This window comes from uncultured Reyranella sp., assembly GCF_945957355.1.
Taxonomy (GTDB): domain Bacteria; phylum Pseudomonadota; class Alphaproteobacteria; order Reyranellales; family Reyranellaceae; genus Reyranella.
In genome coordinates this window covers 1-48042 of record NZ_CAMFKM010000023.1, presented here as the reverse complement: position 1 = coordinate 48042, position 48042 = coordinate 1, and the positions used below count along the sequence as shown (strand labels likewise).

General features: G+C 66.8%; 47 protein-coding genes. 27 read left to right on the top strand and 20 right to left on the bottom strand.

Annotated elements, in window-relative coordinates; translation table 11 throughout:
* The 7 genes from Q0Q48_RS25470 to Q0Q48_RS25440 form a co-directional block, all read left to right on the top strand.
* On the top strand, window positions 1-915 hold a 915-nt coding region (locus tag Q0Q48_RS25470), incomplete at its 5' end, for an ABC transporter substrate-binding protein (protein ID WP_295144500.1).
* Between the two features lie 101 nt (window positions 916-1016).
* Window positions 1017-2891, top strand: coding sequence for an ABC transporter permease (locus Q0Q48_RS25465; protein ID WP_295144498.1), 1875 nt, complete (start codon window positions 1017-1019; stop codon window positions 2889-2891).
* Window positions 2888-3637 carry an ABC transporter ATP-binding protein gene (locus tag Q0Q48_RS25460; protein WP_295144495.1) on the top strand — a complete coding sequence of 250 codons (750 nt, stop codon included), beginning with the start codon at window positions 2888-2890 and terminating at the stop codon, window positions 3635-3637. Before Q0Q48_RS25465 ends, Q0Q48_RS25460 begins: the two co-directional genes overlap by 4 nt.
* Window positions 3637-4350 carry an ABC transporter ATP-binding protein gene (locus Q0Q48_RS25455; RefSeq protein WP_295144492.1) on the top strand — a complete coding sequence of 238 codons (714 nt, stop codon included), beginning with the start codon at window positions 3637-3639 and terminating at the stop codon, window positions 4348-4350. Before Q0Q48_RS25460 ends, Q0Q48_RS25455 begins: the two co-directional genes overlap by 1 nt.
* 4 nt (window positions 4351-4354) lie before the next feature.
* Entirely contained in the window at window positions 4355-6400 is a 2046-nt protein-coding gene (locus Q0Q48_RS25450; RefSeq protein WP_295144490.1) for a hydantoinase/oxoprolinase family protein, read from the top strand.
* A 23-nt stretch (window positions 6401-6423) separates the two neighbouring features.
* Entirely contained in the window at window positions 6424-7563 is a 1140-nt protein-coding gene (locus tag Q0Q48_RS25445) for a mandelate racemase/muconate lactonizing enzyme family protein (RefSeq protein WP_295144487.1), read from the top strand.
* 90 nt (window positions 7564-7653) lie between these two features.
* Complete coding sequence (locus Q0Q48_RS25440; protein WP_295144484.1) at window positions 7654-8793, top strand: mandelate racemase/muconate lactonizing enzyme family protein; 1140 nt, start codon at window positions 7654-7656, stop codon at window positions 8791-8793.
* Window positions 8794-8796: 3 nt separating this feature from the next.
* On the opposite strand, the gene Q0Q48_RS25435 is transcribed toward Q0Q48_RS25440, so the two are convergent.
* Window positions 8797-9567: an aspartate dehydrogenase gene (locus Q0Q48_RS25435; RefSeq protein WP_295144483.1), complete on the bottom strand. Its 771-nt coding sequence runs from the start codon at window positions 9565-9567 to the stop codon at window positions 8797-8799.
* Window positions 9564-10838, bottom strand: coding sequence for an amidase (locus tag Q0Q48_RS25430; RefSeq protein ID WP_295144481.1), 1275 nt, complete (start codon window positions 10836-10838; stop codon window positions 9564-9566). The genes Q0Q48_RS25435 and Q0Q48_RS25430 overlap by 4 nt, the downstream gene beginning before the upstream one ends.
* A 67-nt stretch (window positions 10839-10905) precedes the next feature.
* On the opposite strand from Q0Q48_RS25430, the gene Q0Q48_RS25425 reads away from it, so the two are divergent.
* The 3 genes from Q0Q48_RS25425 to Q0Q48_RS25415 are packed head-to-tail and all read left to right on the top strand — an operon-like array spanning window position 10906 to window position 13430.
* Window positions 10906-11457 carry a VOC family protein gene (locus Q0Q48_RS25425; RefSeq protein WP_295144478.1) on the top strand — a complete coding sequence of 184 codons (552 nt, stop codon included), beginning with the start codon at window positions 10906-10908 and terminating at the stop codon, window positions 11455-11457.
* A gap of 47 nt (window positions 11458-11504) precedes the next feature.
* Complete coding sequence (gene rutA, locus Q0Q48_RS25420) at window positions 11505-12590, top strand: pyrimidine utilization protein A (RefSeq protein WP_295144475.1); 1086 nt, start codon at window positions 11505-11507, stop codon at window positions 12588-12590.
* A gap of 36 nt (window positions 12591-12626) precedes the next feature.
* A complete protein-coding gene (locus tag Q0Q48_RS25415) occupies window positions 12627-13430 on the top strand; it encodes a transglutaminase domain-containing protein (protein WP_295144472.1) in 804 nt (267 codons plus the stop codon).
* 11 nt (window positions 13431-13441) lie between these two features.
* Here the strand turns inward: Q0Q48_RS25415 and Q0Q48_RS25410 are convergent, their stop codons facing one another.
* Both Q0Q48_RS25410 and Q0Q48_RS25405 read right to left on the bottom strand, forming a co-directional pair.
* Entirely contained in the window at window positions 13442-16600 is a 3159-nt protein-coding gene (locus Q0Q48_RS25410) for a multidrug efflux RND transporter permease subunit (RefSeq protein WP_295144469.1), read from the bottom strand.
* 6 nt (window positions 16601-16606) lie between these two features.
* A complete protein-coding gene (locus Q0Q48_RS25405; RefSeq protein ID WP_295144466.1) occupies window positions 16607-17710 on the bottom strand; it encodes an efflux RND transporter periplasmic adaptor subunit in 1104 nt (367 codons plus the stop codon).
* 78 nt (window positions 17711-17788) lie between these two features.
* On the opposite strand from Q0Q48_RS25405, the gene Q0Q48_RS25400 reads away from it, so the two are divergent.
* Window positions 17789-19309 carry a hypothetical protein gene (locus tag Q0Q48_RS25400; RefSeq protein ID WP_295144463.1) on the top strand — a complete coding sequence of 507 codons (1521 nt, stop codon included), beginning with the start codon at window positions 17789-17791 and terminating at the stop codon, window positions 19307-19309.
* 156 nt (window positions 19310-19465) lie between these two features.
* Here the strand turns inward: Q0Q48_RS25400 and Q0Q48_RS25395 are convergent, their stop codons facing one another.
* From Q0Q48_RS25395 to Q0Q48_RS25385, 3 genes are all read right to left on the bottom strand, one after another.
* A complete protein-coding gene (locus tag Q0Q48_RS25395) occupies window positions 19466-20296 on the bottom strand; it encodes a universal stress protein (RefSeq protein WP_295144460.1) in 831 nt (276 codons plus the stop codon).
* 85 nt (window positions 20297-20381) lie between these two features.
* Complete coding sequence (locus Q0Q48_RS25390) at window positions 20382-20828, bottom strand: TIGR01244 family sulfur transferase (RefSeq protein WP_295144457.1); 447 nt, start codon at window positions 20826-20828, stop codon at window positions 20382-20384.
* Window positions 20825-21391 (bottom strand): VUT family protein, encoded by a 567-nt coding sequence (locus Q0Q48_RS25385; RefSeq protein ID WP_295144454.1) that lies wholly within the window; start codon window positions 21389-21391, stop codon window positions 20825-20827. Before Q0Q48_RS25385 ends, Q0Q48_RS25390 begins: the two co-directional genes overlap by 4 nt.
* A 95-nt stretch (window positions 21392-21486) precedes the next feature.
* Between Q0Q48_RS25385 and Q0Q48_RS25380 the strand changes: the two genes are divergently transcribed.
* Window positions 21487-22005, top strand: a complete 519-nt coding sequence (locus Q0Q48_RS25380) for a DUF4142 domain-containing protein (RefSeq protein WP_295144451.1) — start codon at window positions 21487-21489, stop codon at window positions 22003-22005.
* A 4-nt stretch (window positions 22006-22009) separates the two neighbouring features.
* Here the strand turns inward: Q0Q48_RS25380 and queC are convergent, their stop codons facing one another.
* Window positions 22010-22723 (bottom strand): 7-cyano-7-deazaguanine synthase QueC, encoded by a 714-nt coding sequence (gene queC, locus Q0Q48_RS25375; RefSeq protein WP_295144448.1) that lies wholly within the window; start codon window positions 22721-22723, stop codon window positions 22010-22012.
* 82 nt (window positions 22724-22805) lie between these two features.
* On the opposite strand from queC, the gene Q0Q48_RS25370 reads away from it, so the two are divergent.
* The 5 genes from Q0Q48_RS25370 (at window position 22806) to Q0Q48_RS25350 (ending at window position 26590) form a co-directional block, all read left to right on the top strand.
* Complete coding sequence (locus Q0Q48_RS25370; RefSeq protein WP_295144446.1) at window positions 22806-23237, top strand: CBS domain-containing protein; 432 nt, start codon at window positions 22806-22808, stop codon at window positions 23235-23237.
* Between the two features lie 65 nt (window positions 23238-23302).
* On the top strand, window positions 23303-24049 hold the full coding sequence (locus Q0Q48_RS25365; RefSeq protein ID WP_295144444.1) for an SDR family NAD(P)-dependent oxidoreductase: 747 nt from the start codon (window positions 23303-23305) through the stop codon (window positions 24047-24049).
* A complete protein-coding gene (locus tag Q0Q48_RS25360; protein WP_295144441.1) occupies window positions 24046-25065 on the top strand; it encodes a P1 family peptidase in 1020 nt (339 codons plus the stop codon). Before Q0Q48_RS25365 ends, Q0Q48_RS25360 begins: the two co-directional genes overlap by 4 nt.
* Window positions 25062-25439, top strand: a complete 378-nt coding sequence (gene crcB / locus Q0Q48_RS25355; RefSeq protein ID WP_295144438.1) for a fluoride efflux transporter CrcB — start codon at window positions 25062-25064, stop codon at window positions 25437-25439. The genes Q0Q48_RS25360 and crcB overlap by 4 nt, the downstream gene beginning before the upstream one ends.
* Window positions 25436-26590 (top strand): NAD(P)/FAD-dependent oxidoreductase, encoded by a 1155-nt coding sequence (locus tag Q0Q48_RS25350; RefSeq protein ID WP_295144436.1) that lies wholly within the window; start codon window positions 25436-25438, stop codon window positions 26588-26590. Before crcB ends, Q0Q48_RS25350 begins: the two co-directional genes overlap by 4 nt.
* 8 nt (window positions 26591-26598) lie before the next feature.
* Here Q0Q48_RS25350 and Q0Q48_RS25345 read toward each other — a convergent pair whose 3' ends face one another.
* From Q0Q48_RS25345 to Q0Q48_RS25310, 8 genes are read right to left on the bottom strand one after another with little or no spacing between them, the layout of a single operon-like run.
* Window positions 26599-27300 carry an ABC transporter ATP-binding protein gene (locus Q0Q48_RS25345; protein WP_295144433.1) on the bottom strand — a complete coding sequence of 234 codons (702 nt, stop codon included), beginning with the start codon at window positions 27298-27300 and terminating at the stop codon, window positions 26599-26601.
* Entirely contained in the window at window positions 27293-28021 is a 729-nt protein-coding gene (locus tag Q0Q48_RS25340) for an ABC transporter ATP-binding protein (RefSeq protein ID WP_295144430.1), read from the bottom strand. Before Q0Q48_RS25340 ends, Q0Q48_RS25345 begins: the two co-directional genes overlap by 8 nt.
* Window positions 28014-28976, bottom strand: coding sequence for a branched-chain amino acid ABC transporter permease (locus Q0Q48_RS25335; protein ID WP_295144427.1), 963 nt, complete (start codon window positions 28974-28976; stop codon window positions 28014-28016). The genes Q0Q48_RS25340 and Q0Q48_RS25335 overlap by 8 nt, the downstream gene beginning before the upstream one ends.
* Window positions 28973-29845: a branched-chain amino acid ABC transporter permease gene (locus tag Q0Q48_RS25330; RefSeq protein WP_295144423.1), complete on the bottom strand. Its 873-nt coding sequence runs from the start codon at window positions 29843-29845 to the stop codon at window positions 28973-28975. Before Q0Q48_RS25330 ends, Q0Q48_RS25335 begins: the two co-directional genes overlap by 4 nt.
* A 4-nt stretch (window positions 29846-29849) precedes the next feature.
* Window positions 29850-31067 (bottom strand): ABC transporter substrate-binding protein, encoded by a 1218-nt coding sequence (locus Q0Q48_RS25325; protein WP_295144420.1) that lies wholly within the window; start codon window positions 31065-31067, stop codon window positions 29850-29852.
* Window positions 31068-31085: 18 nt separating this feature from the next.
* The gene (locus Q0Q48_RS25320) at window positions 31086-32420 is read right to left on the bottom strand and encodes an MmgE/PrpD family protein (protein WP_295144417.1); all 1335 of its coding nucleotides are present in this window, start codon (window positions 32418-32420) and stop codon (window positions 31086-31088) included.
* A 3-nt stretch (window positions 32421-32423) separates the two neighbouring features.
* Window positions 32424-33347 carry a polysaccharide deacetylase family protein gene (locus tag Q0Q48_RS25315; RefSeq protein ID WP_295144413.1) on the bottom strand — a complete coding sequence of 308 codons (924 nt, stop codon included), beginning with the start codon at window positions 33345-33347 and terminating at the stop codon, window positions 32424-32426.
* Window position 33348: 1 nt separating this feature from the next.
* The gene (locus Q0Q48_RS25310; RefSeq protein ID WP_295144410.1) at window positions 33349-34248 is read right to left on the bottom strand and encodes a polysaccharide deacetylase family protein; all 900 of its coding nucleotides are present in this window, start codon (window positions 34246-34248) and stop codon (window positions 33349-33351) included.
* An 80-nt stretch (window positions 34249-34328) separates the two neighbouring features.
* Between Q0Q48_RS25310 and xdhA the strand changes: the two genes are divergently transcribed.
* The gene (gene xdhA, locus Q0Q48_RS25305; protein ID WP_295144408.1) at window positions 34329-35714 is read left to right on the top strand and encodes a xanthine dehydrogenase small subunit; all 1386 of its coding nucleotides are present in this window, start codon (window positions 34329-34331) and stop codon (window positions 35712-35714) included.
* Complete coding sequence (xdhB, locus tag Q0Q48_RS25300) at window positions 35711-38029, top strand: xanthine dehydrogenase molybdopterin binding subunit (RefSeq protein ID WP_295144405.1); 2319 nt, start codon at window positions 35711-35713, stop codon at window positions 38027-38029. The genes xdhA and xdhB overlap by 4 nt, the downstream gene beginning before the upstream one ends.
* Here xdhB and Q0Q48_RS25295 read toward each other — a convergent pair.
* The gene (locus tag Q0Q48_RS25295; protein ID WP_295144402.1) at window positions 37962-38600 is read right to left on the bottom strand and encodes a TetR/AcrR family transcriptional regulator; all 639 of its coding nucleotides are present in this window, start codon (window positions 38598-38600) and stop codon (window positions 37962-37964) included. The genes xdhB and Q0Q48_RS25295 overlap by 68 nt on opposite strands.
* A gap of 67 nt (window positions 38601-38667) precedes the next feature.
* Here Q0Q48_RS25295 and Q0Q48_RS25290 point away from each other — a divergent pair, with 67 nt between their 5' ends.
* Together Q0Q48_RS25290 and Q0Q48_RS25285 are read left to right on the top strand one after the other, a co-directional pair.
* Entirely contained in the window at window positions 38668-39093 is a 426-nt protein-coding gene (locus Q0Q48_RS25290) for a VOC family protein (RefSeq protein ID WP_295144399.1), read from the top strand.
* A gap of 47 nt (window positions 39094-39140) precedes the next feature.
* Window positions 39141-39938: an SDR family oxidoreductase gene (locus tag Q0Q48_RS25285; RefSeq protein ID WP_295144396.1), complete on the top strand. Its 798-nt coding sequence runs from the start codon at window positions 39141-39143 to the stop codon at window positions 39936-39938.
* A 50-nt stretch (window positions 39939-39988) separates the two neighbouring features.
* On the opposite strand, the gene Q0Q48_RS25280 is transcribed toward Q0Q48_RS25285, so the two are convergent.
* Together Q0Q48_RS25280 and Q0Q48_RS25275 are read right to left on the bottom strand one after the other, a co-directional pair.
* A complete protein-coding gene (locus Q0Q48_RS25280; protein WP_295144393.1) occupies window positions 39989-40945 on the bottom strand; it encodes a hypothetical protein in 957 nt (318 codons plus the stop codon).
* A gap of 17 nt (window positions 40946-40962) precedes the next feature.
* The gene (locus tag Q0Q48_RS25275; protein WP_295144390.1) at window positions 40963-42132 is read right to left on the bottom strand and encodes an acetyl-CoA acetyltransferase; all 1170 of its coding nucleotides are present in this window, start codon (window positions 42130-42132) and stop codon (window positions 40963-40965) included.
* 190 nt (window positions 42133-42322) lie between these two features.
* Here Q0Q48_RS25275 and Q0Q48_RS25270 point away from each other — a divergent pair, with 190 nt between their 5' ends.
* The 6 genes from Q0Q48_RS25270 (at window position 42323) to Q0Q48_RS25245 (ending at window position 47108) form a co-directional block, all read left to right on the top strand.
* Window positions 42323-42709, top strand: coding sequence for a hypothetical protein (locus Q0Q48_RS25270; RefSeq protein ID WP_295144387.1), 387 nt, complete (start codon window positions 42323-42325; stop codon window positions 42707-42709).
* Between the two features lie 141 nt (window positions 42710-42850).
* Complete coding sequence (gene cyoA / locus Q0Q48_RS25265; RefSeq protein ID WP_295144384.1) at window positions 42851-43699, top strand: ubiquinol oxidase subunit II; 849 nt, start codon at window positions 42851-42853, stop codon at window positions 43697-43699.
* Window positions 43700-43702: 3 nt separating this feature from the next.
* Window positions 43703-45676, top strand: a complete 1974-nt coding sequence (cyoB, locus tag Q0Q48_RS25260; protein WP_295144381.1) for a cytochrome o ubiquinol oxidase subunit I — start codon at window positions 43703-43705, stop codon at window positions 45674-45676.
* Complete coding sequence (gene cyoC / locus Q0Q48_RS25255; protein WP_295144378.1) at window positions 45673-46272, top strand: cytochrome o ubiquinol oxidase subunit III; 600 nt, start codon at window positions 45673-45675, stop codon at window positions 46270-46272. The genes cyoB and cyoC overlap by 4 nt, the downstream gene beginning before the upstream one ends.
* Complete coding sequence (gene cyoD, locus Q0Q48_RS25250) at window positions 46272-46583, top strand: cytochrome o ubiquinol oxidase subunit IV (protein ID WP_295144376.1); 312 nt, start codon at window positions 46272-46274, stop codon at window positions 46581-46583. The genes cyoC and cyoD overlap by 1 nt, the downstream gene beginning before the upstream one ends.
* Window positions 46584-46598: 15 nt before the next feature.
* On the top strand, window positions 46599-47108 hold the full coding sequence (locus Q0Q48_RS25245) for a hypothetical protein (protein WP_295144372.1): 510 nt from the start codon (window positions 46599-46601) through the stop codon (window positions 47106-47108).
* Between the two features lie 172 nt (window positions 47109-47280).
* Here the strand turns inward: Q0Q48_RS25245 and Q0Q48_RS25240 are convergent.
* Window positions 47281-48042, bottom strand: a 762-nt coding sequence (locus Q0Q48_RS25240) for a TorF family putative porin (RefSeq protein ID WP_295144370.1), incomplete at its 5' end; no start/stop codon positions are given.

The following is a 48042-nucleotide window of genomic DNA, read 5'->3' as shown; positions in this document are numbered from 1 at the left end:
TTCCTGATCGGCACCTTCCCGTCGAATGTCGGCCTCGCCGTCGCCGACTTCGCCAAGCAGCGCAAGGTTCTGTTCATCGCCGCCGAGCCGCTGACCGACAAGATCGTATGGGACCAGGGCAACGCCTACACGTTCCGCCTGCGCACCTCGACCTACATGCAGACGGCGATGCTCATTCCCGATGCCGTCAAGCTCAAGAAGAAGCGCTGGGCCATCGTCTATCCGAACTACGAGTACGGCCAGTCGGCAACGGCCGCCTTCAAGAAGCTCCTGAAGGAGAAGCAGCCGGACGTCGAATTCGTCGCCGAACAGGCGACGCCGCTCGGCAAGATCGATGCCGGTGCCGTGGCGCAGGCGCTGGCCGACGCCAAGCCCGATGCGATCTTCTCCTCGCTGTTCGGTCCCGATCTCGCCAAGTTCGTGCGCGAGGGCCAGACCCGCGGCCTGTTCAAGGGCGTCGAGGTCTTCAATCTGCTGGCCGGCGAGCCGGAATATCTCGATCCGCTGAAGGAGGAATCGCCCGACGGCTGGTACGTCACCGGTTATCCGTGGAGCGAACTCAAGACACCCGAGCACACCAAGTTCCTCAACGCCTACCAGGCCAAGTTCAAGGACTATCCGCGGCTGGGCTCGGTCGTCGGCTACGCGACCGTGATGTCCGCCGCTGAGGCCATCAAGAAGGCGGGTTCGCTCGACCAGGACAAGCTGGTCGCCGCCATGAGCGGCCTGAAGCTCATCACGCCCTTCGGCATGATCGAGTACCGGCCGATCGACCATCAGTCGACCATGGGTGCCTATGTCGGCCAGATCGGCGTGAAGGACGGCAAGGGCTACATGAAGAACTGGCGCTTCGTCGACGGCAAGGATGCCCTGCCGAGCGACGCCGACGTCCAGAAGATGCGGCCGAAGAACTGACGATAAAGCTATCATCCCGAACGAAGTGAGGGACCTTTGAGACATCGTGAAAGGTCCCTCGCTGTGCTCGGGATGACATTTTCTTCTTCCTCGGCCATCGCGTGACCCTCGCTTCCATCCTCATCCAGCTCCTGAACGGGCTGGCCGCCGCCGCGTCGCTGTTCCTGGTCTCCGCCGGCCTGTCGCTGATCTTCGGCGTCACGCGGATCGTGAACTTTGCGCACGGTTCGCTCTACATGCTGGGACTCTACGGCGCCTATTCGCTGATCCAGTTCTTCGGGCGCACGCCGCTCGGCTTCTGGGGGGCCGTCGTGCTGGCGGCCCTTGCGGTCGGGCTGGTCGGTATCCTGATCGAGGTGCTGGTGCTGCGGCGCATCTATCGCGCGCCGGAGCTGTTCCAGCTGCTGGCGACCTTCGCCGTCGTGCTGGTGATCAAGGACATCGCGCTCTTCACCTGGGGCGCCGAGGATCTGGTCGGGCCGCGCGCACCGGGCCTGTCGATGGCGGTCGAGATCATGGGGCGGCGCATCCCGGCCTACGACCTGGTGCTGATCGCCATCGGCCCGGTCGTGCTGGGGGCCATCTGGCTGCTGCTCACGCGCACGCGCTGGGGCGCGCTGGTGCGGGCCGCCACCCAGGATCGCGAGATGGTGGGCGCGCTGGGCGTCGACCAGGCCAAGCTCTTCACCTCGGTGTTCTTCGTGGGCTCGGTGCTGGCCGGACTGGGCGGCGCGCTGCAGATCCCGCGCGAGCCGGCGAACCTCGAACTCGACCTCGCCATCATCGCCGATGCCTTCGTGGTCACGGTGGTCGGCGGGCTGGGCAGCATCGGCGGCGCTTTCCTCGCGGCCATCATCATCGGGGTCGCCAAGGCCTTCTGCATCGGCATCGGCACCGTGACCTGGTTCGGCTTCGAGGTTTCCTTCTCCAAACTCACCCTGGTGGTCGAGTTCCTGATCATGGCGCTGGTGCTGGTCGTGCGGCCCTACGGGCTGCTGGGCAAGCCGCAGGCCGCGCAGCGGGCGGCGGAGCCGGCGCCGCGCCTGCAGGTGCCGTCCTGGACCTTCGCCCTGGTCTGGCTGGCGCTGCTCGCGTTGGTGCCGTTGGCCGCCGACCGCTACACCACGATCCTGCTGACCGACATCGTCTGCTTCGCGCTGTTCGCGGTCTCGCTGCACTTCATCATGGGGCCGGCCGGCATGGTTTCGTTCGGCCATGCCGCCTATTTCGGCATCGGCGCCTATGCCGCGGGCCTGCTGATGAAACGCTTCGGCCTGCCGATGGAAGCCGCACTGCTGCTGGCGCCGCTGGTCGCCGGTGCCTTCGCCATCGTCTACGGCTGGTTCTGCGTGCGGCTCTCGGGCGTCTATCTCGCCATGCTGACCTTGGCCTTCGCGCAGATCAGCTGGTCGATCGTGTTTCAGTGGGACTCGGTGACCGGCGGCAGCAACGGCGTGTTCGGCATCTGGCCGCCCGCCTGGCTTGCCGACAAGACCGCCTACTACTATCTCGCGCTGGTGCTGTGCGGCGCCGGGATCGTGTTCCTGTGGCGCGTGCTGTTCTCGCCCTTCGGCTACGCGCTGCGGGCGGGCCGCGATTCGCCTCTGCGCGCCGAGGCGATCGGCATCGACCTCCGCGGCTTCCAGTGGGCGGCCTTCGTGCTGGTCGGTGCACTCGCCGGTCTTGCGGGCGCAGTCTATGCCTTCTCCAAGGGCAGCATCTCGCCGTCGAGCATCTCGATCGCCCAGTCGACCGACGGTCTCATCATGGTGCTGCTGGGCGGCGTCGAAACGCTGACAGGTCCGGTGGTCGGTGCGGCGATCTTCACCTGGCTGCGTGACGTGGTGGCCCGCAACACCGAGTTCTGGCGCGCCGTGATGGGCGGCGTGATCCTGCTGATCGTGCTGCTGTTCCCGCAGGGCCTCGTGGGCGGCCTGAAGGCACTGGTCGCGCGCTGGCGGGAGCAGCGGGCATGAGCCAGGCCGTTCTCCAGGTCGAGGGGCTGCACAAGTCCTTCGGCGGCGTCCAGGCCGTGGCCGATGTCTCTTTCGCCATCTCGGCCGGCGAGATGCTGGCGCTGATCGGGCCCAACGGGGCGGGCAAGAGCACCTGCTTCAACATGCTGAACGGCCAGCTCACGCCCGACTCCGGCATCGTGCGCCTCGAAGGCCGCGACATCGTCGGCCTGCGCCCGCGCGCCATCTGGCGCCTGGGCGTCGGCCGCACCTTCCAGATCACCGCCACCTTCGCCTCGCTCAGCGTCCGCGAGAACGTGCAGATGGCGCTCTATTCGCATGCCGGCCGCCTGCGCTCGCTTCTGTCGCGCTTCGGTGCGGCGTTCGCTGCCGAGGCCGACGCGCTGCTCGACCAGGTCGGCATGCTCGACCAGGCGGAGCGGACCTGCGGCGTGCTGGCCTATGGCGACCTGAAACGGGTGGAACTCGCCATCGCGCTGGCCAACGAGCCGCGCCTGCTGCTCATGGACGAGCCCACGGCGGGCATGGCGCCGAAGGAGCGCGTCGCGCTGATGGAACTGACGGCGCAGCTGGCGCGGGCGCGCAACATCGCCGTGCTGTTCACCGAGCACGACATGGACGTGGTCTTCACCCAGGCCGACCGTATCATCGTGCTCGACCGCGGCGTGCTCATCGCCGGCGGCACGCCGCAGGAAGTGCGCGCCAACCCCAATGTGCGCGCGGTGTATCTCGGGAGCGCGCACTGATGGCGCCGCCGATGCTGGAGGTGAAGGACCTGCACGCCTTCTACGGCCGCGCCCATATCCTGCACGGCATCTCGCTGGAGGTGCGTGCGGGCGAGGTCGTGGCGCTGCTGGGGCGCAACGGTGCGGGCAAGTCGACGGCGATGAAGGCGATCATGGGGCTGGTGCCGCCGGCTCGCGGCGAGGTGAGCTTCGCCGGCCAGCGCATCGAGCGCCTGCCACCCTATCGCATTGCGCGCCTCGGCCTTGGCTATGTGCCGGAGGAGCGGCGGATCTTCACCGAACTGTCGGTGATGGAGAATCTCGAAGTCGGCCGGCAGGCGGCGCGCGCCGGTGTGCCGCTCTGGACCGAAGACAAGCTGTTCGCGCTCTTTCCCAATCTCGCGCGCATGCGCGAGCGGCCGGGCGGGCGCATGTCGGGCGGCGAGCAGCAGATGCTGACAATCGCGCGCACGCTGATGGGCAATCCGAGCTGCGTGCTGCTCGACGAGCCGTCGGAAGGGCTGGCGCCCATCATCATCCAGGAGATGGCCAATTCCATCCGGGCGCTGAAAGGCGAGGGCGTGTCGGTGATCCTGTGCGAGCAGAACCTGCATTTCGCGCTGGGCGTCGCCGACCGCGCCTACATCATCGAAAAGGGCCAGATCCGCTTCGGCGGCTCGATGGCCGAACTGGCGGCGAACGATTCTCTTCGCGAACAATATCTTTCGGTTTGAACCCATGTCGTCCAAGAGCACTTTCACCGTCGGCATCGATGTCGGCGGCACCTTCACCGACTTGCTGGCGATCGATCCGGCCACCAACGAGGTGAAGCTCGCCAAGGTGCCGACCACCGTCGACAACCAGGCGATCGGCTTCATGGCGGCGCTGGCTGCGGCGGGACTGGATCCGGCGCTGCTGCAGGCGGTGGTCCATGGCACGACGACGACCACGAACGCCGTGCTCGAGCGCAAGATCGCCAAGGTCGGACTGATCACGACCAAAGGGTTCCGCGACGTGCTGGAGTTGGGGCGCCGCACGCGCCCACAGGCTTATGGGCTGCGCGGCACCTTCACGCCGGTGATCGACCGCGAGGTGCGGCTTGAAGTGCCCGAGCGCATGGATGCCGACGGCAAGGTGCTGACGCCGCTCGACGAAGTGGCCGTCGCCGACGCGGCGCGCAGACTGCTGGCGGCGGGTTGCGAGGCCGTCGTCATCCACTTCCTGCACAGCTACATCAACCCGGCGCACGAGCGGCGCGCCGCCGAGATCGTGCGCGGCCTGTGGCCCAACGACTATGTCACCGCAGGCCACGTCATCCTGTCGGAATATCGCGAGTACGAGCGCGGCGTGACGGCGGCGGTGAATGCCTCGGTCCAGCCCGTGCTCGACCGTTATCTCTCGCGCCTGCGCACGGAGCTGAAGGCCAAGGGCTTCGACCGCGACCTGCTGGTGATGCAGGGCAATGGCGGCACGATTTCCTCGCAGCTGATCGCCGAGGCGGCGGTGAACACGGTGATGTCCGGCCCGGCCTCGGGCGTGATGGCGGCAGCCTATACCGGCCGCGCCTCGGGCCATCCCAACCTGATCACCTACGATATGGGCGGCACCTCGACCGATGTCGGGCTGATCGAGAATGCCGTGCCGCAGGTCTCGGGCGAGCTCGAACTCGAATACGCGATGCCGATCCATGTGCCGATGGTCGACGTGCACACGATCGGCGCGGGCGGCGGCTCCATCGCCTCGGTCGATGCCGCCGGCATGCTGCGCGTCGGCCCGGAGAGCGCCGGCGCCCGGCCCGGTCCCATCTGCTACGGCCGCGGCGGTTCGGAGCCCACCATCACCGACGCCAACCTGGTCCTGGGCCGGCTCAACCCGGACAAGCTGCTAGGCGTCGATCATCCCGTGACGCTCGACCATGTGCGCGGCCTCGTTCTGGAGAAAGTCGGCCAGCGGCTCGGCCTTGATGCCGAGGCGGCGGCTGCTGCCATCCTGCGCATCGCCAACGACCGCATGGCCGGTGCTGTGCGCCTGGTGTCGCTGTCGCGTGGCCACGATCCGCGCGACTTCGCGCTCTTTGCCTTCGGCGGTGCGGGACCGCTGCATGCGACGGCCTTGGCGCGCGAACTCGGCATCCCGACCGTGCTGGTGCCGGTGCGGCCCGGCATCACCAACGCGCTGGGCTGCGTCGTGGCCGACCTGCGCCACGACTATGTGCGCACCGTGAACAAGCCGCTCTCCGCGGTCGACGACGCCACGGTGGCGCGCATCTATGCCGAGCAGGCAGCCGAGGGCGAGGCGACGATCGCGCGCGAGGGTGTGCCGGTGCGCGAGCTGCGGCGCGTGCTCTCGGCCGACATGCAGTTCCAGGGCCAGAGCCACATCCTGTCGGTCGGTGTCGAGAGCGCGGACATCGGCGTCGCCGGCCTGCACAAGGCCTTCGCCGCCGCCTACTTCCGCCGCTTCGGCATCGAACTGCCGGAGATCCCGCCCGTGCTGGTCAACCTGCACACCGCCGTGATCGGCGTGCGTCCGGAAATCTCGCTCGGTGCACTGGCCGCCACTCAGCGTTCGCCGACACTCGCCGCCGCGAAGCTCGGCACGCGCCGCGTCTGGTTCAGCGACGGCTGGCACGACACGCCGGTCTTCGCCCGCGAGAAACTGCCTCTCGACTCCACGCTCGAAGGCCCCGCGATCCTCGAACAGCTCGACTGCACGACCGTCGTGGAGCCCGGTGACAAAGTCCGGCAGGACAGGCTCGGCAATTTGCTGATATCTGTCGGCTAACAAAAAGGCCGGAGGAAACGAAGATGAAGGTGACGGACGTCGTCTGCCACATCCTGAGCTGCAAGGTCGACAAGCCGTTCGTGTCGGCGCGTGGCTGGGTCTATGGCACGCGCTCGACCTGCCTGGTCGAGATCTCGACCGACGAGGGCATCACCGGGTGGGGCGAGTGCTACGGTCCGGCGGCCGTCGCCAAGACCTTCGTCGAGACGCAATTCAAGGCGCGCGTGGTCGGCCGCGATCCGTTCGACGTCGAGGCGATCTGGGAAGACCTCTACAACAGGATAAAGGACTACGGCACGACCGGCATGGCGATCTCGGCCATCTCCGGCATCGACATCGCGCTGTGGGACATCATGGGGCGCGCCGTGACCAAGCCGGTGCACAAGCTGATCGGCGGCGCCTATCGCAGCGAGGTCATTCCCTACGCGACCGGCCTCTACTTCATCGACATGAATCGGCTCGTCGAGGAGGCGGTCGAGGAAGCGCTGGAATTCAAGAACGACGGGTTCCAGGCGATCAAGATGAAGATCGGCCTGGGCGACCTGAAGCTCGATGCCCGCCGTGTTGCGGCGGTGCGCGAGGCGATCGGCCCGGATGTGAAGCTCGCGGTCGATGCCAACCATTGTTTCTCGGTGCCCAACGCCATCAAGCTCGGCCGTATGCTGGAGGAGCACGACATCCTCTGGTTCGAGGAACCGATCAGCCCCGAGGACCATGACGGCTATATCGAGGTGACGCGGGCCCTCGACATGGCGGTGGCCGGCGGCGAGAACGATTTCACGCGCTGGGGCTTCCGCGACGTCATCGCCCGGAAGGCGATGGACATCGTGCAGCCCGACCTCTGCGCCGCCGGAGGCTTCTCCGAATGCCGCAAGATCGCGACCCTGGCCTCGGCCTTCGGCGTCGAATGCGTGCCGCATGCCTGGGGTTCGGCCATCGGCCTCGCCGCCACGGTGCAGTTCCTCGCGGCGCTGCCGGACCAGCCCCCGGCCTTCCGCCCGACGCCGCCGATGCTCGAGTTCGAGCAGACGCCCAACCCGCTGCGCGATCACCTGGCGCAGGAGCCGATCGAGCAGAAGAAGGGCATCGTGAAGGTGCCGACGGGACCCGGTCTCGGTATCGAGATCGATCGCGAGATTCTGAAGAAATACAAGGTGGCGTAGCTGGGGGCGCGTCACTCCAGTGACGCGTCTTCGCTTGCTGCAACAACGACGCGCCACTGGAGTGGCGCGCCCCCGGCGGGGAGGACTCTCATGAAAATCGTCGACGTAAAGGCCTATCCGACCAGCTATCGCGTGCCGAAGGAGCTGCAGGTGTCGCTGGGCATTGGCACCATGACCAAGCGCGACTGCGTGATGGTGAAGGTGACGACCGAGGACGGGATCGTGGGTTGGGGCGAAAGCCATCATGCGCGCTCGCCGGGCAGTATCGGGCACCTGATCAACACGACCCTGAAGGGCTTCGTGGTCGGCATGGACGCCACCGACACGGTCGGCATCTGGGCCAAGATCTACAAGTTCCAGCTCGGCAGCCACGGGATGGGCGCCGCCACCGCCATGGCAATGAGCGGTCTCGACCAGGCGCTGTGGGACATCAAGGGCAAGGCCGTCGGTTGGCCGCTCTACAAGCTGCTGGGCGGCTCCAACAAGCCGGTGCCCGCTTACGCCGGCGGCATCTCGCTGGGCTACCAGGCGCCGGAGTCGCTGGCCGACGAGGCGGAACCCATGGTCGCGGCGGGCTACAGGGCGCTGAAGCTGCGCGTCGGCGACAACGTGAAGAACGACATTGCGCGCATGACCGCAGTGCGCAGGCGCTTCGGCGACGACATGGTGCTGCTGACCGACGCCAACACCGGCTACACGGTCGAGGATGTGCGCCGCGTGATGCCGGCGATGGACGAGCTGGGCATCTCCTGGCTGGAGGAACCGTTCCCGGCACACGACCATCGCTCCTATGCGATGGCCAAGGGTTGGGGCGTGACGCCGCTGGCGGCCGGCGAGAACCACTACACGCGCTTCGAGTTTCACCGGATCATCGAGGATGGCAACATCACCATCCTGCAGCCGGACCTTTCCAAGAGCGGCGGCATCACCGAGGTCCAGCGCATCGCTGCGGCGGCTTCGATGTGGAAGCTGCCGATCCATCCGCACAGTTCGATGACCGGCCTCAATCACGCCGTGTCGATCCACTTCCTGGCGTCGATCGACAACGGCGGCTACTTCGAGGCCGATCTCTCGGTGGCCAACAAGTTTCGCGACGAGCTCGGCAGCGCGCCCTGGGAGATCGGCAAGGACGGCAACGTCCGCCCGCTCGACAAGCCTGGCATCGGCGTCGAGATCGACGAGCAGTTCCTGATCGCCCACCCGGTCATCGAGGGACCGGGCTACGTCTGATCGTCAGGCGGCGACTACGAGCGTCGACGCGAGTTGGCGCACCGACTTCACCATCGCCATGGCGACCAGCTTGCCGGTCTTGCGGTTCTCCTCGCTGATCGTCACGTCTTCCATGAAGGTGAAACGGCCGAAGGCGCCCTTGGCTTCCAGCTCGACGATGTGCGTGGTGATGGTCGGATCGGCCACGATGACGACGCGGGTTTCGTCGAGGCCAAGGCCGGCGATCGCGGCCGCGGCCGAGATGTTTACGTTCTGCGGATAGAGGCGGGCGCCCTCGCGCACAGGCCCATCGAACACCGTATGCGGCATTTTCAGCGCATCGAGATCGACCAGTGTCTCGGCGATCGTGCCCTTCCAGGCCGATGGATCCTTGCGCACGGTCACGGTGACGCTCTCCAGTCCGCCGACGGCGGCGCTGCTCAAGATGTCGAGCGCGCCGATGCCGCCCGACGGCAGGATCAGTCGCGCACCGTTCGCCTTCGCTGCGGCCAGCAGCCGGTCGAACAGGATGGTGTCGGTGAAGGCGCCGACAGATGTCACGAGGAAGTCCGTGCCGCTCTCCAGCACGCGCTGGCCGTGCACGCGCACCGCTTCGTGACCAGCGCATTCGGCCACCGCATCGAAGTCGTGCGCGAAGAACCGGTCGGGCTCGTGCGTGAGCACGCCTTCCTGTCGCGGCCGGCGCACGAGCACAGAGACCAGTTCGATATTCTCGAGGCCGGCCGCTTCGACATGCTTGCCGATCGCGCCGTAGCCGATCATTCCGAGCTTCAAGAGAGGCGGGCCTCCACCCAGCGCGCCCAGGCGATGAGCTGGTCGTCGTCGCGCAGTGGCGCGATCAACTGCACCGACAGGGGCAGGCCGAAGGGTCCGGCATTGAAGGGCAGGGCGATGCACGGCGTGCCGAGCAGGGTCCAGAACCGGTTGAAGATCGGATCGCCGGTGTAGCCCAGTCCCGCCGGCGCTTCGCCGCGGGCGGCTGGGGCCAGCAGGAAGTCGAAGCGTTCCCATACCTGGGCGAGATCGGCCAATGCCCGGCGCTTGCACTTCTTGGCATCGGCGAGCTGGGCCGAGGTGACGCTGTCGCCCACCTCGAGGCTGGCCGTCAGGCCGGGTGACAGGAGGTGGGGGAAGCGGGTGCGTTCCGGCCCATAATGCTGGGTCGCCTCCTTGGTCATCACCCGGTTGTGCGCGGTGATGAGGGGCCCCCAGCTGTCGGGCATTTCCCATTGCCGCACCTTGGCGCCGCCGGCTCGCAAGGTGCGGGCGGCGACCTCGATGTTCTTCCTGTTGTACGGCTCGGCCTGATCCCACCACAGGGTGCGGCAGAAACCGATGCGCGGCGCGTGGAGCGGCGGATCGGCCGGGGCATGGCCGTAGGCGGCGCGGATCAGCGCCAGGTCGTTGGCCGTGCGCGTAAAGAAGCCCAGCGTGTCGAGGCTCTTGGCGTAGGTCTTGATGCCCGTGGTGTCGGCCCAGCCGTAGGTGCCCTTGTAGGCCACGACGCCGTTGAAGGCGCCGGGCCGGATCACCGATCCCGAGGTCTGCGTGCCATACCCGATCGGGACCATCGTGTCGGCGACCGCAGCAGCCGAGCCCGAGGAGGAACCGCCCGGCGTGTGCCGCAGGTTGTGCGGATTGTGCGTCTTGCCGGCATGGGCGCCGGCGAACTCCGTCGTCACCGACTTGCCGAGCACGATGGCGCCGGCGTTCACGAGCTGCGTCACGCAGGCGGCGTCTCGGCCCGCGACATGGTCGCGGTAGATCGGCGAGCCGCAGGTGGTCGGCATGGTCTTGGTCGAGATGATGTCCTTCACGGCGAGCGGGATGCCATGCAGCGGCCCCACCGGCCTGGCGCGCTTGTCGAGCATGTCGGCGCGCTTGCGGGCGCCGTCGGCGTCGAGTGCCTCCCAGGCGTGGACCTGGCCCTCGCGCAACTCAATGCGGTCGAGGCAGGCCTCGACGAGATCGCGCGCCTTCAGGCGCTTCTGCGACATGCGCAGGATCGCTTCGCTGGCCGACAGCTTGTTGGGCGATTTCGCCATGCGCTCGTTCCCCTTCCGGTTCGTTGGGCGCATGATGACCGAGCCCCGCACGGAAAGGTAGCCGTTCATGCCTCAGGGTTTGCCCTTCAAGGTCCAGAAGCTCGGCCATGCGGTTGTGAACGTCGCCGACCTGGACCGGTCGCGGCGCTTCTACACCGAGGTGCTGGGCTTCAAGGTCTCAGATGTCTATCCCGGCAGCATGATGCCGGGCGGCATGGTGTTCCTGCGCTCCAATGGGGACCATCATTGCCTGGCGCTGGTCGGTGGCGCACCGGCTGCGGACGCCCAGGCACGGACGCTGCATCACCTGGCCTTCGAACTCGCCACGCTCGACGAGGTGTTCCGCGCGCGCGATCATCTCAAGGCGCGCGGTGTCGAGGTCGTCTACGAGGGCCGCCGCCGGGCGGGCTGCCAGGTCTCGGTCGAGTTCCTCGATCCCGACGGCCACCATCTCGAACTCTACTGGGGCGTCGACCAGATCGGCTCCGACGATCGTGCCCGGCCGCCCGAGGAGTGGCGCCAGACCGTGACCCTGGAGGATGCCGTGCGCATCGCGCCGCCGGGGCAGGACACGACCCTGCACGATTCCGAGCTCGAGAGGCGCATTTCCGACCGCTAGGCTGGCATGCCGCTTGCTGCCGGGAGCTCATAGTCGAGGAGGGCTCCATGGACATCGGTGTGTTCATTCCGATCGGAAACAATGGCTGGCTGATCTCCACCACGTCGCCGCAATACATGCCGAGCTTCGATCTCAACCGGCAGATCGTGCAGAAGGCCGAGGGCTACGGGCTCGATTTTGCCCTGTCGATGATCAAGCTGCGCGGCTTCGGTGGCGAGAGCGAGTTCTGGGACCACAATCTCGAATCCTTCACCCTGATGGCCGGTCTCGCCGCAGTGACCGAGCGCATCCGGCTCTACGCCTCGGTCGCGGTGCTCACCATCCCGCCCGCCATCATCGCGCGCATGGCCTCGACCATCGATTCGATCTCGCACGGCCGTTTCGGCGTCAACATCGTGTCGGGCTGGGCCAAGGACGAATACGAGCAGATGGGCCTGTGGCCGGGCGAGGCGTATTTCGGCTATCGCTACGACTACTCGACCGAGTTCGTGACGGTGATGAAGGAGCTCTGGGAGACCGGCACGTCCGACTTCAAGGGCAAGTACTTCCAGATGTCGGACTGCAAGCTCTCCCCGCGTCCGAAGGAGCCGATCAAGATCGTCAGCGCCGGCCAGAGCCCGCGCGGCATGGAATTCGGCGCGACCTACTGCAACTACAACTTCACCCTGGGCAAGGGCGTGAATACGCCGACCGCCCATGCGCCGACCAACCAGCTGATGGTCGAGGCCGCGGCAAAGACCGGCCGCGACGTCGGCAACTACGTGCTGATGATGGTGATCGCCGACGAGACCGACGAGAAGGCGATGGCCAAGTGGAAACTCTACAACGAGGGCGCCGATATGGGGGCGATGGCCTGGATGTCGGGCCAGGCAGACGCCGATCCCAATGCGGCCGAAGGCGGCACCGCCAAGGCGATCTCGGCGCCGGAAGGGGCCATCAACTTTAACATGGGCACCCTGGTCGGCTCCTACGCCAGCGTGGCCAGGATGCTCGACGAATGCGCCACCGTGCCCGGGACCAAGGGCATCATGCTGACCTTCGACGATTTCCTGGCCGGCATGGACCAGTTCGGCCAGCACATCCAGCCGCTGATGAAGTGCCGCAGCGACCGCCTGGTCAAAGCTGCCGCCTGAGGGCGGCTTCCCGGCCGATCTGCTAGCATGGTCGGCATGACGACCATGGCAAGTCCCGAGCGTTGGCGAAATCACGGCCCGATGTCGGCGCCCGGCGCTGGGTCATTGAACTTCGACGGATTGCCCGTCGATGTCGCGGCGCTCTGCCGGATCGCGCAGGGCGTGCTGATCCATTCGGACTGGATCGCGGCCTATGGCGTAGACGAGTCGCAGTTCCAGACCGTGTCGCGCGAGACCCTGCCGATGGCCAGCCGGCTCCGGCAGATCGCCGAACTCGACGGGTCTGCGATGACCGAGGAGCGGGCTCCGGACCGGCGTGCGGTCGGCACCTGTCGCGACTACGCATTGATGCTGTGCGGCATGCTGCGCCAGCAAGGCGTGCCGGCACGCGTGCGCTGCGGCTTTGCGGCCTACTTCAAGAGGGACTGGGAAGATCACTGGATCTGCGAGTACTGGCATGACGGTCGCTGGTGCCGTGCGGACGCCCAGCTCGATCCCATCATCGCGCCGCGTCTGGACATCGGTTTCGATCTCACGAACTTGCCCGACGACATGTTCATCACTGCCGGTGAAGCGTGGCGGCGTTGTCGTGCGGGCGAGGCCGATCCCATGACCTTCGGGCATGGTTCGCAGGCAAGCGGCTTGTGGTTCGTCCGGGTCAACGTCGTCCGCGACCACCACTCGGTGAATGGACGCGAAACGTCCGATTGGGATACGTGGCGGCAAGCGACCGCGGCGCATCACTCCCTTTCCGAGGCCGAATGTGCCGAGGTCGACGAGATGGCCGTCCATCCGGAGACCCCCGCGGCCGGTCCGGTCCCGCCGTGGCTCGGCCGCTGAGCTAACGCGAGTCAGTGCTCCGTCTTCGTCGCCGGCGGTGCCGTCGTCGGCTTGACGCCCATCCAGCCCTTCACCGTCTCGCGGAAGCGCTGGAACGCCACGTAGAGGCCCGGGATCACGAAGATGCCAAGGAACGACGCGGCGATCATGCCGCCGAATACCGCGGTGCCGACGGCACGTTGCGTGGCGGCGCCCGCGCCCGAGGAGATGACCAGAGGCACCAGGCCGAGGATGAAGGCGAAGGAGGTCATCATGACCGCCCGGAAGCGCAGGCTGGCGGCCGTGGTCGCCGCGGTGACCACGTCGGCGCCCTTCTCGCGCTCGGCCATCGCGAACTCGATGATCAGGATGGCGTTCTTGGCGGCGAGTGCGATCAGCACCACGATGCCGATCTGGGCGAAGATGTTGTTGTCGAGACCGGCGATCAGCAGCGCCGTCACGGCGCCGAACAGGCCGACGATGACCGACAGCAGCGCCGCCACCGGGATCGCCGTGCTCTCGTAGAGGCCGACCAGGAACAGGTAGGCGAAGACGACGGCGAGACCCAGGATGAAGCCGGTCTGGCCGCTCGCGGCCTTCTCCTGTAGCGCCGTCCCCGTCCATTCGAAGCCGTAGCCGGCCGGCAGGGTGCGCGTCGCGAGCTTTTCCATGGCGGCGATGGCGTCGCCCGAGGAGTAGCCCGGCGCGGGCGCGCCGTTCACCACCACCGAGCGCAGGTTGTTGTAGCGGACGACCGAGGAAGGCGCGGTGACCATCTCGATGTTGGCTACCGCCTGCAGGGGCACCAACTCGCCGCTCGCCGCGCGCACGCGCACGCGGAAGACGTCGTTCACCTTGCTGCGATCCGACGCGTCGGCCTGAACCTTCACCTGCCAGGTGCGGCCGAACAGGTTGAAGTCGTTGGTGTAGGCGCCGCCCAGCGACGTCTGCATCGCCGAGAAGATGTCGGAGATCGAGATGCCAAGCGCCTGCGCACGCTCGCGATCGAGCTTGAGATTGATCTGCGGTGTCGAGGCGCTGTAGGTCGTATAGACGCCCGCCAGTTCCGGCACTTCCTGCGCCGAGATCATCACGCCCCGCGCGACGGCCGCGAGGTCGGTCGGCGAGGCGCCGGCAAGCGATTGCACCACGAACTCGAAGCCCGCCGAATTGCCCAGACCCATGATCGGCGGCAGGTTGAAGGCGAAGACGTTGGCCGAGGCGATCTGGCTGAAGGCGACATTGAGTTCCTTCAGTGCGTGGAACACCGAGAGCGCGGGATCCTTCCTCTGGTCAAACGGCTTCAGCTCGACCACGACCAGGGCACGGTTGGGCAGCGCCAGGCCGTCGATCATGCTGTAGCCCGAAACGGTGAAGACGCTCTGCTTCCAGGGCTTGTCGGCGATGGTTTTCTCGACTTCCTCGACGGCCGCCAGCGTGCGGTTGGTCGACGCGGCGTCGGGAAGCTGCACCTCGGCCATGAAGGCGCCCTGGTCCTCGTCGGGCAGGAAGCCCGACGGCACCATGGAGCCGATGCCGCCGGTCGCGGCGGCGAAGCCCACGACCAGAAGGAGGGCTACGATGCCGCGCCGCGCCAGCGGCGTCACGACCCTGGTGTAGCCGTCGCGCGTCCTGTCGATGCGGCCCTGCATCCAGCCCATGATCCCGGTCGGCTTCTTGCGGTGGCGCAGGATCAGCGAGCAGAGCGCCGGCGACAGCGAAAGCGCATTGATCGCCGAGATGATCATCGAGACCGACACGGCCACGGCGAACTGGGCGTAGAGCTGGCCCGAGATGCCGGGGATGAAGGCGGTCGGGATGAAGACCGACAGCAGCACCAGGGTGATGGCGATGATCGGCCCGGTGACCTGGCCCATCGCCTTCTCGGTCGCCTGGGCGACCGTGAGCTCTGGCTCGTGCTCAAGGATGTGCTCGACCGCCTCGACCACGACGATGGCGTCGTCGACCACGATGCCGATGGCCAGCACCAGCGCCAGCAGCGAGATCGTGTTGGCCGAATAGCCCAGCGCCAGCATGACGGCGAAGGTGCCGATCAGCGCCACCGGCACGGCGATGATCGGGATCAGGGTGGCGCGCAGGTTGCCGAGGAAGATGAAGACGACGATGCCGACCAGCACGAAGGCCTCGATCAGCGTCTTGATCACGCTCTTGATCGTGGCCTGCACGAACACGGTCGTGTCGTACATGACGTTGTAGGCGACATCCTCGGGGAAGCGCGGCTCCAGCGCCTTGATCGCGTCGCGCACGCCCTGCGCGGTGGCCAGCGCGTTGGCGCCGGGCAGCTGGTAGATCTGGATGCCGGCCGCCGCCTGGCCGTTGTAGCGCCCGACCTGGTCGCTGGTCTTGGCGCCCAGCTCGACCCGGGCGATGTCCTTGACGCGGACCATCGCGCCATCGGACTTGGCGCGCACCACGATGTTCTCGAACTCCTCGGTGGTGACGAGGCGGCCCTGCGTCGTGATGTTCAGCTGGAAGCTGACATCGTCGAGCAGCGGCGCCGCACCCACCAGGCCGACGGCGGCCTGGACGTTCTGGGCCTGCACCGCCTGCACCACCTCATTGGGGGTGATGTCGAGACTCGCCATGCGCTCGAGGTTCAGCCAGATGCGCATGGAATAGTCGAGCGCGCCGAACAGGGTGGCGTCGCCGACGCCGGGCACGCGCCGCAGCGTGTCGAGCAGGGTGATCGTCGTGAAGTTCGACAGGAACAGCGCATCGCGCGAGCCGTTGGGCGAATAGACGGCCACGACCTGCAGCAGTGCCGAGGACTGCTTCTTGGTGGTGACGCCCAGCCGCTGCACTTCGGGCGGCAACAGGGCGAGCGCCTGGTTGACCCGGTTGGTGACGTTGACGGTGTTGAGGTCGGGGTTCGAGCCGACCTCGAAGCTGACGGTCAGCGCGTAGCTGCCGTCGCCGCCCGACGTCGACTTCATGTAGATCATGCGTTCGACGCCGTTCACCTGCGCCTCGATGACCTGCGCCACGCTCTCCTCGACCGCCTGGGCCGAGGCGCCGGGATAGGTCGCGGTGACGCGCACCTGCGGCGGCACGATGTCGGGGAACTGCGCCACCGGCATCGCCGTCATGGCGATGATGCCGGCAATGGTGATGACCGTGGAGATGACGAACGCCAGCCGCGGCCGGCGGATGAACAGCGACGAGATCGTCATGATTTATTACTTCTGCGTCGAGGCCGAAGGCGGCGCCACGCTGGGGTTGACCGTCATGCCCGGCCGGACGCGCTGCTGACCCTGGACGATGACCCTCTCGCCAGCCTTCAGACCCGAGGTGATGGCGACCATGCCGTCACGTGAGACGCCGGTCCTGATGCGCTTTTGCTCGACCACGTTCTTGTCGTTGACGATGAACAGGTAGGCGCCGGTCTGGTCCTGGGCGATGGCCGCCTGCGGAACGGCCACCGATGTCGGCACCTGCTCGCCTTCGATGATGACCCGGAGTGTCTGGCCGTCGGTCAGCATGCCGTCGGGGTTGGGGAAGGTGGCGCGCACGATCTGGCCGTCAGTCTTGGCATCGACCGTGTTGTCGATGAAGTCGATCTTGCCTTTCTCCTTGTAGATCGATCCGTCGGCGAGCCGGATGCGCACCGCGATGCCGTTCGGGTCGGTGGCCTGGTCCCGTCGCGCGTCGAGCAGCTCGCGCTGTGTCACGGGGAAGAGCACGCGGATGGGATTCTCGCTCACGACGGTGGCCAGCACGCCCGAGTCGGGACTGACGAGATTGCCCGGGGAGAAGGCGGCGCGGCCGATGCGGCCATCGATCGGCGACTTGATCTCGGTGTAGGAGAGCTGGAGTTCGGCGTCGCGAAGCTGGGCGCTGGCATCCTCGACCTGGGCCTTGGCCTGGAGCTGCTCGGAGAGCCGCTGGTCGTAGGTGACCTGGGTGCCGGTGTTGGTGCGCAGCAGCTCGGCGGCGCGCTTCAGCTGGGTCTCGGCATTGGCCAGTCCTGCCCGTGCCGCGTCGAGCTGGGCCTTCTTCTGGTCGACGGCCGCCTGATAGGTCTCGGGTTCGATGGTGAAGACGACCTGGTCCTTCTTGACCTGGTCGCCGTCGGCGAATTTGCGCGGTCCCAGGAAGCCCTTTACCCGGGCACGCAGCTCGACCTTGTCGACGGCCGCGGCGCGGCCGATGAATTCGGCCTGATCGGCGATCGGCTTCATTTCGGCGGCCTGGACGAGCACTGCGGGCGGTGGAGCACTCGGCTGCTGCGCGAGGGCCGGCGCCATGCTGCAGGCAGCCGAAAGCGCCGCAGCGACGAGCATGCATGCCGTCGAACGTCGGTATTTCATCGTCGAGTCCCCACTCAAAACAGCGGCGGAACAGTGCCTTAATTCGCCCAAATGGTCACGGCAATTCAGGTCGAGATGGGCCTTGCAACATTGCGTGTGATCGGGGAGGAGTCGGGAATGGTGGCATGGCGGTGGTTGGTTATCGTTCTCGCGACGGCGTGTGCCGTCGCGTCGTTCAACGCTGCCGCCCAGACGCCTCCGCAGACGCCTGTCCCCTCAGCCGGAAGCCCGGCCCAGCGCAGCTCCTTCACCAACCCCGCCGAGTACGACAGCTACATGGCGGCGTTGAACACCAAGGATCCGGCGCGGCGGGCGCAGGCCATGGAGGTGTTCATCGCCTGGTATCCGGGCAGCGTCCTGCGGCTGGACGCCCATGAACAGGCGATCTCGGCCTGGCAGGCGGCCAACCAGCCGGCCAAGGCGGACGTCCTTGTTGCGCGCTTGCTGCAGGTCGATCCCGACAATGTGCGTGCGCTGGCCAACCGGGCCTATGTCGGACGTCTCAAGGCTTCGGGTGGAGACGCCTCCGCGCTGGCGGCGGCCGTCACGGCTTCCGAGCGCGGCCTGGCGGTGATCCCCAAGTGGCAGAAGCCCGCCTTGCTCGACGATGCTGGCTTCGCACAGCTGAAGGAACAGATGGCCGGCATCTTCAGCGGCGTTCTGGGCTTCGCTGCACTGCAGGCGAAGGACTATGACAAGGCGCGGGACTACTATCGCGTCGCCGTGGCGGCCGACCCGACCAACCTGCAGGACGTCTATCAGTATTCGGTGGTGCAGCTCGAAGGCTCCCCGGTCGATGCGCTGGGCTTCTGGTATGGCGCCCGTGCGATCGCGATCGCCAAGGCGGCGAAGAACGATTCGGCGGCGCAGGATATCGATCGCTACATTCGCTCGCGCTACAGCGTCTATCGCGGCAGCGAGGAAGGATGGGACGCCATCGTGACACGCGTCGCCAATGAGAGCGCGCCGCCGGCCAATTTCAAGAAGTCGATTCCGCGCGCGATGACTCCGCCGGAACGGGCACTGGAGATCCTCGAGGACAATGAGCCCGCCAAGCTGACGCCACAGCAGTGGGTGCTGGTGCTGCGCCATCGCGATGTCAGCCCGGCCAACAAGCGTGCGGCCGAGGCGGTGTGGAGGGCGATCGGCGACAGGCAGCAGGGCGGCCAGCGGCTGAAGCTGCCCTTCAAGGTCGTCTCCGCGACGCCCGAGCGGATCGAAGGGGCGATCAGTGACGAGGCCCGGGCGCGCAACGTTCCCGAGCTCGAGGTGACGATGATGCGGCCGCTCAGCCCGCTCCCGGCGGTGGGGTCGAACATCTTCATGTTCGGAACGTTGAGCGAATACCGGACCCAGCCGTTCCTGTTCCGCCTGACCCGCGCCGAGCTTGCGCCCGAATCGCTGCCGGTGGCCGGCGGTCCCTGCGCCGATCCGCGGCCGCAGATGTGCACGAAGGACTATCGACCCGCCTGCGGCCAGCTTCGCGACGGCACGCGCAAGACCTACAGCAACGCCTGCAGCGCGTGCAGCGATCCGCAGGTCGTGACCCAGGGCGCCGGCGCCTGTCCCTGAGAGCGGCGAGCGGTGAACCAAGCGTTTCGATCGTGTTCCTCCCCATTCAGATGGGGAGGTGCCCCGCGGGGGGCGGAGGGGTCATGACCCCATCGCCCTCGTAAGACGAGGGCACTTCCCCTTTGCGGAGCCCGCAAAGGGGAAGCATTTAGCCCCTCAATGAGCCAGCAGCAGCGGCACGCGGCAGGACGAGATCACCTTGCCGGTGGCGCCGCCGAGACCGAGGAAGCTCATCACCTGGCCGCGGCCGTAGGCGCCCATCACCAACAGGTCGGCGCCCTTGCCGTGCGTGTAGTCGAGCAGGGCGCGACCGCGCGCGCGGCCTGAGACGGCGCCGGGATCGATGGCGTCGATGGTGGTCTTGATGCCGTGGCGGCCGAGATTGCGCGCGAGATAGGACGCGCCGACATCGTCGGCCTTGGAGCCGACGACCAGGATCGTGATGGCGCTCGCCTTGGCGAGGAACGGCAGGGAGTATTCGACGGCGCGGGCGGCCTGGAAGCTGCCGTTCCAGGCGACGATGACCGATCCGAAGCCGCCGCTGCCGGCGTTCGGCGGCGCGATCATTACGGCGCGGGCGCATTCATGGATCGCGGCCTCGACAGTGGCGGGCGCCACGTTCTCGGGGTCGGAACCCGGCCGGCCCAGCACCAGCAGATCGGAGCAGCGGCCCATCGCGACCAGCGTGTCGAGCGTCGCGGTCTCGGCGGCGGTGTAGGTCGAGCCGGTATTGGTCGCGAGCAGTTCCTTGTAGGCGCGCTCCGATTCCTTGGCGCGCTCCTCGAGCCGCTCGTCGTCGAGGTTCATGATCAGCGGCATCGCTTCGCCACTCATGGCGAGGCCGCCGACGGCGCCGCCGGCCGGACCGACCGGCAGATGCAGAGCATCCACGGTGGCGTCGAAAATGCCGGCGACACGGGCGGCCAGCCGGAACGACATCGCGGCATCGGGACCGCCTTCGGACACGGCCAGAATCGACTTCAACATGTGGAACTCCCCCAACGAATCTTCAGGACGCGCGATTAAGAAGCGGCGACGCCTCAGGTGCAAGTCAAGTCTTTCGGTCGGCGGCTCAGCTCCGCGCCGCCTGCGCGAGACCGGTCATCAGTTCGGCGACGCCGACCAGCTCCTGGCCGGCACTGCGCGCGCCCTGCAGGACCTCGTCGAGCGAGCGGCCGTTGGCCAGCGACGCGGCGCCCCACAGCAGCGCCGATCGCATTCCGCTCTTGCAGAAGGCGACGACCCTTCCGTCGCCTTCTGCAAGAAGGTCGGCGAAGGCGCGCACCTGATCGGGCGTCGCGCGCGGACCGGAGAAGGGCAGGTCGAGGAAATTCAGTCCGGCTGACTCGGCAGCCGCGCGCAGATCCGCCGTCTTCGGCTGGCCGAAGAAAGCCTCGCCGTCGGGCCGGTTGTTGACGACGGCGACGAAGCCCGCCGCGGCGATTTCCTTCATGTCGCCTGGATTGAGCTGACCGGAAACGGAGACCCTGTCGTCGACCGGAAGGAGGGACAGGCTCATGCTGACAACTCGCGTTTGCGGATCCAATGGATGAAAGGCAGGGCCAGCAGGACCATCCAGAGCTTGCCGAGTATCTGGCCGGCCAGATACTCGAAGCTCCCGAACGCCAGCCACAGGAAGAGGACGCTGTCGGCGATCAGGCCGACGACGCTGCTCGCCAGCACGGCCAGGACGAGGCCGCGCGATTGCAGCGGCGTATAGACCGCGAAGTCGGCGAGTTCGGACAGAAGGAAGGCCGTGGCCGAGGCGATGAGGAGCTGCGGCGGCGCGACCGCGCCCGACAGGGCCGCGCCGGCCACGATGGCGCCGACGGCGACGCCCCGGCCCAGCCGCCGTTGCACGAGGTCGCGCAGCACCAGCGCCAGCCCGATCATCAGCACGCCCGAGGGCGCCATCAGGGGCTTGCCACCCGGACCCCAGGGCCAGACCGGCACCAGGCATGGGCCCTGCGGCACGCACACCGCGCCGACATTCCCGATCATCCAGTTGGCGAGCGGGATGCAGGCGATGAAGCCCAGGAAGTAGGCCAGGCCCACGAGTTTGGCCCGCGTCGAAGAATTCATGCCGGCGCTCCTAGCAGGTCCGCCGCGACGCTGGAACCCCGAGGAACCCGCCCGCAATGGTTGCGTTGCTTCGCACACAATCCAGGAGACATTTCATGCAGCCCATCGCCCGCCGCTCGATCCTGTTCGGCGTCGCCGCCCTGTCGGTCGTTCCCGCCACTGCCGTCTTCGCCGTCAACGCGTTGCCCGATGCTCGCTTCGTGGGATTTGCCCAGGAGTTCAACGATTTCGAGATCGCTTCTGGCCGGCTCGCGCTCGCCAGGTCGACGAACGAGAACGTCCGCGGCTTTGCGGCCCGCATGGTGGCCGACCAGACCGAGGCCGCCCAGTATCTGAGCAAGGCGCGACAGGAAGCGGGTGTCTCCTACGCGCCCGATCCCAGCAACGCGCCGGGCTGGACCGCGACACTGCAGCGGCTGAACGTGCTGCAAGGGGTCGAGTTCGACACCGCCTATGCCAACGCCCAGCTCGCCGCACATATCGATGCCAATGCGCAGTACGGCGCCTACTCGCAGGACGGCGGCAACGGCGCGCTGCGCCGGTTTGCCCAGGGGCAGCTTCCAAAGGTCCAGCAGAACCTGACCGGCGCGCGCCAGCTCGCCGGCGGCCGCTAGGCCGCTACAGCGAGCTCCTGCCCTCGCGCCACGCGACGAAGCCCCGCTTGCGCAAGGCGCAGGCGGGGCATTCGCCGCATCCATATCCCCATTCATGCCGCGCGCCGCGCACGCTGTCGTAGCAGGTGTGGGTGTGTTCCAGGATCAGCTCGACCAGCGGCGATCCGCCCAGCTCGTTTGAAAGGCCCCAGGTCTCGGCCTTGTCGAGCCACATCAGCGGCGTGTGGAGCACGAAGGAGCGGTCCATGCCGAGGTTCAGGGTGACCTGAAGCGCCTTGATCGTATTGTCGCGGCAGTCGGGATAGCCGGAGAAATCCGTCTCGCACATCCCCCCGACCAGGTTGCGGATGTTGCGCCGCCACGCCACGGCAGCCGCGAATGTGAAGAAGAGCAGATTGCGGCCGGGCACGAAGCTGTTGGGCAGCCCGTCCTTCTCCATCGCGAAGGCGACGTCCCGGGTCAGCGACGTGTCACTGATTTGTCCCAGCACACCCATGTCGATGAAATGGTCTTCGCCCAGCCTTTCCGCCCAGTGCGGAAAGCGGTGCCGGATCTGGTCGAGGACGACAAGCCTTTGATCCAGCTCGATTCGGTGCCTCTGGCGGTAGTCGAAAGCGACCGTCTCGACATGCGCAAATCGCTCTAGCGCCCAGGCCAGACACGTGGTGGAGTCCTGTCCACCGGAGAAGAGGACGAGGGCAGATCGGGCATCGTTCATGAGGGGCTTTATCGCCCGCCACCTCCCTCCGCGCTACAGCGTTGGCGTTCGGCAGACCCATCCACCACAGAGGGAGGAACTCATGTTCGTCTCCGATATCCTGTCGCGTAAGGGCGGTCTCGTTCACACGGTCGCACCGGGCACGTCGGTCGGCCAGATTTCCCAGCAGCTCAGCACGCGCCACATCGGCTCGGTGCTGATTCTCGATTCCGACGATTCGGTCGCCGGCATCGTTTCCGAACGCGACCTCGTGCACGCCTTCGCCAGGCACGGCGCCGCCGCCCTCGACCTCGAGGCGCGCACCATCATGACCCGCGATGTCGTGACCTGCGACCCCGACGATTCGATCGACCATGTCATGCAGCTCATGACGAGCGGTCGCTTCCGCCACCTGCCGGTGGTGCGCCATGGCGAACTGCTGGGCCTCGTGTCGATCGGCGACGTCGTGAAGGCGCGTCTCGAAGAGGCCCAGCATGAGACCGAGGCGCTGCGGGCCTACATCGTCGCCGGCTGACGGCTGCGCTTAAGTTCGACCACGATCTCCGCTAGGGTCCCCGCCGGACCCTGGGCGGAGAAGGCATGTCATCACCCCTGCAAGGAAAAGTCGCGCTGGTGACGGGCGCGGGCAAGAATATCGGTCGCGCCATTGCGCTGACCCTGGCGCGCGACGGCGCGGCCATCGTGGTCAACGGGCGTTCGGACAGGACGGCGGTCGATGCCGTCGTCGGCGAGATCGAGGCTGCCGGCGGCAAGGCGATGGCCGCGATGGGCGACGTCGCCGATCCGGCCGTGCCGCCGCGCCTCGCGCAGGAAGCCGCGGCGAAGTTCGGTGGCGTCGATATCCTCGTGAGCAATGCCGGCCTGCGTCGACAGACTTCCTTCCTCGACATGTCGTTCGAGGAGTGGCGCGAGATCATGTCGGTCGCGCTCGACGGCGCCTTCCTGCTGGGCAAGGCGATCGTGCCCCAGATGGTGGCGCGCGGCGGCGGTGCCTTCGTGGCGCTGTCCGGCATCTCCACCCATGTCGGTACGCCCAACCGCTGTCATGTGTCGGCGTCGAAGTCGGGCCTCGAAGGGCTGATGCGGGCGCTGGCGGTCGAGCTGGCGCCGCACAGGATCACCTGCAATGCGCTGGCGCCCGGCGCCATCGACACGACGCGCGGTGCTGCGGCGGGCGCGCGTCCGGCGGTGAACCGTCCGATTCCGCTGAAGCGCTTCGGTACGGTCGAGGAGATCGCGGCGATGGTGCGCCTGCTGGTCGGGCCGGACGGCACCTTCATCACCGGCCAGACGATCCACGTGAATGGCGGTGAGTTCCTGACATGAGAAACCTGATCACTGACGTGCCCGGCGTGCTGGTCGGCAACGCGCAAGACATGCGTGCCGCCACCGGCGCCACGGTTGCGATCTTCGAGCAGGGCGCCGTGGCCAGCATCGCGACCCTGGGCGGTGCGCCTGGCGACCGGATGGGCACCTCGCTCGAGCCGGAAATGGTCGGCCAGATGATCGACGCCGTCGTGCTCTCGGGCGGGTCCGTTTACGGGCTCGACGCCGCGGGGGGCGCGTCGGCCGTGCTCTGCCAGCGCGGCCAGGGCCGCACCTTCGGTGGCCTCGCCATTCCCGTGGCGGTGCAGGCGATCCTGTTCGACCTGATCAATGGCGGCGAAAAGGACTGGATGCGCGAGCCAGTGAAGTACAAGCCGCCGTACTGGGATCTCGGCCGCGATGCCGCCCTGGTCGCGGCGCATGATTTCGCGCTGGGCACGGCCGGTGCGGGTGTCGGTGCGACGACCGCCGGACTCAAGGGCGGCCTCGGTTCGACCAGCGCGAAGACCAGCCAGGGCTTTACCGTCGGCGCCCTTGTCGCGGTCAACGCCGTCGGTGCAGCCACAATCGGCAGCGGCCCGCATTTCTGGGCCGGCGCCTACGAGCAGGGCGAAGAATTTGGTGGCCTGGGCTGGCCCGAGAAGCTTCCCGTTGATGCGCTGAAGCTGCGTTTCAAGGGGCAGCCCTTGCCGGCCACGGCCACGACCATCGCGCTGGTTGCGACCGATGCCGCGCTCACCAAGGCGGAGTGCAAGCGGCTGGCCATCATGGCGAACGATGGCTTGTCGAAGTCGCTGCGTCCCGTGCATGCGCCGAACGATGGCGACACGGTATTCGCAGCCGCCACCGGCAAGGCAGGCCGCGGCGGCGATCCGCCGATCCTGACGGAGCTGGGCACGGTTGCTGCCGATTGCCTCGCCCGTGCCGTCGCACGCGGTGTCTACGAGGCGACAGCCCTGCCGTTCCCGAATGCCGTGCCGGACTGGAAGACGAAGTTCGGAGGCGGTCGCCGATGAGCTACCTGATCGTGTTCGTGGGCGCCGGCATCGGCGGTGCGGCGCGCCATGGGATGAACATCTGGGTGGCGCGGCTCCTGGGGTCGCACTTTCCCTGGCACACGCTGGTGATCAACATCCTGGGCTCGATCGTGATGGGCCTGATCACCGGCTGGTTCGCCGAGCGCGTCGGCGCCGCCGCTCACTACCGGCTGTTCCTGGCGACCGGCGTGATGGGCGGCTTCACGACCTTCTCCGCTTTTTCGCTCGATTCCGTGCTGCTGTGGGAGCGGCATGAATATCTGATGGCGGCCCTCTATGTCGGCGGTTCGGTCGCCGGTGCGATCGCAGGACTGGCAGCGGCGCTCTGGATCATGGGCAAGGCGCTGGCGTGAGCCAGCCGCAGACGTTCGACGTCGTCATCCTGGGCGGCGGCGCCGCGGGACTGATGTGTGCGATGCGGGCGGGCCAGCGCGGCCGCAGGGTCCTGCTGCTCGACCATGCCGAGAAGGTCGGCAAGAAAATCCTGATCTCGGGGGGCGGTCGCTGCAACTTCACCAATCGTGACGCGCGGCCAGAGGCGTTCCTGTCGGCCAATCCGCATTTCTGCAAGTCGGCGCTGGCGCGCTACACGCAGCACGACTTCATCGCGCTGGTGAACAAGCACAAGATCGCCTGGCACGAGAAGACTCTGGGACAGCTCTTCTGCGACGGCTCGGCACGGCAAATCGTGGCCATGCTGCTCGACGAATGTGCTGCGGCAGGCGTCGACGTGCGGGTGGCGCACAAGGTGGCGCGAGTCGAGAAGGCGGATCGTTTCATCGTGACGACGGACCGCGGCGATTTCTCCGCGGCCTCCGTCGTGCTGGCGACCGGTGGGCTCTCGATCCCGAAGATGGGCGCGACCGGCTTCGCGCACGAGGTGGCGCGCCACTTCAAGCTGCGTGTCACCGACACGCGGCCGGCGCTGGTGCCGCTCACCCTGCCTGTGCCGGAGATCAGCGGCGTGTCGCTCGACGTCGAGGCGCGCTGCGGCCGCGCGCGCTTCCGCGAGGCGCTGCTGTTCACCCATCGCGGCCTTTCCGGCCCGGCGATCCTGCAGGTCTCATCCTACTGGAAGCCTGGACAGGAGATCACCGTCGACCTGCTGCCCGATCTCGACGCTGCGAGCTTTCTCAAGGAGCGAAAGCGCACGCGGCCCAAGGCCGAGTTGCGCACGGTCCTCGCTGAAATACTGCCGCAGCGCCTGGCGCAGAGTCGCGCGCCAGAAGGCCTCATGGCCAACCAGCGCGACCGCGATCTCGAGGCGCAGGCGACGCGCCTGAAGGCCTGGACCTTCGTGCCGACCGGCACCGAGGGTTATGCCAAGGCCGAGGTCACCCTGGGAGGCATCGACACGGATGGGCTGTCGTCGAAGACGATGGAAGCGAAAAAGGTCCCGGGTCTGTTCGCGATCGGCGAGGCGGTCGACGTCACCGGCTGGCTGGGCGGCTACAATTTCCAGTGGGCCTGGTCGTCGGGCTGGGTCGCGGGCGAGTCGGTCTGAGCGCTTCGTCAGTGGCCCAGATAGCTGCGCCGCAGCTCGGGATCGCGGGCGAGGTCGGCGGCGCTGCCCGATAGTGCGATGCGGCCGTTCTCCAGCACATAGGCGCGGTGGGCGATGGAGAGCGACTGCACGACGTTCTGCTCGACCAGCAGGATCGCGAGCCCCTGCCGGTTGAGCTGGCCGATCAGGCCGAACATCTCCTCGACGAGGAGTGGCGACAGGCCGAGCGAGGGTTCGTCGAGGATCAGCAGCCGGGGTTCGCCCATCAGGCCGCGGCCGATTGCCAGCATCTGCTGCTCGCCGCCCGACAGCGTCCCGGCCGATTGGGTCAGCCGCTCGCGCAGGCGCGGGAAGGTCGCCAGCACCCGCTCCAGATTGGCGACACGGTTGGGCTTGCCGCGGCGATAGCTGCCGAGCTCGAGATTGTCGCGCACCGACAGGTTGGGAAAGACGCGGCGACCCTCCGGCACCTGCACCAGGCCTGCCTCTACGATGTCCATCGAGGAGGCGCCCGCGATCTCCTCCCCGTCGAAGCGGATCGAGCCGCCGCGTGGCCGGTAGAGGCCGGACACGTTGTTGTTGAGCGTCGACTTGCCCGCGCCGTTGCTGCCCAGCAGCGCCACGATCTCGCCGGCCCCTATGCTGAGGTCGACGCCGCGCAGCACTTCGATGGCGCCATAGCCCGCGTGCAGCGCCGCGATCTCAAGCACGCAGCACCTTGGCGGCGCCGTGGCCGAGATAGGCCTCAATCACCATTTCATTGTCGGCAATGGCGGCCGGTGTTCCCTCGGCGATCAGGCGACCCTGGTTCAGCACGTAGACCCGCTCGGCCAGCGAGGTTACCGCCTGCATGACATGCTCGATCAGCAGGATGGTGACCCCGGAGGCGCGGATGTTCCGGATCACGCCCACGATCTCGACGATCTCCGTCGGATTGAGCCCGGCCATCACCTCGTCGAGCAGGAGGAGCCGCGGCCCGGTCGCCAGGGCGCGCGCCAGTTCGAGCCGCTTGCGGCCGGCGACGGTGAGGTCGGCGCCGCGCTGGTCGAGCTGGTCCGTCATACCGACCAGCGCCGCTACCACCTCGGCCTCGCGCGCGGCCGCGCGGCGATCGGCGGTGTGGAGGTAGGCGCCGACCATGATGTTCTCGCGCACGCTGATGCCGGCGAAGGGCTGTGTGATCTGGAAGGTGCGCACCATGCCCGCGGCACAGATGCGATGCGGCGCGAGTCCCCCGATCGGCTTGCCCTCGAACGAGACCGCGCCGCCATCGGGCCGGTGGAAGCCTGCGATGGTCGCGAACAGGGTCGTCTTGCCGGCGCCATTGGGCCCGATCAGCCCGACGATCTCGCCCGCGGCCACGTCGAGCGAGGCGCTGTCCACGGCCTTGAGGCCTCCGAAGGACTTGGAGATGTCGCGCACCTCAAGCATGGCGCGGCTTCCTGCGGAACAGGCTCATCAGCCCGTCGGGCAGACGTGCCACGATCAGGATCAGCATGATGCCGTAGACGACGAGGCTGAGCGGCTGGACGTTCTTGAGGGCCGGCACGACGCTGGCCAGCCAGCGCGTCACCTCGTTGATGCCCATCAGGGTGAACGAGCCGATCAACGGTCCGAAGATCGTGCCCGCGCCACCGACCATGCTGACCAGCAGCATCTCGACCGACTTGTCCACGCCAAACGCGATGCCGGGATCGATGTAGAGGTACTTCTGCGCGTAGAAAGTGCCGCCGGCGGCGCACATCGCGCCGGACAAAGTGAGCACCTTCACCTTCTCGGCGAAGACGTCGATGCCCAGGGCCCGCGCCGCATCCTCGTTCTCGCGGATCGCCACCAGCCGCGCGCCGAAGCGGCTGCGCGTGAGCTGCCAGGCGATCAGCAGCGAGACGATGCACAGCAGCAGGGCGAGGTAGTAGATCCAGATCGGGTCCTTGAACTGGAAATTGATGGGCCTCGGGTCGGCCTTGATCAGCATGCCGAGACCGCCCTTGGTGAAGGGCACCGAGTTGGCGAGGATGCGGAAGACCTCGGCGAAGGCCAGCGTGATCAGTGCGAAGTAGGAACCGCGCAAGCCGGCGCGGAAGGAGAGCAGCGCGATCATCCAGCCGACGGCACCGCCCGCCGCCATGGCGACGGGCCAGGCGAGCCACGGGTTCCAGCCCCAGGTCACCTGCAGGATGGTCGACGTATAGGCGCCGGTGCCGAAGAACACGACATGGCCGAACGAGGTCTGCCCCGCAAAGCCGCCGGCGATGTTCCAGGACTGGCCTATGAAGGCGGTGAAGAAGACCAGCATGCCGATCGTGACGAGATAGTTCGGCACCAGCAGCGGGTAGGCGATCGCGGCCGCGAGGCCCAGCACGCAGAAGAGGAGAGGGCGGTTCACGCCTTGCTCCCGAACAGGCCGGTGGGCTTCAGCAGCAGGATCAGGATGAAGATCAGCGAAATGCCGATCTGGCCGAGCTGCTCGCCCAGGAAGAGCCCGCCCAGCGATTCGGTGATGCCGATGAGGAAGCCGCCTACCGCCGCGCCCGCGAAGCTGCCCATGCCGCCCAGCACGACGATGGTGAAGGCCACGAGCACGAAGGCATGGCCCGACGTGGGCGTCACGTAGTAGGTCGGCATCAGCAGGCAGGCGGCGGCGCCGAGGCAGGCGATGCCGATGCCGTAGGAGACGGCGAAGACATTCTCGACATCGATGCCGACGAGCCGCGCGCCCTGCCTCTCCCTGGCGACGGCGCGGATCGCCTTGCCCATGTCGCTCTTTGCCATGTAGAGGCCGAGCGCCGCGCAGATCACCAGCGAGGCGCCGAACGAAATGATCTTGGGCAGCGGCAGGAAGGCGGCGCCGACCTCCACGAAGCTGCCGGCATAGGGCACGTCGATCGTCTGCGTGTCGCCGCCGAAGAACAGCAGCGCGACATTGTCGATCACGATCGAGAGGCCCAGCGTGATCAGCAGGATGTTCTCGTCGCGCCCGTGACTGTAGCGGCCGATCAGCAGACGATAGAGCACGTAGCCGAAGCCGAAAGCGCCGGCGGTCACCACCGGCAGGGCGGCATAGGGATCGATGCCGATCAGCCGCCAGAGATAGAAGACGGCATACATGGCCAGCATCAGCAGGCTGCCATGGGCGAAGTTGATGATGTGCAGGACGCCGTAGATCAGCGTCAGGCCGACCGCGACCAGGACGTAGATGCCACCGGCCAGAAGGCCGTTCAGGACGCCCGCGAGAAGAAAGGCGGGATCGAACACGCCTTCAGAGCTTCGGCTTGGGGAACACTGCCTTGGCCGAGGCGAACTCCTCGGGAGCGATCACCTCGATCTCGCCCTTGAGCGACTGCATGGTCGCCGGACGCCCGCCCTGGTTCTGGCCGTTGACGAACTTGGTCGGCCCATAGGGCATCAGCTCGGCCTTGAAGGTCGAGGCGGCCAGCGCCGCGATGAGCTTCTCCTTGTCAGCCGAACCCGCATGCTCCAGCGCATCCGCCAGCAGCATGACATTGCTGTAGGTGAGGTAGACCTCGAAGGTGAACAGGGCGCCAGTCGCCTCGACGCGCTTCTTGAGCGCCTGGGCCTGCGGGCTCTTCGGGTTGTACCAGTGGTTCACGTCCATCATGTACTGGGAGACGTCGGGCATCTCCTTGACGAACTTGTAGTTGAAGCCGCCGCCCAGGATTGAGAAGAAGCCCGCGACGTTCACCTTCTGCTGATAGAGCGTGCGCGCCAGCAGCATGTACTCGTTGCCGTAGTTCGACATCATGACGATGTCGGGGGCCAGCGAGCGGATGCGCAGCGCGATGTTATCGAAGTTGCGGGTCGGATTGTCGTGGGCGATCAGCTCCTTCGCTGCGATGCCGATCGAGGGCAGCTTGCTGGCCAGCAGCTTGGCCGTGCCGGTGCCGAACTCGCCGGACTCGTGGACGATCACGGCCGTCTTGGCGACGTTGTTGGCGGCCTTGTTGAGGGCGCCCAGAGAGGCGATGCCGTCGTCGACGCAGACGCCGAAGCCCGGCTTCAGGCGGAACACGTTCTTGAGCCCGCGGCTCATCAGCAGGTCGGAGGCGCCGACATCGACCAGAAAGGGTGTGCCATACTTGGCGGCGGCCTGGCTGGCGGCGATACCGACCGGGCTCTGGAAGCAGCCGATATAGGCGGCCACGCCCTGCTCGTTCATCTTCTCGACTTCGCTGACACCGACCTCGACCTTGGATTGGCTGTCGCCCAGCAGCGCCTCGAGCTTTGCGCCGCCCATCGACTTGATGCCGCCGGCCTTGTTCACGTCCTCGATGGCCATCGTGCCGCCGAGCCGGCTCTGCTGGCCGTTATAGGCCACGAAGCCGGTGACGGGATGGATCAGGCCGACCTTCACGGCGGCCGGCTGGGCGCCGGCCAATCCGGGTGCGCCGATCGTCAGTGCCGTGCCACCCGCGAGGAAGGTCCGGCGCGAAACCCCAGACGTCCGTTGCTTGGTCATGAGAGCCCTCCCGGCGGGTCAACGAGCGAAGATCGAGCGTATGTCGGCAACCTTGTCCAAAGCCAGAATCTTCTTGCGCATTTCGTCGGCGACCTCGTGAGGCAACATCCGTGCCGTCAGCGAGAAGTACTTTCCCGTAAGCTCGTCGCGCGAATAGGGATCCTGGTCGTCGCCGCGATTGGCTTCGACGGATGCCGAGAGCGTGCGGCCGTCGCGCAGGCGGACGTCGACCCTTGCCGGTCGGAACTGCGGAAGCTTCGCCGTCATCGCCTTGTCCTCGACCACGAAAACGCGCTTGGCGAGCGCCAAGACCCGCTCGTCGCGCAGGGCGTCCCAGGTGAAGTTCTCGACCCGGGACGAGCCGCGCACCAGCCGCGTGGCCACGGCGAAGGGCACGGAGAACTTGCCGGCCAGCGTATTGCGCGGCGCCTGGTCGTCGAGTTCGGCGGCATAGAGGTAGCTCGCGACGTCCACACGCTCGACTGCATCGGCGGCGACGGACTCCTTCGCGAGCAGATTGTCGAGCGCGTCGAGGGCGCCGTGATTGTAGCGGCAGCAGGAATGGAGCTTGAAATAGTTCTGGTCGATCTGCCAGTCGCGTCCCAGCCCGTCGGTCATGCGTGCCGTGTCGAAGCGCTCCGACACGACCTTGCCGAACACACTGGAAAGCCCGTCGCGCTCGCCGATGAAGCCAGTCTCGACGAGGTCGATCGCCATCAGCGCCATGCGGTTCGAGATGCCGGCATAGGCGTTTCGCACCGTGCCGCCCTCCAGCATCGTGCGCTTGGAGCTGGCGAGGGTCAGGGAGGAGGCGACGTTGATCGTCTCGCGGATCCGCGCCGCATCGTAGCCCAGCAACCTGGCGACCGCGGCGGCGGCCCCCACCGTGCCCCAGGTTCCATGCGGATGCATGTCGGGCCGCAGCGAGGCCGCGATGCCGATTCGCGCGCCGACCTCATAGCCCAGCACCAGCGCTTCCATGGCAGCCTTGCCGGAGAGGCCCTTGATCTCCGCCATGGCCCAGACGGCGGGCAGGGCGTGGATCGAGGGATGTCCCTTGGCGAAGCGGTTGCCTTCGTCCATTTCGAGGAAGGTGCCCGCGGTGCCGTTCAGGAACGCGGCGGCGGCCGACACGGCGGTCTTGCCGGTGCCCATCACGGAAGCCTCGCCAACCGGGCTGACTGTGAGCCTGGCCGTCAGCGCCTGCATCTCGGGCTCGGCCGCGCCGCCCACGATGGCGCCGATCGTGTCCAGGATGACGTAGGTCGTCTGTTCGACGGTGGCGGGCTTCAGCGTTTCGAGGCGGAAGTCGGCGATGAATTCCGCGAGCGTATCGAGCCAGAAGGCGGTCACGCGTCAGCCCATCAACGTTTCGCGATAGTGCTTGGCCACGTCGCCGGGTGTCGCCTGCCAGACATTGCCGAAGCGCTCGACCCGCCGCAGCGCCTCGTCGAGATACTTGATGCGATGGGCCATGCCCATCAGCCAGGGATGGATCGACAGGTTGAACACCTGGCCGCCCTCGTGATGCAGCAGCTCGAAAGCGTCGCCCACGATATCGGGATAGCGCGTGGTGTTGATGCGCCGCAGCCAGAGCTGCTGCACGTCGTCCCATTCCGGCTGGTTCGGCAGCGAGACGAACTTCCTTCCGTCGCCGACATGCATCGCATAGGGCTGGTCGTCGTTGGGCCAGTCCAGAACGTAGTCGAGGCCGGCATCGGCCAGAAGCTTCGGGGTGCGCTGGCTCTCGCCAAATTCCTGGCCGAGCCAGCCCTTGGGCGCCGCGCCGGTCGCCTGCTCGATCGCGGCGATCGAAGTCGCGATCTCCTGCTTCTCCTCGGCTTCGCTCATCTTCGAGCTGATCATGCGATTGGCCGAGACGCCATGGCCGATGATCTCGTAGTTCCGCTTGCGGAACTGCTCCATCAGGAAGGGATAGCGCTCCGCCGCCATTGCGTTGACGGCCACGCCGGCGCGGATCTGGTAGCGATCGAGCACGTCGAGGACGCGGAAGATACCGGTGCGATTGCCGTATTCGCGCTGCGTCCAGGTGCGGTAGTCCGGATGGTAGGTGCCGAACTCGCCGGTGAAGCGGCTGTCCTTCACGATGCCCTCGGGCGGCAGCAGCTCGTAGTATTCGAGATGCAGCACGACGTAGAAGGCGACGCGGGCGTTGCGCGGCCAGTTGAGCTTCGGCCGCTTCGGATAGGGCGCGTAGTCGTACCAGGGATTGTCCATCCCGGCGGGCAGCGGCGGCGGGTTCTTGGGAACGGTACTCATGTCACGCCTCCTTCCCGAGATGCTGCTGGTAGGGCTTCAGCCCGTTGGCGGTGTACCAGTCGAGGATCTCCTCGGCGGTGCAGACCCAGGCATCCTTGTGCTTGCGGATGTAGGACAATGCGCGGTCGAGATGCTTCAGGCGGTGCGGCGCGCCCATCATGTAGGGATGCAGCGCGAGGCACATGACCCGGCCGTTCTCGCCGCCCTCGCGATAGACCGTGTCGAAGTGGTCGGTGATCATCTGGGCGAATTCCTCCGCCTCGACCGGCTGGCGGTAGATCATCGCGTCGTTGAGATCCATGGAATAGGGGACGTGGATCAAGGGGCCGTGCTTGGTGGCGAGTGGCGTCGGCTGGTCGTCGTGATAAAAGTCGCAGAAATATTCGAGGCCGGCTTCCTTCACGAGGTCGGGCGTGTTCAGCGTGTTGGAGACGGCGGGCGAAAACCAGCCGCGCAGCTTGCGGCCGGTGAGCCTGAGATGCGTCGCCTTGCTGTGCTCGATGACCTCGCGCTCTTCCTGTTCCTCATAGCCCCAGTGATAGCGCGTGTTGAAGTAGCCGTGGCTCATATACTCCCAGCGGCGCGCTTCCATCGCCTCGAGGATTTCGGGATACATCTCGATCACCGACATGGAGAGCGAGACGGTGCAGCGGATGCTGTGCTTGTCCAGCACCTCGAACATGCGCCATAGGCCGACCCGGTTGCCGTAGTCGCGGCCGCCATAGCCCAGTACGTCGGGATGCGGCATGCGCGGCCACGGATTGCGCACGCGCACCTCGGCCGGGATGTATTCGTAGTGCTCGATGTTGGGGCAGACCCAGACTGCGACCCTGGCATTGTTGGGCCAGGAGAGCTTCGGCCGCTCGACGATGGGGGAATAGCCGAATCGATAGGGGTCCATCCGGGGACTTTCTTTCTTGGGTTGGCATGCCGAGTGCAACACGTGTTGCGTTGCACTTCAACGCCCAGCATCCTGTTCGCATGGCGGATAACGTTCGGTTCACCCTCAATGACAGGCAAGTGGAGATCGTCGGCGTTCCGCCGATGACGACCCTGCTCGATTGGCTGCGCGACCATCGCGGCCTGCGTGGCACCAAGGAAGGCTGCGCGGAAGGCGATTGCGGCGCCTGCACCGTGGTGCTGGAGCGCGAGGGCCGCCGTGACGCGGTCAATTCCTGCATCGTCCTGCTGGGGCAGCTCGACGGCCAGTCGGTGCGCACGGTCGAAGGGCTGCGCGGCGCCGACGGCGGACCGCATCCGGTCCAGGTCGCGATGGCCAACGCCGACGCCACGCAATGCGGCTTCTGCACGCCAGGCTTCGTCATGTCGGCCGTGGCCTACGCCAGCAGCGGTGGGACTGTGGATCCGAACGCGATCCACGAAGCGCTGGCCGGCAATCTCTGCCGCTGCACCGGCTACCGGCCGATCGTGGAGGCGATGACGCGGATTGCCGACCTGGCCGTCGAGCCACCGCCCGCGTCGCTTACCTCGCCGCGACCGACGTCGACCGTCTTCGAGGACGCCTTCTTCGCGCCGCGTAGTCTCGACGAACTGCTGGCCCTGCGTGCCGCCCATCCCGAGGCGCTGCTGCTGGCCGGTGGTACCGATCTCGGCCTGCTGGCGAGCCGCGAGCGCAAGCCGCCGAAGGCGGTGATCAACCTGGTGCACGTGCCGGAGCTGGCCGCGATCTCGTCGACGGCGGACAAGATCACGATCGGCGCGGCGGTCACCTACACGGCGGCGGCGCCGACCCTGATCGAGGCTTTCCCTGCCTTGCGCGCCTATCTCTCGCGGCTGGGGTCGCGGCAGATCCGCAACATGGGCACGATCGGCGGCAATATCGGCACGGCCTCGCCGATCGGCGACATGCCGCCGGTACTGCTGGCGCTGGAAGCAAGCCTGATGCTGGTCTCGAAGCGGGGCGTGCGCGAGATCCTGCTGGATGATTTCTTCCTCGACTATCGCAGGACCGCGCTGGCGCCGGACGAGATCATCCTGAGCCTCTCGATGCCGCGCCTGTGGGAGGGTGAGACCTTCCATTGCGACAAGGTGAGCAAGCGCCGCGACCAGGACATCTCGACCGTCGCCGGTGCCTATCGCGTGCGCATCCGCAACGGCAGGATCGAGGATGCGCGTCTGGCCTTCGGCGGCATGGCGGCGACGCCGTGCCGGGCTCCTGCGGCCGAGGCGGCCCTGCTGAAGGACGGATTTGCGGCCGCGATCGCCGCGGTGGAGAGCGACTTCAAGCCGCTCGACGACTGGCGCGGCTCCGCGGCCTATCGTCAGCAGGTCGCGGCCAACCTGCTACGGCGGCTGGAACTGCGCCTCGCCGAGCCGGGGCGCGTGCTGGAGGTCGAGGCGCTGTGAGCGGCAAGGTCCACGTCGCGCGCCGTCACGACAGCGCGCTGAAGCACGTCACGGGACAGGCGCTCTATATCGACGACATGCCCGAGCCGCCGGGTACGCTGCATGGTGCCCTGGTGCTGAGCACGGTCGCCTTCGGACGACTCGTGAAGACCGATTTCTCGACGGCATCGGCAATGCCGGGCGTGGTGGCGGTGCTGGGACCGGCAGACATTCCCGGCCGCAACGATATCGCGGCCATCGGCAAGAACGAGCCGCTGTTCGCCGTCGATCGGGTCGAGTTCGCGGGCCAGACCCTGGCGATGGTCGTTGCGGAGAGCCTCGATGCCGCGCGGGCCGCCGCCGGAAATGTGGTCGTCGAGATCGAGGCCGAGGAGCCGGTCCTCGACATCGCGACGGCGCTCGCCCGCGAATCCTACGTGCAGGCGCCGGCCACGATTCTGCGCGGCGACCCGGAGACGGCGCTGGCCGGCGCGCCGCATCGGCTCACCGCCGAATTCAGCGTCGGCGGGCAGGAGCATTTCTATCTCGAAGGCCAGATCGCCTTTGCCCTGCCCGGCGAGGACGGCGACATCACCGTCCATTCCTCGACCCAGCATCCGACCGAGGTCCAGCATGTCTGCGCCCGGGTGCTGGGCTGGGACTTCAATCGCGTCACGGCGGTGGTGCGTCGTCTGGGCGGTGGCTTCGGCGGCAAGGAGAGCAACGCCACCTGGGTCGCGGCCGCGGCGGCGGTCGCGGCCAACCATACCGGCCGGCCGGTGAAGCTGCGGCTGCCGCGCGAGGTCGACATGCTGACGACCGGCAAGCGCCATGGCTTCGACTATCGCTACACGGTGGGTTTCGACGGCGAGGGCCGCGTGCTGGCGCTCGACGCCGTGCTGGCGGCAGATGCCGGTTGGAGCCTCGACATGACTCCCGGGGTCGTGACGCGGGCGCTCACCCATACGGACAACGCCTACTGGATTCCGCACTTCCGCGCCGTCGGCTATGCCTGCCGCACCAACAAGCAGTCGAACACCGCCTTCCGCGGCTTCGGCGGACCGCAGGGCGTCGTGGTGATGGAAGATGCACTCGACCGGATCGCGCATCATCTCGGTCGCGATCCAATCGAGGTCCGCGCGCTCAACTTCTATGCCGAGGGCAGGGACGAAACGCCTTACGGCCAGACGGTCGACGAGAATCATCTGGAGCGCTGCTGGGCCGAAGTGAAGGCCGGTGGCGCACTCGAGCGGCGGCGTGCCGAGATCGACGCCTTCAATGCGGCCAATCCCGTGCTGAAGCGCGGGCTGGGACTCTTCCCGCTGAAGTTCGGCATCTCCTTCAACCTGCCGCACATGAACCAGGCCGGCGCGCTGGTGCATGTCTATACCGACGGCTCGATCCGCCTGAACCATGGCGGCACCGAGATGGGGCAGGGGCTGTTCATCAAGGTGGCCCAGGTGGTGGCCGAGGTGTTCCAGGTCGATGTCGACCGCATCCGCCCCTCCGCCACCTCGACCGCCGAGGTGCCCAACACCTCGCCGACCGCGGCTTCGACGGGCTCGGACCTCAACGGCTGGGCGGCCTGGGACGCTGCGAACACGATCCGCAGCCGCATGGTCGCGTTTGCTGCCGAGCATTTCGGTGTCGCCCATACCGATATAGAATTCGCCGATGGCACCGTGCGCATCGCCAGGCCCGGCAGCAACCAGGTGCTGACCTTCGGCGAACTGGCCCGGCTGTGCTGGCTCGGCCGCGTCTCGCTGTCCGCGACGGGTTACTACAAGACGCCGAAGATCCACTGGGATCCCGCCACGATGCACGGCCGGCCGTTCTTCTATTTCTCCTTCGGCGCCGCGATGGCCGAGGTCGCGATCGACACCTTGACCGGCGAGAGCCGCGTGCTGCGCGCCGACCTCGTCCAGGATTGCGGCGAATCGCTCAATCCCGCCATCGACCTCGGCCAGATCGAGGGCGCCTTCGTGCAGGGCCAGGGCTGGCTCACCTGCGAGGAGCTGTGGTGGGACGCCAGCGGCCGGCTGCGCACGGCGGGCCCGTCGACCTACAAGATCCCCGGCAGCCGCGACGTGCCCCCGGTGTTCAACGTCAGGCTGCTCGAGAACGCCCCCTCGCGCGAGGCGACGATCTTCCGCTCCAAGGCGGTGGGCGAGCCGCCGCTGATGCTGGCGACCGCGGTCTGGACGGCGCTCAAGGATGCGATCGGCGCGGTGGCTGACCGAAAGGTCGGCGTGCGGCTCGATGCGCCGGCTACGCCCGAGCGCGTGCTCGCGGCGGTCGGGCAGGTTCGCCGGGAGACCCGAACAGGCGCTCCATGAGCTGGACCAGCGTGCGGTCCATCTCGCGGCGCGCAGCCTTTTCGTCCTTGGCTTCGGCGACCCACAGGGCGGCTTCGTTGAAGGCGCCGGACAGGAGGAACGAGACCGGTTCGACGCCGAGGCCCGGATTGGGACGCGCCGTCAGCACCGCCGCGACTCCCTCGCGCAGAGAGCGCAGCCCGTGCGGCGCATCGATCTCGCGCCAGCGATGCCAGCCCAGCACGGCGGGCGCATCGATCAGGTAGATGCGGCGCACGGCGGGATCGAGGCAGGCATCGAGGAAGGCGCGGGTGCCCTCGATCAGCGCCTGCAGCGGATCGCCGACGGGCTCGGCCTTCTTGTCGATCGCCGCCGCGATCTCGCGCGCCACCTCCTCGACGATGGCCTCGAACACCGCGCGCTTGTCCTTGAAGTGATAATAGAGCGCGCCGCGTGTCACCTCGGCCCGCTGCACGATCTCCTCGGTTGCCGCGGCATCGTAGCCGGAGGCGGCGAAGATCAGCCGCGCCTCCCGCAGCAGCGTCGCGCGCGTGACGGCCAGCCGCTCGGCCTGGGTTCGGGGCCTTGACATACATACAGCCTGTATCTAAATCGCTTCACATACTGACTGTATGTAAATCGCAACGGAGGAGAGGGCAATGCAGCTCAGGGAGTTCTACACCGTGCTTTGCACCGACGACGTCGCCGGCACCGTCGCCTTCTGGGAGAAGCATTTCGGATTTCGCCGCGCCTTCGAGGCGGACTGGTACGTCCATCTGACCAGCGCGGAATCGGACAAGGCGAACCTCGCCATCCTCGACTATCGCCACGAGACGATTCCCGTGCCATTCCGCAAGAAGGCGACGGGCGTGCTGGTGAACGTCGAGGTCGACGATGTCGATGCGCTCTATGCGCAGGCGCAGACAGATGGATTGAAGATTCACCTGCCGCTGCGCGACGAGCCTTTCGGCCAGCGGCACTTCATCACCGAGGATCCCAACGGCATTGCCATCGACGTCATCAAGCCGATCCCGCCCAGCGCCGAGTTCGCCCAGCAATACGCGCCGGACTCGCTGCCCCGCTGATCGATGGATATGGTGTCGCCCGATTTCGCCGATTTCGGGAGGACAAGATGGACGTACGTATGGATGGCCGCGTGGCCGTGATCACCGGCGCGAGCACGGGCCTCGGCCTCGCCATGGCCAAGGAGTTCGCGGCGTCGGGCGCCTCGGTGGCGCTGCTGGCCCGCAAGCAGGATGCGCTGGCAGCGGCCAAGGCCGAGGTGCAGAAGGCGGCGGGCAAGGCCAACATCAAGATCGAGGCCTATTCCTGCGACGTGGCGAAGGCCGAGCCCATCGCCGACACGTTCAAGAAGATCGAGGCCGAGTTCGGCAAGGTCGACATCGTCGTGAACAATGCCGGCATCAGCCACGCCAAGTCGTTCGAGACCGTGACCGACGAGGACTGGCAGGGCGACCTCGACCTCAAGCTTTTCGCCGCCATCCGTCTCAGCCGTGCGGCGATCCCCGGCATGCGCGAGCGCAAGTGGGGCCGCATCGTCAACGTGCTGAACATCGGCGCGAAGGCGCCGACCGCCAACTCGACGCCGACCAGCGTCAGCCGCGCGGCGGGCCTCGCGCTCACCAAGGCGATGAGCCAGGAGCTCGCCAAGGACAACATCCTCGTCAATGCGATGCTGGTGGGTCTCATCGAGAGCGACCAGTGGGCGCGCCGTCACAAGGGACCGGCCGGCGAGGGCAAGACCTATGAGGAGTTCCTGGCCGGCATGGCCAAGGGCCGCATCCCGCTCGGCCGCATGGGCAAGGCCGAGGAATTCGCCCGCATGGCCTGCTTCCTCTGCTCCGATGCCGGCTCCTTCATCACCGGTGTCGCCATCAACGTCGACGGCGGCGCAAGCCCGGTGGTGTGAGGCCAACCTCATCTCCTCCCCCGTCTTACGGGGGAGGATTTGATTTCGCCCTAACGCCGGTTTCCCGGCGACGTCACGTTCCACTGGCGGCGCAACTCGTCGAGGTCGTGCTCGACCCAGTCCCAGACATTCCATTTCGGGTCGAAGAGGTCGGTCGTCATCTCGGCGCCGCGGGCCCAGGCGTGCCAGAACTCGTCCGGATCTAGGCCGCCCTTGCCGGCGTGGCCGACATCGTTCAGCTGCTCGCCGAAATGGAAGAAGAAGATCACCGGGAGGATGTGGCCACTCATCGGGTTGATCGGATGCATGCCGGCCGTGAAGGTCGAGACGAGCAACTCGCCACGCGCGCTGGTGTCGTAGCCTGAGATCACATGCGTCGAATCGTGTGCCGTGCCGAAGGCCGCATTGAGCGCCGCCGGATCGCCGGGGAAGGGGTAGCCGTTGGTCTTGTCGAAATCCCACAGGGCCTTGCCGAAACTGTTCTGCGGCAGACTGCCCAACGCCTCGTAGCGCGCGACCAGCGCGGGGTCAGCATTGGCGCCGGCATAGGGACGGATCCAGGTATTCGGGTCGAGGCCTGCGGAGGAACGGCTGAGCACGCTGTCGAAATTCTTGCGCCACATGTCGGCGGTGGCCCAGGCGAGATGACCCGAGGCCGCCTCGACGAGGTCGGTCAGGTAGTCGGCCTCGATGTCGAGCGCGCGGGAGTATTCCAGCACGCGCTTCAGTTTGCCGTGATCGAGCGTGCCGTCAACCATCGCCATGATGGCGAGATACTTTACTGCCTCTTCTGCTAGCTCGCGGTCCTTCAGGGTCGCGACGAGGTCGGTCGGCTCGACCGCGGGAAGCGTGCCGGGATCGGTGAGGTCGCGGCGGCGCAGCAGATAGTGCCCCGCCGCCAGGATGCTCGCCGTGTCGGCGTAGGAGAGCGCATGACCCCCGGCCAGCGCCACCTGGCGCATGGCCCCCAGGATGGCCTCGCTCTCGCGGTGGCCGACGGTGCGCACGTGGTTTCGCCCTTGGGCTAGCGCAGCGGCTCGAGGATGCTCACATAGTTGGCGACGGCGGCACCGCCCATGTTGAACACGCCGCCCAGCTTCGCCTTGGGCAGTTGCAGGCCTTCCGGCGCGGTGCCCGAAAGTTGCATGGCCGACATCACGTGCATGCTGACGCCGGTGGCGCCGACCGGATGGCCCTTGGCCTTGAGGCCGCCTGAGACGTTGACCGGCAGCTTGCCGTCGCGCTCGACCCAGCCTTCATGAATGGCGCGTTCGCCTTCGCCCGGCGCGGTGAGACCCATCGCCTCGTATTCGATCAGCTCGGCCGAGGTGAAGCAGTCGTGGCTCTCGACGAAAGAGAGGTCGAGCAGGTCGAGATGCGCGGACTTCAGCGCCCGCTGCCAGGCGAACTGCGGCCCCTCGAACTTGATGATGTCGCGCCGGCTCATCGGCAGGAAGTCGTTGACGTGCTCGGCGGCCCGGAAGGCGATCGCCTGCTTCATGCCCAGCGCCGTGCCGACGTCGGTCAGGATCACCGCCGCCGCGCCGTCGGTGACGGGCGAGCAGTCGGTGCGCTTCAGCGGGCCGGCGACGAACGGGTTCTTGTCCGACGGCGTGCGGCAGAAATCGTAGGCGAATTCCTTCTGGAAGTGCGCGAACGGGTTCTTCGCACCGTTCCTGTGCGCCTTGACCGCGATCTTGGCGAGCGCGTCGGACTTGTCGCCGTAGCGCTGGAAGTAGGCCGAGGTGATCTTGCCGAAAATGCCGGCGAAGCCCGCCTCGATGGTGGCTTCCTCGGCGACGTAGGAAGCCTTGATCAGCACCTCGCCCGCCTGAGCGGAATTGAGCTCGGTCATCTTCTCGACACCAACCACCAGCACGAAGCGCGCCTTGCCGGCGGCCAGGGTGTTCAGGCCCATGTGGATCGCGGCCGAGCCGGTGGCGCAGGCATTTTCGACACGGGTCGAGGGCTTGAAGCGCAGGTCGGGGTGGGCCTGCAGCGGCAGCGAGGAATGGAACTCCTGGCGCACGAAGCCGCCGTTCATGTTGCCGACGTAGATCACGTCGACGTCCCTGGGCTCGATGCCGGCGTGGGCGATGGCCTCGGAGGCCGCCTTGACGATCAGAGATTCGCTGGTCTCGCCATCGAGCTTGCCGAATTTGCCGTGGGACCAACCGACGATACAGGCGGTCATGGGATCTCTCCTTGGTTCGTGGCGGGGACCCTAGACGCGACCGCGCGACGGGTCGAGAGGCGCCATTGTGTGCATATACACATATACCGCTCGCCGAACGGTGCAAGGGCCTCCGGGCGGCCCATCCCACGCCCAATTTTCGCCGCGCGCCGGGTGTTGACTGGCACCTTCAAAGGAGCCTCACTGGCACATGGCCGACGCCCTTCCGCCTCCCGTACGACAGGTCCAAGAGCAGCCTTCCCCCCGCTGGCCCTGGATTCTGGGCGGCCTCGTGGGCGGCTTCTTCCTGCTCGCCGCCGGCCTCGGCCTGGGCTGGTACCTGTTCTACCGTCCGATCGTGAACGTCGCCGTGCAGTTGCCGGCGCCCCCGGCGCCCCCCGCGCCGGCCGGTCCCGACGCCGCGCAGGTGAAGGCGCTGGAAGAGCAGATCGAGAAGCAGAAGCTCGCGAACAAGCAGATCGAGGATCAGATCGCCACCTTGAAGGAGCGTCTGCGCGCCGACGTCTGCACCGCGAAGGATCCCGCCGGCAAGACCCCGCCGGCTTCGACGCCCGCGCCGGCCGGACAAAAGACCTGATCGCCAGCCGGTTTTCGAAGACCTGAACGCAACAAAAGAATCGTTGCTCTGTACATGAGCTAGCTTCACTCTGGCCTGACGGTTCAATAGGTCGGGCGGGGGAGCGTGACTCTGGCTGTAACTCGATGGCGGGGAGCGGCCTTGACGGCCGGCGTAGCCTTTTTCGTGGGCGCCTGCGACCTCAAGCGGGCCGCCGTGATCGATCCCAAAGGGCCGATCGCGCTCGCTGAGCGGAATCTCCTGTTCGACGCCTTCTGCGTGATGATGCTCGTCATCGTGCCGGTCATCGTCCTCACTCTGCTGTTCGCCTACCGGTATCGCGCCTCCAACACGAAGGCCGTATACACCCCGACCTGGGCCAACTCCGTCAGGCTCGACGCGCTCACCTGGCTGATCCCGGCCCTCATCGTCATGGCTGTCGCCGTGCTCCTGTGGCGCAGTACCCACCGGCTCGATCCCTACAGGCCGCTTGAGTCCAAGGAAGCACCGCTCGACGTCCAGGTCGTGGCCCAGGACTGGAAGTGGCTGTTCATCTATCCGGAGCAGGGGATTGCCGTGGTGAACCAGCTCGCCTTCCCGGCGGGCCGGCCGGTCAGCCTGCGCATCACCTCCGACACGGTAATGAACTCCTTCTACGTGCCGCAGCTCGCCGGGCAGATCTACGCCATGGCCGGCATGCAGACGCGGCTGCAGATGCTGGCCGACCAGCCCGGCACTTTCGTCGGCCGCAACAGCCAGTACAGCGGCGGTGGCTATTCGCAGCAGCATTTCGAGGTCCAGGCGATGAGCCAGGCCGACTTCGACGCCTGGGTGGCCCGCGCCAAGCAGGGTGGCGCGGTGCTGGACGCGACGACCTATCCGGCGCTGGCGGCGAAGAGCCGCGCCAACCCCATCACCTACTATTCGACCGTCGAGCCCAGGCTGTTCGACTCGATCATCGATAAGTACAGGCACAGCGGCCACGCGCACTCCGCGCCGGTCCGGAGATAGCGGATGTTCGGCAAACTGACGATCGACGCGCTGCCGTTCTACAGCCCCATCGCCGCGGGCGGTGCTGCCGTCACCGTGGGCGGCGCGCTGCTGGTGGCCGTCGTGCTGACCTACCTGAAGGCGTGGAAGTATCTGTGGACCGACTGGCTGACCAGCGTCGACCACAAGCGCATCGGCATCATGTACGTGGTGCTGGCGCTGATCATGCTGCTGCGCGGCTTCGTCGACGCCCTGATGATGCGCGCCCAGCAGGCGATGGCGCTGAACGCCGGCGGCTACCTGCCGCCCGAGCATTTCGACCAGATCTTCAGCTCGCACGGCACCATCATGATCTTCTTCATGGCGATGCCGTTCATGACCGGATTGATGAACGTCATCGTGCCGCTGCAGATCGGCACGCGCGACGTGGCCTTCCCATGGCTGAACGCCGTCAGCCTCTGGCTGAGCGCGGCGGGCGCGGCGCTGGTCATGGTCTCGCTGGTCATCGGCAAGTTCTCGACCGCGGGCTGGACCGGTTATCCGCCCTATTCGGGCGTCGAGTATAATCCCGGCGTCGGCGTCGACTACTGGATCTGGGCCATCCTGATATCGGGCGTCGGTTCGACCATGTCGGGCATCAACTTCATCGTGACGATCCTGAAGCGCCGTGCGCCGGGCATGACCCTGATGCGCATGACGCCCTTCGTCTGGACCGCGCTCGTCGCCTCGGTCCTGATGGCCTTCGCCTTCCCGGCCATCACCGTGGCCTGCGGCCTGCTCGCCCTCGACCGCCTCGCCGGCATGCACTTCTTCACGAATGCGCATGGCGGCAACATGATGAACTACGTCAACCTGTTCTGGATCTGGGGCCATCCGGAGGTCTACATCCTGATCCTGCCGGCCTTCGGCATCTTCTCCGAAGTCGTGTCGACCTTCTCGCGCAAGCGCCTGTTCGGCTACGAATCGCTGGTCTATGCGACGGCGGCGATCGGCATCCTGTCGTTCACCGTCTGGCTGCACCATTTCTTCACCATGGGCTCGAGCGCCAACGTCAACGCCTTCTTCGGCGTCATGACCATGATCATCGCCGTGCCCACGGGCGTGAAGGTGTTCAACTGGCTGCTGACCATGTATCGCGGCCGCATCGAGTTCCATCCGTCGATGATGTGGAGCATCGGCTTCATCGTGACCTTCGTCATCGGCGGCATGACCGGCGTGCTGCTGGCCATCCCGCCGGCCGACTTCCTGATGCACAACACGACCTTCCTGGTCGCGCACTTCCACAACATGATCATCCCGGGCGTGCTGTTCGGCTATCTCGCCGGCTACATGTACTGGTTCCCCAAGGCCTTCGGCTTCGCCTTCCATCGCGGCTGGGGCCTCGGCGCCTTCTGGTGCTGGATCATCGGCTTCTATCTCGCCTTCATGCCGCTCTACCTGCTCGGCCTGAAAGGCATGCCGCGTCGCATGGAGACCTACAACGACCCGACCTGGCAGCCCTACCTGCTGGTCGCGGCGTCGGGTGCCGTGGTCGTCCTTTGCGGCATCGGCTGCATGGTGATGCAGCTCTATGTCTCGATACGCGACCGCGCCAAGACGCGCGACCTTACGGGCGACCCGTTCGACGGCCGCACCCTGGAATGGTCCACCTCGTCGCCGCCGCCGCCATACAATTTCGCGGTAATTCCGACGGTGTCGGACCGCGAGGCCTTCCTCGAGATGAAGGAGAAGGGCACCGCCTATCGGCGGCCGGCCGCCTATGAACCGATCCGCGTTCCCTCCAACACGCCGATCGGCGTGATCCTGGGCGCCTTTGGCTTCGTCCTGGGGTTTGCCATGGTCTGGCACATCTGGTGGCTGGTGCTCGCCTCCGGCCTCGTCATGTTCGCCGCCGTGATCGTGCGCTCCTCCAATGACGACCAGGAATTCACCATGTCCGCGTCCGAGGTGAAACGCATCGAGGACCAGCGCTACCGTCAGCTCGGGAGCCGCTCATGAGCGTGGCCCATATGAGCGAGCACGAGCGCGAGGAGATCGAGACCCACGAGCAGCGGGCGCTGGGCTTCTGGCTGTATCTCATGGGCGACGCGGTGATCTTCGCCCTGCTGTTCGCCACCTACGCCATCATGATCCCCGGCACCGCCGGCGGTCCCACGGGCAAGCAGCTCTTCGACCTGAACAATGCCGCCCTCGAGACGGTGCTGTTGCTGGTCTCCAGCATGACCTTCGGCTTCGCCAGCCTTCAGGTGAAGGCCGGCAATCGCGGTGCCGTGCTGGCCTGGCTCGCCATCACCTTCCTGCTGGGTACGGGCTTCGTGTTCCTCGAGGTCCGCGAGTTCGCCGGCATGATCGCCAAGGGCGCCGGTCCGGACCGCAGCGGCTTCCTCTCGGCCTTCTTCACCCTGGTTGGCACGCACGGTGTCCATGTCACGATGGGCCTGATCTGGATCGTGGTCCTGGGCGCCCAGGTCGCGTTCAAGGGGCTCACGATGCCGGTCGCCTCGCGGCTGAACCGGCTCGGCCTCTTCTGGCACTTCCTCGACATTGCCTGGATCGGCATCTTCTCCATCGTCTATCTGCCGGGACTGCTGTGATGGAACATCCTGAAACCGGGCATGGCCTTCGGTCCTACGTGATAGGCTTCGTGCTGGCCGTCATCCTGAGCGCCGTTCCCTTCTGGCTGGTCTACACGCACGCGCTGCCGCCACAGCGCACGCTTCTGGTGATCGGCATTGCCGCCGTGTTGCAGGTGCTGGTCCATCTGCGCTTCTTCCTGCACATCAACTTCACCACCACGCCGCGCGAGAATGTGCTCGCACTGGTCTTCACTGGCATCCTGCTGTTCATCATGGTGGGCGGCAGCTTCTGGATCATGTTCGACCTGCACAGCCGCATGCTGCTTTAATCGACGGCGTTCTCGATGGCACAAGTCAAGTCGAAGATGACACCGCTCGCGCGGTGGGAATGGGCGGTCGGCCTGTCTCCCGTCGTAGCGACGATTCTCGCCTACCTCGCCCTCACCAACCTGTCGCTGGAAACGCCGGCGCTCGGTTTGACCGCAGGCGCCCTCGACGGTCTCTGCGCCGCCGGCATGCCGGCCTTCTGGTGTCGTATTCCCAGGCCGGTGACCTTGCTGGCGGCGGTGCAGTTCCTGAGCTTCCTGTGGTTCCTCGTGGCCTCGGCCTACATGTTCTGGCGGGTGCGGTTCGGGCCCTACCAGAAGCCGCCGGCCTACATTCCCGGCTCGGCATCGCTCTTCGAGATGGCGAGCTGGGGCGGCATCTGGCTGTTCATGCTGATAGGCGGCCAGATCTTCCCCTATCGCGGTCAGCCGCTGGCCGAACCCAGCCTGCTCTTCGCGATGCTGGGCCTCAGCCTCGCCATCCTGTCGCTGCGCATGCTGGCGGTCAGCCTGCGGTTCCGGCACTAGCTTCTTCAACCGGATAGAACGCCACCACCAACCTCATGCCGAGGAGGCTGCGAAGCAGCCGTCTCGAAGCATGAGCCGCACACACCGCGTCTGTTGCCCATCCTTCGAGACACCGCGCTTCGCGCGGTTCCTCAGGATGAGGTGGTGGTGTGGGAGTTGGAGGTGAAAGAGATCAGAACGCCTTTGCGATGCCGAGGATGACGCGGCTGGCGCAGTTCTGGGTTCCGAGGCAGTCCTGGACGCTGAGGTTGGTGCCTGTGTAGACGGCGGAGAGGTCGAAGCCATAGACGGAGACGACGAGGCCGAGCTGCCAGTCCCAGTAGTTGTCGTTCGGAATGCCGTAGTTGATGTTGCGCTCGACGTACTGGTTGCCGATCGTGCCGAAGGCCTTGAACGCGACGTTTTCGTTCACGTAGAGGAACGGCATGGGGACAGTGACCGAGGCCCACTTGTACCAGGCGTTGCCGGAGTTGGCGAAGAAGTTGGGGCTGTAGCGGACGGCGGCGCTGACCTGTGCGACGCCGAAATCGTATCCGGCGACGAGGCCGAACTCGCTGAAGTCGTAGAACAGGTTCGACGGGGCGCTGAGGTAGTTGTAGCGGATGTAGCCCAGGTCGAAGGTGAGCTTGTCGTCCATGAGCTTGAGCTTGAGGCCGGTGAGGAGGTCGATCTCGGCGGTCGTGCCGGTGCCGGGGAAGTTCACGTTGGAGCCCCAGGCGCCGACATAGGCGCTGAGGGGGATCTTCTCGCTGACGGTTGGGGTTTCGTAGCCGAGGGCGGCCTGGACGGCGATCTGGCGCTGGGTCTGCGAGATGCCGCGATAGGAATAGTCGTTGAGGACGGCGAAGCCGGCCGTGAAGTTGCCGCCGAACGGAGCCTTCCAGGTCTCCTTCTCGGGCGCCGCCGGCGTGGTCGCCGCATCGGGCGTGCCCTG

Bases quoted from the DNA above. Each gene is read 5' to 3' on its own strand.
- Q0Q48_RS25460 (WP_295144495.1), top strand. From the start codon at position 2,888: ATGAGCCAGGCCGTTCTCCAGGTCGAGGGGCTGCACAAGTCCTTCGGC.
- Q0Q48_RS25455 (WP_295144492.1), top strand. From the start codon at position 3,637: ATGGCGCCGCCGATGCTGGAGGTGAAGGACCTGCACGCCTTCTACGGC.
- Q0Q48_RS25450 (WP_295144490.1), top strand. From the start codon at position 4,355: ATGTCGTCCAAGAGCACTTTCACCGTCGGCATCGATGTCGGCGGCACC.
- Q0Q48_RS25445 (WP_295144487.1), top strand. From the start codon at position 6,424: ATGAAGGTGACGGACGTCGTCTGCCACATCCTGAGCTGCAAGGTCGAC.
- Q0Q48_RS25440 (WP_295144484.1), top strand. From the start codon at position 7,654: ATGAAAATCGTCGACGTAAAGGCCTATCCGACCAGCTATCGCGTGCCG.
- Q0Q48_RS25430 (WP_295144481.1), bottom strand. From the start codon at position 10,838: ATGGCGAAATCGCCCAACAAGCTGTCGGCCAGCGAAGCGATCCTGCGC.
- Q0Q48_RS25425 (WP_295144478.1), top strand. From the start codon at position 10,906: ATGCCTCAGGGTTTGCCCTTCAAGGTCCAGAAGCTCGGCCATGCGGTT.
- rutA (WP_295144475.1), top strand. From the start codon at position 11,505: ATGGACATCGGTGTGTTCATTCCGATCGGAAACAATGGCTGGCTGATC.
- Q0Q48_RS25415 (WP_295144472.1), top strand. From the start codon at position 12,627: ATGACGACCATGGCAAGTCCCGAGCGTTGGCGAAATCACGGCCCGATG.
- Q0Q48_RS25410 (WP_295144469.1), bottom strand. From the start codon at position 16,600: ATGACGATCTCGTCGCTGTTCATCCGCCGGCCGCGGCTGGCGTTCGTC.
- Q0Q48_RS25405 (WP_295144466.1), bottom strand. From the start codon at position 17,710: ATGCTCGTCGCTGCGGCGCTTTCGGCTGCCTGCAGCATGGCGCCGGCC.
- Q0Q48_RS25400 (WP_295144463.1), top strand. From the start codon at position 17,789: ATGGTCACGGCAATTCAGGTCGAGATGGGCCTTGCAACATTGCGTGTG.
- Q0Q48_RS25395 (WP_295144460.1), bottom strand. From the start codon at position 20,296: ATGTTGAAGTCGATTCTGGCCGTGTCCGAAGGCGGTCCCGATGCCGCG.
- Q0Q48_RS25390 (WP_295144457.1), bottom strand. From the start codon at position 20,828: ATGAGCCTGTCCCTCCTTCCGGTCGACGACAGGGTCTCCGTTTCCGGT.
- Q0Q48_RS25385 (WP_295144454.1), bottom strand. From the start codon at position 21,391: ATGAATTCTTCGACGCGGGCCAAACTCGTGGGCCTGGCCTACTTCCTG.
- Q0Q48_RS25380 (WP_295144451.1), top strand. From the start codon at position 21,487: ATGCAGCCCATCGCCCGCCGCTCGATCCTGTTCGGCGTCGCCGCCCTG.
- queC (WP_295144448.1), bottom strand. From the start codon at position 22,723: ATGAACGATGCCCGATCTGCCCTCGTCCTCTTCTCCGGTGGACAGGAC.
- Q0Q48_RS25370 (WP_295144446.1), top strand. From the start codon at position 22,806: ATGTTCGTCTCCGATATCCTGTCGCGTAAGGGCGGTCTCGTTCACACG.
- Q0Q48_RS25365 (WP_295144444.1), top strand. From the start codon at position 23,303: ATGTCATCACCCCTGCAAGGAAAAGTCGCGCTGGTGACGGGCGCGGGC.
- Q0Q48_RS25360 (WP_295144441.1), top strand. From the start codon at position 24,046: ATGAGAAACCTGATCACTGACGTGCCCGGCGTGCTGGTCGGCAACGCG.
- crcB (WP_295144438.1), top strand. From the start codon at position 25,062: ATGAGCTACCTGATCGTGTTCGTGGGCGCCGGCATCGGCGGTGCGGCG.
- Q0Q48_RS25340 (WP_295144430.1), bottom strand. From the start codon at position 28,021: ATGCTTGAGGTGCGCGACATCTCCAAGTCCTTCGGAGGCCTCAAGGCC.
- Q0Q48_RS25325 (WP_295144420.1), bottom strand. From the start codon at position 31,067: ATGACCAAGCAACGGACGTCTGGGGTTTCGCGCCGGACCTTCCTCGCG.
- Q0Q48_RS25315 (WP_295144413.1), bottom strand. From the start codon at position 33,347: ATGAGTACCGTTCCCAAGAACCCGCCGCCGCTGCCCGCCGGGATGGAC.
- Q0Q48_RS25310 (WP_295144410.1), bottom strand. From the start codon at position 34,248: ATGGACCCCTATCGATTCGGCTATTCCCCCATCGTCGAGCGGCCGAAG.
- xdhA (WP_295144408.1), top strand. From the start codon at position 34,329: ATGGCGGATAACGTTCGGTTCACCCTCAATGACAGGCAAGTGGAGATC.
- Q0Q48_RS25295 (WP_295144402.1), bottom strand. From the start codon at position 38,600: ATGTCAAGGCCCCGAACCCAGGCCGAGCGGCTGGCCGTCACGCGCGCG.
- Q0Q48_RS25290 (WP_295144399.1), top strand. From the start codon at position 38,668: ATGCAGCTCAGGGAGTTCTACACCGTGCTTTGCACCGACGACGTCGCC.
- Q0Q48_RS25285 (WP_295144396.1), top strand. From the start codon at position 39,141: ATGGACGTACGTATGGATGGCCGCGTGGCCGTGATCACCGGCGCGAGC.
- Q0Q48_RS25275 (WP_295144390.1), bottom strand. From the start codon at position 42,132: ATGACCGCCTGTATCGTCGGTTGGTCCCACGGCAAATTCGGCAAGCTC.
- Q0Q48_RS25270 (WP_295144387.1), top strand. From the start codon at position 42,323: ATGGCCGACGCCCTTCCGCCTCCCGTACGACAGGTCCAAGAGCAGCCT.
- cyoB (WP_295144381.1), top strand. From the start codon at position 43,703: ATGTTCGGCAAACTGACGATCGACGCGCTGCCGTTCTACAGCCCCATC.
- cyoC (WP_295144378.1), top strand. From the start codon at position 45,673: ATGAGCGTGGCCCATATGAGCGAGCACGAGCGCGAGGAGATCGAGACC.
- cyoD (WP_295144376.1), top strand. From the start codon at position 46,272: ATGGAACATCCTGAAACCGGGCATGGCCTTCGGTCCTACGTGATAGGC.
- Q0Q48_RS25245 (WP_295144372.1), top strand. From the start codon at position 46,599: ATGGCACAAGTCAAGTCGAAGATGACACCGCTCGCGCGGTGGGAATGG.